Consider the following 57,671-nt stretch of genomic DNA (forward strand, 5'->3'; position numbering starts at 1 on the left):
TGGTGCAAGCGCAGGGCGACTGGTTGTTCCGGACCCAGGAAGATTTGCGCACCGAGTTCAACACCACCCCGGCCGGCTACAAGCGCCTGCAACAACTGCACGATGCGTTCAAGGCCAAAGGCGTCGAACTGGTGATCGTCTACCAGCCGACCCGTGGTCTGGTGAACCGCAACAAGCTCAACCCGGCGGAAAAAGCCGCGTTCGATTACGAGAAAGCGCTGGGCAACTACAAGACCATGCTCGGCCGTTTCGCCAAGATGGGTTACGTGGTACCGGACCTGTCGCCGCTGACCAACGAATCGCTGCCGGAGACCCTGCCCGCCCACGATTTCTACTTCCGCGGCGACCAGCACTGGACCCCGTACGGCGCCCAGCGCACGGCAAAAATCGTCGCCGAGAAGGTCAAGCAGATTCCGGCCTTCGCCGACATTCCCAAGCGTGAATTCGAAACCAAACGCTCCGGGCGCATGGGCAAGACCGGCACCCTGCACAACATGGCCGGGCAACTGTGCGGCACCAGTTACGCGATCCAGTACATGGACCAGTTCACCACCGAGCCGAAAGGCGAAGCGGGTGACGGCGACCTGTTCGGTGATTCCGGCAATCCGCAGATCACCCTCGTGGGTACTTCGCACAGCGGCAAGAACTACAACTTCGCCGGTTTCCTTGAAGAAGCCATCGGCGCCGACATTCTCAACGTCGCCTTCCCCGGCGGCGGTCTGGAAGGTTCGATGCTGCAGTACCTGGGCAGCGACGAATTCCAGAAGACGCCGCCGAAAATCCTCATATGGGAATTCTCGCCGCTGTACCGCCTCGACCAGGAAACCATCTATCGCCAGATGATGGCGCTGCTCGACAACGGCTGCGAAGGCAAAGAGGCGCAAATGTCCGCCAGCACCACGCTCAAGCCGGGCGGCAAACAAGAACTGCTGGTCAACAGCAAGAACCTGAACCTGCAGAACAGCAGCCACCAGGTCGACATCCGCTTCGCCGACACCTCGGTGAAAACCCTGCAAGCCACCCTCTGGTACATGAACGGTCGCCACGAGGACATCAAGATCGAGAAACCGGAAACCTCCGATACCGACGGTCGTTTCGCCTTTGAGTTGCGCACGGACGAAGACTGGGCCTCGCAAAACCTGCTGGCGGTCGAAGTCCAGGGCCCGGAAGCGGGCACCGCGCCACAGAAAGTCGAAGCGAAAATCTGCAAACGCAACGTATTCCCGGGCGCTGGGCAACAAACCGCTCAGGTCGGGCAATGAGGTCTGCTATGCGAAATCCGAAACTGAAAACTCTTTTGGCGCCGACGCTGCTCGGGCTGGCGATCTTCGCCTGCACCGCGCAGGCCGCCGCACCACTGCGTCCGCCACAGGGCTATTTTGCGCCTGTGGATAAATTCAAGACCGGCGACAAGAGCGAAGGCTGCGATGCGATGCCGACGCCCTACACCGGCCCGCTGCAATTTCGCAGCAAGTACGAAGGCTCGGACAAGGCTCGCGCGACGCTGAACGTGCAGTCGGAAAAGGCCTTCCGCGACACCACCAAAGACATCACCACCCTGGAACGCGGCACTGCCAAACGGGTGATGCAATTCATGCGCGACGGTCGTCCGGAACAACTCGATTGCACACTCAACTGGCTCACCGCGTGGGCCAAGGCCGATGCGTTGATGTCCAAGGACTTCAACCACACCGGCAAGTCGATGCGCAAATGGGCGCTGGGCAGCATGGCGTCTTCGTACATTCGCCTGAAGTTCTCCGACTCCCATCCCCTGGCCCAGCACCAGCAGGAAGCCCAGGTGATCGAAGCCTGGTTCAGCAAAATGGCTGATCAGGTGGTCAGCGATTGGGACAACCTGCCGCTGGAAAAAACCAATAACCACTCGTACTGGGCCGCGTGGTCGGTGATGGCGACATCGGTCGCGACCAACCGCCGCGACCTGTTCGATTGGGCAGTCAAGGAATACAAGATCGGCGTCAATCAAGTCGATGCCGATGGTTTCCTGCCGAACGAACTCAAGCGCCAGCAACGCGCCCTCGCCTATCACAACTACGCCCTGCCGCCACTGGCGATGATCGCCAGTTTCGCCCAGGTCAACGGTGTGGATCTGCGACAGGAAAACAACGGCGCGCTGAAACGCCTGGGTGACCGGGTGCTGGCCGGAGTGAAAGACCCGGATCAGTTCGAGAAGAAGAACGGCAAAGAGCAGGACATGACCGATTTGAAAGAGGACATGAAATTCGCCTGGCTCGAACCGTTCTGCACCCTCTACACCTGCCCGCCGGATGTGATCGAGAAAAAACACGGCATGCAGCCGTTCAAGACCTTCCGCCTCGGCGGCGACCTGACCAAGGTCTACGACCCGTCCCACGAAAAGGGCAACAAGGGCAGTTAATCGCTGATCGTTTCACCCCTCCAACACCACGGGGGGTTTGGGGGGGCTTTGGCCCTTGACTGTTGGTTCAAACATGGAGAGATCGGGATGGTATTTTCATCCAACGTGTTCCTGTTTCTGTTCTTGCCGATCTTTCTCGGCTTGTACTACCTGAGCGGGCAACGCTATCGCAACCTGCTGCTGCTGATCGCCAGCTACGTGTTCTACGCGTGGTGGCGGGTGGACTTCCTGGCGCTGTTCGCCGGCGTCACCCTGTGGAACTACTGGATCGGCCTGAAAGTCGGCGCCGCCGGCGTGCGCACCAAACCGGCCCAGCGCTGGCTGCTGCTCGGCGTGGCGGTGGACCTGTGCATCCTTGGCTACTTCAAGTACGCCAACTTCGGGGTCGAGAGCATCAACGCGATCATGACCTCGATGGGCCTTGAGCCGTTCATCCTGACCCACGTGCTGCTGCCGATCGGTATCTCGTTCTACATCTTCGAGTCGATCAGCTACATCATCGACGTCTACCGCGGCGACACCCCGGCCACCCGCAACCTGATCGACTTCGCGGCGTTCGTGGCGATCTTCCCGCACCTGATTGCCGGTCCCGTGCTGCGTTTCCGTGACCTGGCCGACCAGTTCAACAACCGCACCCACACCCTCGACAAGTTCTCCGAGGGCTGCACGCGGTTCATGCAGGGTTTCATCAAGAAGGTGTTCATTGCCGACACCCTCGCCGTGGTGGCCGACCATTGCTTCGCCCTGCAAAACCCGACCACGGGCGATGCCTGGCTCGGCGCGCTGGCCTACACCGCGCAACTGTATTTCGACTTCTCCGGCTACAGCGACATGGCCATCGGCCTGGGCTTGATGATGGGTTTCCGCTTCATGGAAAACTTCAAGCAGCCGTACATCAGCCAGTCGATCACCGAGTTCTGGCGCCGCTGGCACATCAGCCTGTCGACCTGGCTGCGTGACTACCTCTACATCACCCTCGGCGGCAACCGCAAAGGCACGCTGATGACCTATCGCAACCTGTTCCTGACCATGCTGCTCGGTGGTCTGTGGCACGGCGCGAACATCACCTACATCGTCTGGGGTGCGTGGCACGGCATGTGGCTGGCGATCGAAAAAATGCTCGGCCTCAACACCGCGCCGCGCAGCCTCAACCCGATCCGCTGGGCGCTGACGTTCCTGCTGGTGGTCATGGGCTGGGTGATCTTCCGCGCCGAGAACCTGCACGTTGCCGGCCGCATGTACGGCGCGATGTTCAGCTTCGGCGACTGGTCGCTGTCGGAACTCAACCAGGCCAGCCTCACCGGCCTGCAAGTGGCGACCCTGGTGGTGGCTTACGTGACCCTGGCGTTCTTCGGCCTGCGCGATCTGTACACCAACCAGCCGCCAGCCAAGACCAAACCTGAGGTCAACGTCGAGGCCAACGGCCCGGCCACGGCGACTCCGGGAATGATCAAGGCAGCCCCGGGCGAAAACCCGGCGAGCATCCATGAGCCTGGCTACACCGTCGGCGTCGAAGCCCAGGTGCAACCGGCCTACTGGACCGCGGACTGGTCGCGCTACGTGATGCGCGGGCTGATCCTGCTGCTGTTCATCGCCTCGATTCTCAAACTCTCGGCGCAAAGCTTCTCGCCGTTCCTTTACTTCCAGTTCTGAGGGATCTGACATGACCCGCTCATTACGCATCTTCTACATCGCGCTGTTTCTGGTGACCCTGCTGGTGCTTGGTCTGTGGTCGGTGCGCAGCTTCTTCGGCTTCAGCACCAACGCCGATGCGACGGTGCTCAACGGCCGCTGGACCAAAGCCGTGGAAACCCACTACGACGATGAGTTCCCGATCAAGCGCCTGGGCACCAATCTTTGGGCCGCGCTGGATTTCAAACTGTTCAACGAAGGTCGTCCGGGCGTGGTGCTCGGTCGCGATCAGTGGTTGTACAGCGATGAGGAATTCAACCCGATCGTCAACGAAGAGCTGAACCTGCAAGGCAACTACGCGCTGGTCGAAGGCGTGCGCCAGACCCTGAAAGAGAAAGGCGTGAAACTGGTGATGGCGATCGTGCCGGCCAAGGCTCGCCTGTACCCGGAACACCTGGGTGAAGTGAAACCGGCAAGCATCCACGCCAACCTCTATCAGGACTTCCACGCCCGTGTCGCGGCGGACAAGATCCTCGCTCCCGACCTGCTCGGCCCGCTGCAAGCGGCCAAGCAGAACGGTCAACAAGTGTTCCTGCGCACCGACACCCACTGGACCCCTGAAGGCGCGGAAATCGCCGCCAACACCCTGGCCAAAACCATCGCCGACAAGTTCCCGCTCAGCGGCGAGCCACAGCGCTTCGTCACCACCCCGGCGGAGAAGGTCACGCACAAGGGCGACCTGCGTCTGTTCCTGCCGCTGGATCCGCTGTTCGAAAACCTGATGCCGGCCAAGGAACCGCTGCAAAAGCGCAACACCGTGGCCGTCGAACAACCTGCCGGGGACGACGCCCTGTTCGCCAACAGCGAAGTGCCGGTGGCCCTGATCGGCACCAGCTACAGCGCCAACCCGAACTGGAACTTTGTCGGTGCGCTCAAGCAAGCGCTGCACAGCGACGTGGTCAATTACGCCGAAGACGGCCACGGCCCGATCCTGCCGATGCTCAGCTACCTGAAAAGCGATGACTTCAAGAACAGCCCGCCACAGGTGCTGATCTGGGAGTTTCCTGAACGATATCTGCCTGTGAACAACGAAATCGGCGACGCCGACCCACAGTGGGTCGCAGAGCTCAAACAAGCCGGTGCTCGCCAACAAAACGTAGCCATCAACACTAAATCCGAGACGCCCGATCGGGCGCAAAACTGAAAGAGAGGTACACCATGACTTTCACTACAACTCCTCGTCGTCTCGCTAAACGCATTGCTCTGGTTGCGGGTCTGAGCGTGCTGTCGGTCCAGGCCTTCGCCGGTGGCGACGCTGCGCTGTACGGCCCGACTGCACCGAAAGGCTCGACCTTCGTGCGCGTCTACAACGCCAGCAACGCTGAAGTCAGCGCCACCGTCGGCAGCACCAATCTGAGCGACGTCGCGCCGCTGGCCAGCAGCGACTTCAGCTTCATGCCGGGCGGTGATTACAGCGCCAAGGTCGGCAGCCAGACCCTGCCGGTGAAACTCGCCGGTGACCACTACTACACCCTGGTCAACAACGCTTCCGGCGCGCCGCAACTGATCGAAGAACCGCCGTTCAAGAACAAGCAGAAATCCCTGGTGCGCGTGCAGAACCTCAGCGACAAGTCGCTGACCCTGAAGACCGCCGACGGCAAGACCGACGTGGTGCCGAACGTGGCCGCCAAGGGCCGTGGCGAGCGTGAAATCAACCCGGTGAAAGTCAGCCTGGCGCTGTACGAAGGTGACAAGAAAGTCGGCGACGTCAAACCAGTCGCCCTGGAGCGCGGTGAAGCAGCCGTGCTGTACGTCACCGGCAACGGCAGCAACCTGTCGCCAGTCTGGGTGAAACGCCCGGTGTCGACTCGCTAAGCACATGAAACCGGGCAGCCGTCGCTGCCCGGTACGGAACAACAACAAGAGTGAAACGACACAGCGTTCGTGCCTCTAACCAATCGATTTTATGGAGTAAACAATATGATTCCGGTGATCTTGTCAGGTGGTAGCGGCTCACGTCTTTGGCCGCTTTCGCGCAAGCAGTTTCCCAAGCAGTTCCTCGCCCTGACCGGCGAACACACACTGTTCCAGCAAACCCTCGAGCGTCTGGTGTTCGAAGGCATGGACACCCCGATCGTGGTCTGCAACAAGGATCACCGCTTCATCGTCAACGAGCAGTTGGCCAGCCGCAATCTGGAATGCCAGCGCATCCTGATGGAACCCTTCGGTCGCAACACCGCGCCGGCCGTGGCCCTGACCGCGATGATGCTGGTCAATGAAGGTCGCGACGAACTGATGCTGGTGCTGCCGGCCGACCACGTTCTGGAAGACCAGAAAGCCCTGCAACGTGCCCTCGCTCTGGCCACCGTTGCCGCCGAAAACGGCGAGATGGTGCTGTTCGGCGTGCCGGCCACCAAACCGGAAACCGGTTACGGCTACATCAAGTCCACCGGTGATTCGCTGCTGCCGGAAGGCGTCAGCCGCGTCTCGCACTTCGTGGAAAAACCCGACGTCAAACGCGCCACCGAGTACGTAGAGTCCGGCGGTTATTACTGGAACAGCGGCATGTTCCTGTTCCGCGCCAGCCGCTTCCTCGAAGAACTGAAAAAGCATGATCCGGACATCTATGACACCTGCCTGCTGACCCTCGAGCGCAGCCAGCAGGATGCCGACACCGTCACCCTGGACGAAGCCACCTTCGCCTGCTGCCCGGACAACTCCATCGACTATTCCGTGATGGAAAAGACCCAGCGCGCCTGCGTGGTGCCGCTGACCGCCGGCTGGAGCGATGTCGGCTGCTGGTCGTCGCTGTGGGAAGTCAACGAGAAGGACGCCAACGGCAACGTCAGCAAGGGCGACGTGGTGATCCAGGACAGCAGGAACTGCATGATCCACGGCAACGGCAAACTGGTGTCGGTGATCGGTCTGGAAAACATCGTGGTGGTCGAAACCAAGGACGCCATGATGATCGCCCACAAGGACAAGGTCCAGGGCGTCAAGCAGATGGTCAACACCCTCAACGCCCAGGGCCGCAGCGAAACCCAGAACCACTGCGAGGTGTACCGTCCGTGGGGCTCGTACGACTCGGTGGACATGGGTGGCCGCTTCCAGGTCAAGCACATCTCGGTCAAGCCGGGCGCGTGCCTGTCGCTGCAGATGCACCACCACCGCGCAGAACACTGGATCGTGGTCAGCGGAACCGCCGAAGTGACCTGCGACGAGAACGTGTTTCTGCTCACTGAAAACCAGTCGACCTACATCCCGATCGCCTCGGTGCATCGCCTGCGCAACCCGGGCAAGATCCCGCTGGAAATCATCGAAGTGCAGTCGGGCTCATACCTGGGCGAAGACGATATCGAGCGCTTCGAAGATATCTACGGTCGCTCCACCCCGGTCGAACGCGGCGTGTCGGTGAAAACCATCGCGCAGTAAGCGTTCCGTAACAAGAAGCCCCCGTCCAGCCCGCTGCGTCCCCTATCCGCAGCGGGTTGGGCGGGGGCTTTTTTACGCCACTTTTCTGGCTCCCAGTCTTTTGGCGATAGCCGCTGATCGCGGATTGACCGCGGCCGTCCTGACTTTCTGAACGTTGTGCGTGCTCACCATCCTGGCCAACGACTTGACGGTCAGGTAGGTCCCAATACCACGCAATTTGAAAGGTTGGATGGCCTCGGTGGTCTCGACCGATTCACCCAGGAACTTATCCACTCCCGGCTGCGTCAGTGGGTGCACAATTACGTTGCTCACATGAACCGTGCTTTCTCCGCCCTTTGTTGACGAGACACTCAACTCAGCGATGCCATAAATCACTTTATCCTGGCCCTTTTTTTCGACATCGTCGCGATTGATCAGTGCGAAGAAGTGCTTGGTGACCGTTTTTTCCTCCGATACCCGTGGTTCGCTTGAATACTTGAGGGACGAGGATGTGATCTCGGCGATCTCTTTTCCCAATTCAAAATTTTGTTCCGCGCTGACATTTGTGTTCTGCAGTTCTCGCCGCATAGAGTCGTGGTACATCTCACGGTACTGGCGCCGGTACATCCTCAGATGACTCAAGAGCTCGCGCTTGCTCACTGAAAAATCCGGGCCCTCGCCGACTTCAACCAGTTTGAAATCAGCAGACTTGCTGTATTCCACACCTCCCAGGTCAAGCCTGGACACATGTGCTTGGGAGGAAAGCAGCTTGAAGGCCAATCTCACTCGAATGCCCACGTCCGCTTCGTAGGTTCCGGTCTCGGCTTGCAGCCCCAGCGCGTCTCTCATCGTGAGCGGATTGTTGCGAACCATCCGGTAAATATTCAGCCCATCCGAATAGCCGGCAGGATCGGTGCTGGCCCAGCGTTGCAACCACGGGATGTAGTAACGGAAGCCATAATAGTAAAGCCCCGTCGCATCGTGCTCCTTGCCCGAGTAACGCACGTACTTATATTTGAGTTCACCGTTTTGCCAGGCCGTAGTACCGAACGGGTGAAATACTTCCTGACTGATAATTGCGCCACGGTCGTCCGACTCCAGGCTGACTGACCCCAGGTGATCCGAGCACGCATATCGATATCGATCGTTGGTCCCCGTGGGCGGAGGGATCTCCCAATGCAGTACTCGAATATTGTTCAGCCCGCCCTCGGCAGTGATGACCTGCAACCGTTCACCGTTCTCGTTATCGGTACGCAGTTCCAACCCGGGCAAATAGCGCACCTCGGCAACCACGGTGCGTGCACTGGCCTGTAACAGGCGGATCTTGCGCACCCGCTGGTGATCGCCATCGTAGAGATAGGTTTCGCTGTCATTGGCACCGGAAGCGCGCTCCACCGGGCTGACTGATTGCAGTTGGTTGCGCAGGTTCCAGCTCAGTATCCGCCCCGGCTCCAGCTGCAACACGTTGCCTCTGCGGTCGTAGGCGGCTTCGATTTGAGCGTCGTCGGGAGGTGCGTGCTCGTAAGGCAGAGCGCGGTTGCTGTAACTCGCCGGTTGCAGTTTGCGCCCATGACTTTGTGCGCCGACATGAGTCAGCCTGCGCAAGTTGCCGCCGGAATCATATTCATAAGTCTGCTGATAGTTGCTGACCGCCGCCGGATCGACGCGGCCCATCGATTGCGGGCCCTGACTGGTACGCCCGGCTTCCCACCCGAACGCCATGATCAATTGGTAAAGACTGTCGTAGACCAGGCAACTGACCGGCTCTATGCACTGGTTGGCGAAGTAACGGATCGGCATTGCCTTGTCTTCAATCCGCAGGACATTGCCCATCCTGTCGTATCCATAAATCAGGTGTTGCAGCACGAGACCGCGGGCGTCTTCGGTCCGCAGGCACAACAGACGATCGTCCTCGGGACGATAGGTCCGGGTGGTGTGCACACCGTTGCCGGCAGTTTGCTGCGTGACATTGCCTTGCGCGTTGTAACGAATGTCAGTGACCAGGATCTGCTCACGCTCCCCCTTCAACTGAAGGCGGCGTTCGCGCAAACGGCCATCAACGGTCAGCTCGAATGTATGCCGGTTGTCTCGGGCATCCGTCTGTTCCAGCACATCCCCCAATGCACCATGGCGCCACCGCGACAGCTCACCGGCGCCTGGCTCCAGCAGCCGCGCACGCTCCTCCTCCTGCTCCGGCCAGTCGGGTGTCAGCGGATCCAGCGTGAAGTGCCGGGTGTCCTCGGTGCATGCACCGCTGATTGCAAACGCGTTGAACAGTACGCTGCCGGCCGGATGGTCATGGCGGATCAGCTGACCGAACTGGTTGCGCGACGGGTCCCCGCTGCCGGGATGACCGTAGGTCAGGCGCTCGACACAACGCCGAGGCACGCCTGTTCCTTCTTCGAATATCGCGACGGGGCGCAGCAAATTGTCGTGCTCGATCTCGCGCCGCGTCTGACGGCTGTCCCAACTGAACATCGTTTGTGCAGCGAGTCCCTTCAGTTCGATTTGCGTACCTGCATCGACGCTGTCCGAGCGAATCACCGTGGCGTCCACAGCAAACACCTGCATCAGATTGGCCGGCGTCAGCGGGTCGTCGGCTTGCGACAGCCAAAGTCGCGGGTCCCACTGTTTCAGCGCACGCCCCGCAGCGTCATGCAGGGTGCGGTTGATCCGGGACTCGACCGGTCCGTCCTCGATGTCTCGGCAATAGTCGACCGTGCGCACCGGCAAGCCGCGCGGGTCGATCACAGACATCCTCGGCGTATTGACGTGCAAGCTCATGGAGCGCGCTTCCCTGCAATCGGCATTCGGTGTGCCTCTGGCATCAGAGCAAGCTCAGCGCTGTTTCGGCTACTGTCGGAAATGACAGTCCCGACCAACGGCACCTGCGCGCAATCCGCGAATGTCCATTCCCGCGCCCCTTCGGTAGGATGGCAGGCACAAGTTCAAGGAGTGTTCGAACATGTTCATCGGCGTTTTGCTGGTCATCACCTGGCTGATCCTGCTATTGCGCTACCCGGCCAAGGCCCTGCCGGTGTCGATGGCCGCCGCTGTGGGCCTGGGGCTGGTGGCGATGTGGGTGGTGTGGCTGGACAACCGCGAGGTCAAGCAACTGGCGCGCCTTGAACTGCGCATTGTCTATGCCCCCGAACACTGCCCCGCCGACCGTCCGCTGCTGCTCAAGTTGAACAATGGTAACAACGTGCCGCTGACCGAACTGCGCTGGCGCATTGCCGCGTATGCGCCGGGCGACACCGTGAACCTGGCCGACAATCAATACGCCGCCCCGCGCTATCGCGGCCCCGGCGAATTGCAGGCTGGCGGCAACTGGGAAGACTGTTTGCCGATGCCCCCGCTGCGTCCCGGTTATCGCCCGCAAACCCTGGAGTTTCGCGCCGAGCGATTGCAGGGTAGTTTCTCCGACTGATCCCCTCTCCCACTGTTTTGCACAAGGAATGCGCCATGCCCGTTGCGTTGATTACCGGTTGTTCCAGCGGCATCGGCCGCGCCCTCGCCGATGCATTCAAAGGCGCCGGCTACGAGGTCTGGGCCAGTGCACGCAAGGCGGAAGATGTCGCGGCGCTCAGCGCGGCCGGGTTCACGGCGGTGCAGCTCGACGTCAATGACAATGCAGCGCTGGAACAACTCGCCGAGCGGATCAACCAGCAACACGGCGGCCTCGACGTGCTGATCAACAATGCCGGTTACGGCGCCATGGGGCCGCTGCTCGACGGCGGTGTGGCGGCCATGCAGCGCCAGTTCGAGACCAACGTGTTTTCGATTGTCGGAGTGACCCGTGCGCTGTTCCCGGTGCTGCGCCGGGCCAAGGGTCTGGTGGTGAATATCGGCAGTGTGTCAGGGGTTTTGGTCACGCCGTTTGCCGGCGCCTATTGCGCGTCGAAAGCGGCGGTGCACGCGTTGAGCGATGCGTTGCGCATGGAGCTGGCGCCGTTCGGGATTCGCGTCATGGAAGTGCAGCCCGGAGCGATCCAGTCCAGTTTCGCCAAGAATGCCGGGCATGAGGCCGAACAACTGATCAACGAACAATCGCCGTGGTTTCCGTTGCGTGAAGGCATCCGGGCGCGGGCCAAGGCGTCCCAGGACAAACCGACCCCGGCCAGCGAATTTGCCGCCGAATTGCTCAAGGCTGTGCAGCAGAGCAAACCGCCACGCCTGATCCGCATCGGCAATGGCAGCCGGGCGTTGCCGTTGCTGGCGACGTTGCTGCCGAAAGGCTTGCTGGAATCGACGTTGATGAAGCGCTTTGGCTTGCGCGCAAAGCTCTGAGACCGAGTTGACGCTTTCGCGAGCAAGCCCGCTCCCACAGGGGAATGCATTCCAAATGTGGGAGCGGGCTTGCTCGCGAAGAGGCCAGGCCAGCCAACACTCAGCCCCAGCCTTTCATGAAATCAATGAACGCCCGCACCTTCAGTGGCAGGTGCCGGGTGTCCGGGTACAGCGCGTAGACGCCTTGCCGGGCGAAACGGTAATCCGGCAGCAAACGCTGTAATCGCCCGGCATCCAGGTCTTCCTGAATCAGCCACTGCGGCAGAATCGCCACGCCTTGCCCGGTCAGTGCAAAGGCACGGAGAGTCGCGGAGTTGTCCGCGACGATGGCGGTGGTTCCCGGTTTCGGCTGGTAGATATGCTCGGTGCCGGCGGGGTCGCTGACCGTCATTTCCGGCACTCGCCCATGCCCCAGCGTCGGCATCGACTCCAGCACCGCCAGCGTGTTGACCGGCGAAAATCGCTCAATCAGCCCCGGTGCCGCGACGGCAAACACCTCGAACGTCGACAACTGCACCGCCCGCAGATTGGAGTCGTGCATGCGGCCCAGGCGGATCGCCATGTCAAACCGTTCGGAGATCAGATCGGCGTGAGTTGAGGACGTGGACAGGTGAATATTCAGTTGCGGCTGCTGCTGTCGAAACACCTCCAGCGCCGGTACCACCTGAGCCAGCGCGAACTCCACGGTCGTGGTGATGCGCAGCGTGCCCTTGAGTTGCGAGTGTTCCGAACGTGCTTCTTCGATCGCCAGCCGCGCTTCGTCCAGCGTACGCAGGCAACGACGATAAAAACGTTCGCCGGCATCAGTCAGAGCCAATTGCCGGGTGTTGCGGGTGAGCAGGGTGACGCCCAACTCTTCTTCCAGCCGCTTGAGGTTGAAGCTCACCACCGCCCGCGTCTGCCCCAGCGTGTCAGCGGCAGCGGTCAGCGAGCCGGCCTCGACCACGGCCTTGAAAGTATCGAATCGATCCAGGCTGACCATATCCGCAGCGCTCCCTGTCAAAATAATTTTGACAAACTAGCAGCCAAACCAGCGTATTTCTATCGCAGTCAGCGCCCTACCCTGCACGCCTCATCACAGGGAAGCTGCCATGGCCTATCGCTCGAAAGTTGCGCTGGTGTATCTGTTGGGGTTCGCCCTCGACCTGCTGAACATGTTCGCCGCCAGCATCGCCTACCCGGACATCGCCGCGCAGTTGCACGCTTCGGTGACGCAACTGGCCTGGATCACCAACGCCTACATGCTCGGGCTGACGCTGATCATTCCGATGAGTGTGTGGCTGGCTGCACGGGTCGGCGAGCGACGGCTGATTCTCGGTTCGCTGCTGCTGTTCGGGATCGCCTCCGGGCTCATCGCTCAGGCCGGTTCGATTGAAAGCCTGATCGGTTGGCGACTGCTGCAAGGGCTGGGTGGTGGATTGCTGCTGCCGGTGGGCCAGGCGCTGGCCTATCGAGAGTTTTCGGCGACACAACGTGCGCACTTCACGGGGGTGGTTTTGCTCGTGGCGCTGATGGTGCCGGCCCTGTCGCCGGCGGCGGGTGGTCTGGTCGTCGAGGCGTTGTCGTGGCGCTGGATTTTCTACCTGAACCTGCCGGTGGCGCTTTTCGCTTTCGGTCTGGGCCTGCGCTGGTTGAAAGCGGATCAGGCAGCGAGTGAGCGCCCGAAACTGGACGCACGCGGCCTGCTGCTGGCGGCGTCCGCGCTGTGTCTGTTGCTGATCGCCGTCAGCCTGGCGAGCGCCCCGGCCACCCGCCATCTCGCGGGCGGTGTCCTGCTGCTCAGCGTCATGACGATGTGCATCTACCTGCGCGATGGCTGGAACAAACCGGGTGCGGTGCTTGATCTGCAACTGATCAAGAACCCGTCATTGCGTCTGGCGATGCTGATCTACCTGTGCGTGCCCGGCATCTTCACCGGCACTCACATGATCGCCGTGCTGTACCTGCACGACCTCGGCTTCAGTGCGGCGCAAATCGGGGCGCTGATGCTGGCCTGGGCGGCGGCCTCGGGTGTGGCGATCATGCTGGGCAAACGCTGTTTCAACCGGACCGGCCCCAAGCCGTTGCTGATCGCCGGCATGCTGCTGCAATCCCTGGGCATCGTCGTGCTGATGCAGATCGACCGACCTGCAAGCGGCCCGTTGATCCTCGCCTACGCCCTGATGGGATTGGGCGGCAGCCTGTGCAGCGTGACTGCGCAGACCCTGGCGTTCGTCGGCATCACGCCGGAGAAAATGGGCCACTCCAGCGCCCTGTGGAACATCAATCGGCAGCTTGGTTTCTGCCTCGGCGCGGCGCTGCTCAGTTCATTGCTGGGTGCCTTGGGCGTCAACGGATTCAAATACTGCTTTCTCGCCGCCGCGTTTCTGACACTGCTGCCGATGGCCGCCGTGCTGCGTTTCGACTCGACGACAGTGCTCAGCCTTCTGCGCGCACCTCACCTTCAGGAAAAATCCACATGACTGACTACACCGACTATTTTGACGAAGTGATCCAGGCCCATGAGGCCATCGAGCGATGGTTTGCGGTGGAAGAAGACGAGGCAGCGCTGGAGCGATTGCTGACGCGTTTTTCGCCACGGTTCTCCATGGTGACGCCACTGGGACGCGTGCTGGATTCCGAAGCCTTGCGTGCGTTGTTTCAAATGGCGGGCGGGAAGAAGAGCGGGTTCCGCATCGAACTCGGCGAACTTACGGGGATTGCCTTGCATGAAGGGGGTGCGACGGTGAGTTACCGCGAACAGCAGACCGATGCAGGCGGGTTGCACACGGATCGGCGCTCGACCGTGGTGTTTGAAAAAACCGAATCCGGACGGGTGATCTGGCGGCATCTGCACGAGACGTTTTGCAGCGAGTAGATGCTGAGTATTTGCTCGTGAAATTGAGTCGTCCCAATCGCGAGCAGGCTCGCTCCCACATGGGATCTTCAGTGCGGCACAGATCCAGTGTGGGAGCGAGCCTGCTCGCGATTTGCAGCGAATCGGTCTGTCAGTTATCCACAGCGTCCTGCTTCACCACCACGGTGCAAGTGATCCCCGCCGCCAGCAGCACACCCTCTGGCACTTCATCGATGTGAATCCGCACCGGCACCCGTTGCGCCAGGCGCACCCAGTTGAAGGTCGGGTTCACATCGGCGATCAGCTCGCGGCTTTCCGGGTTGTCGCGGTCGTAGATGCCACGGGAAATACTTTCCACGTGGCCCTTGAGGACTTCGCCGCTCATCAGCTGCATGTCGGCTTTGTCGCCAACGCGCACGTGAGGCAGTTTGGTTTCTTCGAAGAAGCCGTAGACCCAGAACGAGTTCATGTCGACCACGGCCATTTTCGCTTCGCCGATGCGCGCGTAATCGCCGCGATGGACGTTGAGGTTGGTCACGTAGCCGTCCACCGCCGCGCGCACTTCGGTGCGTTTGAGGTTGAGTTCGGCAGCTTCCAGTTGCGCCTGAGCCTGTTGGTAATCGGCCAGCGCCGAGTCGGCGATGTTGCTGGCGTCGTCGCGGTTTTCCTTGGAGATCACCAGGTTGTCGAGGTCGGCGCGGCGATGGGCGTTGACCTTGCGCATCTCCCACGTGGCCTTGCGCGAAGCGACCAGCGACTGCGCCTGTTTCACCGCCAGGCGATAGTGCTCGGGGTCGATCTGCATCAGCAGATCACCTTTCTTCACCAACTGGTTGTCGCGCACCGGCACGTCGACCACTTCACCGGTGACGTCGGCGGCGACGTTGATGATGTCGGCGCGCACTCGGCCGTCGCGGGTCCACGGGGTGTTCATGTAGTGCTCCCACAACGTGCGGCCGATCCACAGCGCCAGGGCCAGCACCAGCAGGGTCGCGAGCAGGCTGAAAAACTTTTTCATCAGAGCGTTCTCAACGGTAGACAGTCAGCGCCATCGCGCCGAACAGACAGGTAAACAGGCTCAGGCGCAGCAGCGCCGGGTGCCAGAAGAAGCGGTACAGATCGAACCCCGACAGAAACCGGTCCAGCGCCCAGGCCAGTGCCGCAGCGACGAAAAACATCAGGGTCATGGTCGGCATGTACACGCCGTGGAAGGCGATTTCACGAGGCATGGGCAAGTCCTTCGGGCTTGGCGATGGCGTAGGCAGCAAGGGGCGATTGCGGGTCGAGCAGCGAGGTGCGGATGAAGTGCAGGTAGCTTTTCACCCGCCGCAGTGCCGAGGTATCGAAGTGCGGGGCGAACGGCTCATCGGTGGCGGCGACCCGGCTGATCGCGTGATCGACCGCGACCAGTGCGCGCTCCAGATTGCTCGAATTCGGCTGCAGGAACAGCCGCACCAGCGAGCGCCCCATGACCCGGATTGCCTGGCGCCACGGCTGGGATTCGGCATACGCCGGGTGCACCGGCAGGATCGCCTGTTCCTTGCGCAACTCGATGATCGCGTGGCCGACTTCCAGCACCACGAACATCCAGCGCAGCAGGTTTTTCTGCACCAGCGGCTGACCGGCCGCCAGCCCATAAGCCTGATGCATCAGGTCGCGGGTACGGCTTTCGAAACTCGACGCCAGGCCTTTGAGCTTGCCGCTGATCGCGTACACCACTTGCCCGCGCAGATCCTGCTCCAGGCGCTGCCACAACCAGCGGCTGTTCGGCGGCAGAATGATCGCGCCCGCCGCTGCGCAGACCAGCATGCCCATGACCATGGCGATGTAGTCGTTGATGAAGGTGTAGGGGTTGTAGATCGTCAGGTTGTCCGGCACCGAACCGGTGCTGAAAAAAATCAGCAGCCCGAGGCCGACGCCGGCGTATTGCGGCCGCGATGCGAGGAACGAGCCGAGCACGATCACCGGCGCGAGCATCACGCACAGCAGCGGGAAGCCATCGATCCACGGGAAGATGAAAAACATCTCGACGAAGCCGATCAACGCCCCGAGGAACGTGCCGCAGGCCATCTGGAACGCCATGCGTTTCGGATTCGGTGTGGCGGCGGACAGACCCACGGTGGCCGCGGCGATCAGGGTCATGGTCGCGCCGCTCGGCCACGCAGTAGCGACCCAGTAACTGCCAAGCACGATCAGGATGAACGTGGCGCGAATCCCCGAAGCTGCTGCAGCCCACCAACTGGTTTGCGGGGTGAACGGCTCGTCCCAGCGCTCGCGTTCGTGGCGGTGATCGGCGAGCGAGGCGTGGGTCTGTGCATAACTGTGCAGGTCATCGACGAAGCGATAGAGCAACTCATATGCGGTGTGGAAATCCAGTTGCTCGGCTTCGCTCGGTTCACTCTCCTGGAAGATCGCCCGCAGGCTGCGCACCCGCGCCGGCAAGCCTTCCTTGTACGCCGCCAGCGCCAGCACCAGACGCGCCGCGTCCGGGCTGGTCAGGGCGCGGCCGCTGAAGCCGTCGAGCACTTCGGCCAGATCCTGCAGGCCCGGTTTGATCGCCGCTTCCACATGATCGGCACCGTTGTTGCGCAGGCGTTCGAGCAACTGGTGCAAGGCGTTGAAACGGGTGGTGATGCCCATGAACTCGCTGTTCAGGCGACTGAGCCGACCGTTGCGCCGACGCATGTGCGGGTCTTCGAACACGGTCACACTGCGCAGCCCTTCCAGCCCCACCGCTTCGGCGATGAAGCGCACGTTGCTGGCCTCGAACGCCTCCGGTTTGCTGCGCCCGCGCAGGCCGTCGGTGACGAACAGGGCGAACACACCGAAGCGCTGATACAAGGCGTTGCGCATCGCGGCACTGGCGGTCTGCGGCAGGATCGCGGCGCTGACCAGGGTCGAGCAGAGAATCCCCAGCGAGATTTCCAGCACTCGCCACACCGCCGCCATGAACGCGCCGTCAGGATGAGCGAGCGCCGGCAGGCCGACCATCGCCGCTGTGTACCCGGCCAGCACGAAACCGTAGGCGCGGAAGTTACGGCAACGGGCGGCCCCGGCCGAGCAGATGCCGACCCAGATCGCCAGCGAGCCGAGGAACAGTTCAGTGTTCTGGGCGAACAGTGAAATCAGCGTGACCATCATTGCCGACCCGGCCAGGGTGCCGAGAAAACGGTAGAAACTCTTGGCGAACACCTGGCCACTCTGCGGCTGCATGACGATGAACACGGTGATCATCGCCGTGCGCGGCTGCGGCAGTTCCAGACGCATCGCCAGCCACAGGGTCAGGAATGCGGCGATCAACACCTTGAAGATGTAGACCCAGGTCACGCCGTCGCTGCGCGCCCAGTCGAATAAGCCCCGGCGCCATTCCAGGGAGTAGAGCCAGCGTAAAGGTGCGGGCAAGGGAGTCATTTGGTCGTGCTCAAAAATTCAGTCGAAACGTAGAAACTGTGGGAGCGGGCTTGCTCGCGAATGCGCTGTGTCAGACAACACATGGGCTGCCTGACACTCCCTCTTCGCGAGCAAGCCCGCTCCCCCAGGGGTTGTGTGTTCAACGCAGGAGGGCCGGGGTTTTCGGTGCCTGGGTTTGTTGTGCCGTCGGCACGTCTTTACCCGCGCCAAGGCCACCGCCCAATGCCGTCACCAGTTCTGCGTGGGCACTCAATCGCGCCGCCTGCACTTGCTGCTGAACCTGCTGCTGTTTGAACAGCAAGGTCTGCGCATTGAGCACGTTGAGGTAATCGGTGAGCCCGCGCTGGTAGGCGATCATCGCGATGTCGTAAGTCTTCTGCGCCGTGGCCACGGATTCGGCGGCGAATGTCTGCTGCTTGTCCATCGACTCGCGGCGGATCAACTGGTCCGAGATGTTCTTCAGCGCATTGACCAGGGTCTGGTTGTAATGCGCGACGGCGATGTCATAACCCGCCGACGCTTCGCCAAGCTCCGCACGCAGTCGCCCGCCGTCAAAGATCGGCAGCGAGATCGCCGGGCCGACGTTGTAGTTGAGCTTCTTGCCGGTCAGGAACTCCAGCGCCCCGCCGCCGGTGGCCATGTAGCCGAGGCTGCCGACCAGATCGACGTTGGGGTAGAACCCGGCATGCGCGACATCGATTCCGCGCGCCTGCGCCGCCACTTGCCAGCGACTGGCGACCACGTCCGGACGCTGGCCGAGCAGTTCGGCGGGCAGTGCCGACGGCAGTTTGAGCGCCGCGCCAAGGGACAGGGTCGGCCGCTGCAATTGCGCGCCGGCGCCCGGCCCCTTGCCGGCCAGTGCGGCGATCTGGTTGCGGCTCAGGGCGATTTCTTCGTCCAGCGCATCCAGTTGCCGATGGGTTTCCGGCAGCGGGGTTTCGGCCTGGCTGACTTCGAAGTGGGTGCCGATCCCGCCGTCCAGGCGTTTCTGCGCCAGCTCGAGAATCTGCTGTTGCTGTTTGAGCGTCGCCGCGACGATGTCGCGCTGAGCGTAATGCAGCGACAGCTCGATGTAGGCGCGCACGATGTTGTTCTGCAATTCGAGCTGCGCCTGACGCGCCTCGGCCGCGCTCATGTGCGCCAGATCCACCGCACGCTCGGTGCTGTTGCTTTCACGCCCCCAGAGGTCGAGGGCGTAACTGAAACCCAGCGCGGCGTTGTTGTCCCAGGTGGTGCTGTTGGCCAGCTCACCGGGGCCGTAGAACTGGTCGGTCGGCCAGTTGTGGCGCTTGAGGGTCGACTCGCCATTGATCTGCAACGACTCGGCGGCCTCGGCGACACCGGCCATGGACCGGGCCTGACGCACGCGCGCGGCGGCCATGGCCAGGGTCGGGCTGCCCTGCAAGGCGAGGTCGATCCAATGGTTGAGTTGCGGGTCACCGTAGGCTTGCCACCATTGGGCGGTGGGCCAGTTTGCGTCACGGGCGGCGTGGGCGATGGCCTCGTCGGTGGCCAGTTCATTGGCCTCCAGAGCCTTGCCCTTCGGGGCAATCCCTCCGGTTCCGATGCAGCCGCCAAGACCTAACGAAAAAGCCAGAACACTGAGCGGCAAAAGCGCTCTGTTGATGCGACGCGGCACTGCTGCGAATTCCTGAGGTGGGGGGATGTTTCGAGGTGGGCGCAATTCTAGGGGGGCGCCATGACGGCGATAAGCTGGGAATCCTGTGAATCTTTGTTACCGTTAACGAGATAATCCCTTGGTCGGGGGTCTCAGACCCTGAAACTTCGTGTCACAATTTGCCATCTCCCTTGAGAGCACCCCATGGACACTTTGCAAAACATGCGCGCCTTCAGTTGTGTAGCGGAAGCCGGCAGCTTCACCGCCGCCGCCGTGCAGCTCGACACCACCACTGCCAACGTCTCGCGCGCGGTCTCCAACCTTGAGGCCCACCTGCAAACCCGCCTGCTTAACCGCACGACCCGCCGCATCGCGCTCACGGAAGCCGGCAAGCGCTACCTGCTGCGCTGCGAGCAGATCCTCGCCTACGTCGAAGAGGCCGAAGCCGAAGCCAGCGAAGCCCACGCCCGCCCGGCCGGACAATTGAAAGTGCACACCATGACCGGCATCGGCCAGCACTTCGTGATCGACGCCATCGCCCGCTATCGCAAGACCCACCCCGACGTGACCTTCGACCTGACCATGGCCAACCGCGTGCCGGACCTGCTCGACGAAGGCTACGACGTGTCCATCGTCCTGGCTCGCGAGCTGCCGGACTCGGGCTTCGTCTCGCAACGCCTGGGCATCACCTACAGCATCGTCTGCGCCTCCCCGGCCTACGTGAAAGCCAACGGCTGCGCACAAAAACCCAGCGACCTGCTGAACCACGCCTGCCTGCGCCTGGTGAGCCCGGTGATCCCCCTGGAAAAATGGGCCTTCGATGGTCCTGACGGTCAGGAAGTGGTCACTATCAACAGCTCGCCCTTCCTGGTGAACTCCGCCGACGCGATGAAAAGCGCGATCACCAGTGGGATGGGCGTCGGCGTGTTGCCGGTGTACGCCGCGATTGAAGGCTTGCGCAACGGCTCGTTGGTGCGGGTGATGCCGAACTACCGCTCGCAGGAACTGAACCTGTATGCGATCTACCCGTCGCGGCAGTACCTGGATGCGAAGATCAAGACCTGGGTCGAGTACCTGCGTGGGTCGTTGCCAGAAATATTGGCGGGGCATCAGGCGGAACTGGCGGCTTATGAGATGAGTGGGAGTCTGGGTGGAGCCAGGCTCGCGAACTGAGTTTACCGTCCTACAGACGGGGTGATTTGGGGGGACGTTTCCGACAAGTCGCGTCGGTTGTCCCTCGGAAACGAGGTGGATAGGCTTTTGGGGGTCGCTGACGCATCAGCGGCCGGGTCTGGAAAACCCGAAGTTCAGGATCACAGCCCATGACATAATGCGGCGTTTTTTCGCGACGTTATGGTAGCTGTACGTGGGAGACCTTCGGGTCTGCCGGGTTTGATCCTTTCCGGTTTTTCCAGTCCGCGTACAGCTGCCACCTCTTTCGCCTGGAAAACGAAAAATGGCAGCTCCTCCAAGACTTAAGGATCTATGCCATGAAAAAACTTACTCCGAATCCCCCCGAAACCAACGACACCTCGCCCTACGAATCCGCCGATTCAAACAAACTCCACGACGCCGCCGAACGCGCGCTCGACCACTACCTGAACCCTCCCCCAAAAAAATACCCCGGCCGCAAACCGAGCGAAATGTTCCAGATTTCACCGGACATGGACGACGAAAGCCTGCTGGCCCACGCCTGCGAATCCCTGGCCTCGGCCAGCGTCATGGCCAGTGACGTGGCAGCCTATGTCGACTCACCACAGCGACACCGGATTCTGGGCATTCAACAAGTCATCATGCTCGCCGAACTCGCCGTGAACCGCGTGCTGGATAACGTCGAAGTACAACGTCATCCCACACACAACTAAACCGCTCTGACCAACCGACCTGCCAGCGACAACCGCATTCGCTGGCAGCTAGGATGGGACGCAGAGCGTCCCGGGCTGCATTCCCACGCAGAGCGTGGGAACGATCAAACGATGAGCGTTAGCTCAAGTTCGCTGTTCGCTTCTCACCACTCAAAACGATGAGCGTTAGCTCGAGTAAGGCTTTTGACGTACCGGCCCCATCGGAAGGCTGAGTGGAGGGATTTATCCGGGGGTGGGAGCGCAGCGACCGTTTGGCGAAGCCAAACACATCGAGAGGAGGTGCAGCGAAGCAAACCGTAGGCGATGCCCCCGGATGAATCTCGGAACGAAGGAACACCGAGCCAAAGCGAGGTGCCGAACGCCGGGGCCCAGCGTTTTGGTTACTTTGGGCTGGGCCGGCATTCCGGCGTTTGCCAAAGTGACTCGCTGTAAAAGCGAAACCGCCAGCCGCAACCCCCGAAGCAACGGATATTCACCCAAAACCCCAAGAACCTGGTCGGCCCAGAGGCCGCCAAGGACAAGCCAAACCTGGCGAAGAATGTTAGCTTGCTTGGCAACCCAGAACAGCCGAGCCCAATGCCAATGAAAAAAACAGTCCTGGCCTTCAGCCGCATCACCCCCCCAATGATCGAACGCCTGCAACAAGAGTTCGACGTCATCGTCCCCAACCCGAAAAACGGCGACATCAACGCCCAGTTCAACGAAGCCCTGCCCCACGCCCACGGCCTGATCGGCGTCGGTCGCAAACTCGGCAAGGCCCAACTGGAAAACGCCGCCAAACTCGAGGTGGTCTCCAGCGTCTCCGTCGGCTACGACAACTACGACCTCGCCTATTTCAACGAACGCGGGATCATGCTCACCAACACCCCTGACGTGCTCACCGAAAGCACTGCGGACCTGGCCTTCGCGCTGATCATGAGCAGCGCCCGCCGCGTCGCCGAACTCGACGCCTGGACCAAGGCAGGCCAATGGCAGGCCAGCGTCGGCGCACCGCTGTTCGGTTGCGACGTGCACGGCAAGACCCTGGGCATCGTCGGCATGGGCAACATCGGCGCTGCCGTCGCCCGTCGCGGCCGCTTCGGCTTCAACATGCCGATCCTCTACAGCGGCAACAGCCGCAAGACCGAACTCGAACAGCAACTCGGTGCACAATTTCGCAGCCTTGACCAACTGCTGGCCGAGGCCGACTTCGTTTGTCTGGTGGTGCCGCTCAGCGACAAGACCCGCCACCTGATCAGCCACCGCGAACTGGCGCTGATGAAGCCGGATGCGATTCTGGTGAACATCTCCCGTGGCCCGGTCGTCGACGAGCCGGCACTGATCGAGGCATTGCAGAACAACCGGATTCGCGGTGCCGGTCTGGACGTTTACGAGAAGGAACCGCTGGCCGAATCACCGCTGTTTCAGCTGAAAAACGCCGTGACCCTGCCGCACATCGGCTCGGCCACTCACGAAACCCGCGAAGCTATGGCCAATCGTGCCCTGGCCAACCTGCGCAGTGCCCTGCTCGGCGAGCGTCCGCAGGATCTGGTGAACCCGCAGGTCTGGCGCGGATAAACAAATCGGGCAAGTACTGTAAAGTGCTTGCCCGTTCAACTTTCAGCCAATACATACTTTGCAAATCAACACGCCAACGAAATAAACCATCCCGCTATAAACTTTCCCGGCTTTATCCAATACAAAGATAAACACACCGGAGAATAGTAACCGTGAGAATTTCCAATACCGATCAATTAATCCGTTACAGCAAAGTCTGCCTGATGGCTTACATCAGCTTCTTTGGACTACTGGTGATGTACGGAAACGTGACCGACTACTCGGCAAACTATGAGTACGTCGGACACATCCTGAGCATGGATACGACACAGATCAACGAGAACATACGTTACAGGGCGATTGAATCGCCGATGATGCACCACCGGATCTATTGGTTCATCATCACCACGGAAGCGATCTACACCGCTTATTGCCTGCTCGGTACTTATTATCTCTACCGCAAAGTCAACGAGTCCGCGGCTGTCTTTCACGAGGCAAAAAGGTTCTCGATCATTGGCTTGCTGATTGCGATCTTCACCTATTATGTTTGCCTGCAAACCATCGGCGTTGAATGGTTCGACATGGACACTTCACAAGTATGGAATGCGAAAGACTGGGCACGGCACATTGTCGATTTCATGTTACCGGTACTGATTTTCATAACATTGAAAAACGAGCGTTGAATAATCAACGCTCAAGATTCAATCAATCTCAGGCCAACTTTCCATGCTTCGCCACAACCGCAACTTCGGGTTTACGAAACACCAGCACATTCCCCAGCATCACCAATACCAGCCCCGCCAATGCCGGTGCCGTCCATTGATAGCCTTCGGCGAAGGCCGAGACATTCAGCGCCACCACCGGGAACAGCACCGTGCAGTAGGCGGCGCGCTCCGGGCCCATGCGGCCGACCAACGTCAAGTAGGCGGTGAAGCCGATCACCGATCCCGGAATCACCAGATATAGAAGCGCGCCAATGTAGCGCGACGTCCACTCCATCTCGAATGGAATGCCCTTGACCAAGCACCACACCGAGAGCATCGCCGCACCGTAGGCCATGCCCCAGGCATTGGTGGTCAGTGGCTTGAGACCGGCCTTCTGTTGCAGGCTCGAGAGCATGTTGCCCGCCGAGAAGCACAAGGTGCCGCAGAGTGCCAGACCCAGGCCGAGCAGGGTTTGCGGACTGGCGTGATGCCCGGCCAGCTCCGGCCAGAACAACAGGCCCAGGCCAGACAGCCCCAGCGCCCCGCCCATCAGCACATTGCGCGCGATGCGTTGGCCGAAGAACACCCGCGCATTCAGCGCGTTCCACAACGTCGCCGTGGAAAACACCACCGCCACCAGACCGCTGGGGATCCATTGGCTGGCAGTCAGGAAACACATGAAGTTGACGCAGAACAGGCACAACCCCTGCGCCACACAGATCAGATGCCCGCGCCGGTTCATCGGTTGCAGCCGACGGCTGAGCAGCAACAGCGCAAACAACACCAGCGCCGCGAGACCGAAGCGATAGACGATCGACACCGGAATCGCCACCACGCCCAGTTGCCACTTCAAGGCTATCCAGGTGGTGCCCCAGATCAGCACGGTCAACAAATACAACGACAGGTTCATGGCAGACACTCCTCGATTGGGTTTCAGTGTCCGCCTGCGCCTTCATCCCTCGCTTGCATAAACTTGCGCTTTTGTCGGCGTGCAGGCTGGCAGCGCAACATCTACGGAGTAGGATGCAAGGCGTTGAAGAGAACCGACCATGGCCGCCATCGATACCCTGCAAGTCTTTCAAGCCTTGAACAGCTCGCCCAACGCATGCCTTGTGCGCAGCGCCGAGCTGGGGGACGGCCTGTCCGCAGCCCTGTGGACCAACCACCACGACGCCCGCGACTATGACGCGCCGAGCCATCACACGCTCTCCTGCTACATCGCTGGCGGCACCGGCACGTTCCGCCGTGGCGCCCCCGGAAACAAAGGCAGTCCGGACAAGTTGTGCATCCTGCCAGCCGACCACGAGTCGGGGTGGGTGATCAATGGCGACATTCGCCTGGCCCACCTGTATTTCAGCGCCGAACAATTTGCCTTGGGTTGCGTCACGCTGCTGGATCGCGAGCCCCGGGAAATGCAGCTGCGCGAACAGACTTTTCTGGAAGATCCACAACAGGCCCGACGGTTTCGCCAGTTACTCACTCTCAATTGGGACGAGCCTGGCGAGCGGCTGCTGACCAGCAGCCTGGCCCACGAACTGATCAGCCAAACCTTGTTGAGCCAGGTCGGCGTACGCCACGGCTTGCGCCTCAAGGGCGGGCTGGCGCCGCATCAGCGCCGGCAACTGGTGGAGTTCATCGACAGCCAACTGGCCGAGCCGATCAGTCTCGGGCAACTGGCGGGGTTGTGTGCGTTGTCGGAATACCACTTCGCGCGGATGTTCCGGGTGAGCTTCGGACTGCCGCCACATCAGTATGTGCTGGCGCGGCGTTTGAGCCGGGCGCGGGAGTTGTTGCGCGGGACAGCGTTGCCGTTGGGCGAGATTGCCCTGGCGTGTGGATTTGCCAGTGCCAGCCACTTCACCAACCGCTTTCGCCAGGTGCTGGGTGGAACGCCCGGCGAGTATCGCCAGGCGTTTTTGCGCTGATCAGAACTCCAGCGTGCTCGACAACGAAATCTGCCGCGAATCGCCCATCGACACGAAGAAACGGCTCGCCGCCGAGGTGTAGTAAGTGCGGTCGAACAGGTTCTTCACGTTGAGCTGGAACTTGACCTTCTGCCCTTCAACCTTGGTGTCGTAAGTAGCGAACGCATCGGCCACGGTGTAGCTCGGCAGGTCGAAATCATTCACCGCGTTACCCGCTCGTTCACCGACATAGCGCGCGCCGGCGCCGACCCGAAGTTGATCACCACCGATCACGCTGCCGAAGTCGTAGACCGCCGACAGCGAGCCGGTATTTTTCGCCACGTTCTGCAGCCTGTTGCCTTTGTAGTCCGGATCTTCCGTAACCTCGGCGTCGGTATAGGCGTAGCTGCCGATCATGCTCCAGCGGTCGCTGAGCTGGCCGGTCAGGTCCACTTCCAGGCCCCGGGACCGCACTTCGCCGGCGGCGCTGTAAATCGTCGTCGGGCCTTCGGAATTGGCCACCAGCACGTTGCGTTTCTTGATGTCGAACAGGGCGATATTGCCGGTGACACGCCCCGGAATGTCGAGGCGTGCGCCCAGCTCCCAGGACTTGGCTTCTTCCGGCGCGATGCTGCCATCGAGCACGGTGCTGCTGCCGCTCAGCGGCGCGATGGTCGAGTTGGGTTTGAACGATTCGGTGTAGCTGCCGTAGAACGACAACGCGTCGGTATAGCGATACACCAGACCCGCGCGCGGCACCCACTTCTGGCCGTTGCTGTCGGTGTTGGCCTTGAACGGCACGCCTTTGCCGGCGTACTGGTCGTATTCCTGGAAGCGCCCGCCGGCCACCAGAATCCACTGGTCGTTGAGGTGGATCGAGTCCTGCAGGAACACCGAATCACTGCGCAGCAAATCGGTTTGCGCACTGTCCGCCGGGCTGACGGTGGTGCCTTCGACTTCGCGGCCATACACCGGGTTGACGTAGCTGAAGGTGCTCAGGCTTTTCTGGCGGATCAGGTCGGCGCGGTAGATCTTGCGGTACTCGTCGTCGACGCCGAACACCAGATCATGCTGCATGCCCAGCACATTGACCTTGCCTTCGAGGCTGGCCGTGGTGAAGCGGTCGGTGCTGATCGCGCCTTGCGTGCCATCCATGCTGCGGGTCAGGGTGCCTTTTTTGGTGTCGATCGCGGTTACGCGGACCTGGCTGGCGTCGTAGGTTTCGCGATTCCAGCTGTAGCCGAAATGGGCTTTCCAGTCGTCGTTGAGTTCGTGATCGGCCTCAAAGTGATAGAGATCGGAACGCCCTTCCATGTCGTTGAATTTCTCGTCGAGCCGCTCGTTGCGCGAGATATCCAGCGGATGGTTGGTGCGTGGATCGATCAGGGTTCCACGATCAAACGGGGTCAGGAATTCACGGTGCTCGTAAGCGAACAACAGCTTGGTGCGCTCGCCGTACCAGGCCAGCGACGGTGCAACCAGGGTTTCGCGGTGGGTGCCGAAATTGCGCCAGTAATCTTCGTCTTCGTGGTCCAGCACCATGCGATACGCGAGGCCGGAATCCCCCAGCGCACCGGTGCTGTCGAACGAGCCGCCGCTGCCATTCTTGCCGTCGCCGTAGGTCGAGCCGCGCAGGGTCAGCGCGTTGTACTGGGTCAGCTCGGGCTTCTTGCTGACCATGTTGACCACGCCACCCGGGTCCTGAATCCCGTAGAGCAGCGAGGCCGGGCCCTTGAGCACCTCGACGCGATCCACGGTGGCGTTCATGCCACGGCCCTGCACCACCGGCATGCCGTCGCGCATGATCGAGCCGTTGCGGTTGTCACCGAAACCGCGGGTCATCACCGAATCCTGGGTGCTGCCCAAGGTGTTGCCCTGGGTGATGCCGCTGACGTTGGCCAGTGCATCATCGAGATTGCGCGGTGCCTGATCACGAATGACCTGAGCCGGAATCACGTTGACGGTCTGGGGGATTTCCTGAAGCGAAGCGGAAGAGCGCATCACCGAACTGGTTTCCGGTGGCTGGTAGCTCATCGGCTGGTCGACCACCGAGGTGATGTTCGTCGCGCCGAGGTTCAACGCGCCTGCGGTCGGTTGCGGTTCGAGCGCCAGGGTATGGCTGTCGGTGCGGCGGAAGGTCAGGCCGGAGCCGGTGAGCAGACGTTGCAGCGCCTGTTCGGCACTCATCTGGCCGTTGATCGCCGGAGCGGTCAGACCATATGGCGCTTCATCGGTATAGACCACGCTCTGCCCGGTGACACGACTGAAATCACTCAGGGCCTGAGGCAACGGCTTGGCAGCCAGGGAAAAACTGAATTGCTTTTGCGGCTGGCTGCTGACGGATTCAGCGGCCAGCGCCACGCTCAGCGGCAACAGGGCCAATGCCGAAAAACTCAAGGCTGAAACGCCCAACCACTGTTTGACCGAACCCGATTTTGCCCTGGACTTCATTGCTCATGACCTGTGTAGAACCGCAACGGATGCGAATGACTCGCAGTTTCAGTCACTACACGGATGGCGTCCGGGTTTACCTCACCACAAAGTTGAAAATATTTTCAGCGCAGGATGATCAGCTTGCCCAACACCTGATGCTGCTCGAATCCCAACACCCCTTGCAGCGAATTCAACACGGCTTGCGGATCCTTGCTCGGAAAGCTGCCGCTGACCTTGCGCGCACCCAGTTCGTCGTTGAGCAACACGATCCGTCCGGGGTAATAACGCCGCAGATCCTGCACCACATCGGCCAGTGTCGACTTGTAGTAAGTCAGCCAGCCCTGGCGCCACGCCAGTTGCGCTTCGCTGTCCACGGCGTGCAGTTTTTCCGCCGTGCCTGCGCCGTACGCCACTTGCTGCCCGGCAGTGAGAATCTGCTGTTGGCCGTCAGGGGATGCCGTCACGCCGACGCGTCCGGACAGCACCGTCACCTGGGCGCCTTGAGGTTGCAGGCGCACTTCGAACTGAGTGCCGAGCACCCGCGCCTGGCCCTTTTCGGCCTCGACCACAAAGGGATCACCCGTGTGAGTCACGCTGAAAAATCCAGCCCCTCGGCGCAATTGCACATGCCGCTCGCCATGACTGAAATCCACGGCGATGGCGCTGTCGGCATCCAGCGTCACTTGCGATTGATCGGCCAGGGTCACGGTGCGGATCTCGCCGGGTGCCGACACGTAATCGGCGCCCAGATCATCGATCCAGCGCTGCGGCTGCCAACCACTGCCGAGGCTGATCATCAACAGCAGGCAGGCCGCCATGGCCAGCGCGCCGGCCCAACGCCGGACCTGCGGACGACGCGGCCGGTCCATCGCATCGAGCAAACCCTGCAACGCCAGCGCGTCTTCATCGGCCAGAGTACGCGCCGGCCCTTCGCTCAATTCCCACACCACCTGCGCCTGGGCGTAGGCCTCGGCGTGAGCCGGATCGGCATGCAGCCATTGACTGAAGGTCAGTTGATCGCCGGTGCTGGGGCGGTCGTGCAACAGGCTCAACCAGGCAAAAGCGGCCTGTTCCTGCGCGGGCGTCGGGATGACTCGGTCGGAGTTGTTCACGGTGCTTTCCCTGGCGTGCGTGGCGCGGGTTCGCGCAGGCTGGCCTTGCAGGCATCGAGGGCGCGCATCATATGTTTTTCCACAGCGCTTTGGGACAGGCCCATGGCCTTGGCGATCTCGGCGTACTTGCGGCCATGGATGCGATTGAGCAAAAAGATCTGCCGCGTGCGCTCGGGCAAGGCGCGCAAGGCCGCTTCGACGTGGCGCAAATCGTTGCCCGCTTCGAGCGCCGCCTGCGGTTCGCTGGCGCTGCTGTCCGGCTCGTCCGGTTGCCAGCCTTCGTTGACCCGCACCCGAGCGCCTTCGCTGCGCAAATGATCGATGGCGATATTGCCGGCGCAGCGCAACAGATAAGTGCTGAGCTCTTCGACCTGCACCAGCGGCCGACGCCAGAAACGCAGAAACAGATCCTGCACCAGATCCGCTGCCGTCGCCCGGCAACCGACGCGCCGGCTCACCAGCGCTTCCATCTGCGAACGCTGGGACAGGAACACCTGAAGAAAATGCGCACGGGCGCCGTGGGGTTCGTCGTCGCGGTGCTCGGGAGGATGGCCGATCAGCATTTCAGTTCAAGGCCCATGCAGCGACCGGGCTGGCGAGCAGGCTCAGTCCGGCCATGGTCAAGGCCAGGCGTGGGCGATAGGGCAACAACAGCACCAACGTCAGCGCACTGAGCATCAACACTGCGCACCAGTCGACCAGACCAAAACTCCAGCCCTTTATGGCAACCGCCGCCCACAGCGACAGCCCCAGCAACAGCCAGCCTGCGAGTTTCAAACCTTGCCGACGGCGGGTCGAAGGTTTTTGACCCAGCAGCTCTTCGTGATGCCGAGGCATCGCCAGGCACAGCGCCGTGAAAGCGCAATAACAAAGCAACAGCGCCAGCAGCATTCAGTTCGCCCCTTGCTCAAGGGTGATCGGCCGGGCCGTTTCGCGGGCTGGCTTTTGCACGCTGACGATGTGTCCAGCGCGCTGCATTTTCCGCGCGGCCCAGGCGAGAAAGAGGCCACTGCCCAGACACGTCAGGTCGAAACCGGCCAAGGCCCAGTCGCCTTCAGGCACTGTCACGCCGAGGTGATAAGGGGAGGTCAAACCGTTAAGAAGCGGAACCGCGATAAACAGTGCAGCCCCCAGCGACAGCTGTTCGACCCAGGCCTTGCGCCCCGGACGCAACATCGCATGCACCACGCTTAAGCCCCAGGCGATGAAGAACGCATTCACTTCCCAGTCGGCACGCCCGGCCAGATTCACCGGCAGCAGACGATTGGCCCAGAAGAACACCGCGACCGCCGCCACCAGCCCGGCCATGCTGGCAATGTTCAGCACTTGCACCAGCCGCAACTCGAAGGGCATCACACCGCTTTTGATGTGTTTGAGCTGACGCTTGCCGAGCCAGATCACCAGCCCGGTGCCGATCATCGCCGTGCCCGCCAGACCACAGATGAAATACAGCCAACGTAACACCGGCCCGGCAAAGTGGCCCATGTGCAAACCGTAGAAACTGCCAGCAACCGCCATCGCCATCGGCTGATCGGGCGTTGTGCCGATGACTTGTCCGCTGACACCGCTGAAGGTCACGGCGCTGCCGGAATCATTCACCACTCGGTCGGAACCCGCGCGGGACATCACCACCGAGGCATTGGCATCGCCCGGATTGTTCACGCTGATACGCCCGACATGTCCACCCGACCATTGCTCGCTGGCCGCCAGCAACAGGGGCGCCAGCGGTGCCAGTGTCGCCGGTTGATTGGCCCGTTCAGGAATGCTGGATTCGGGAAAAACCTCGTCGTAAAACGCTCGAACGTTGTTGCCGTACGAAGCCAGGATGCTCGCCGGCATCACCATCGACATGAAGATCACCAGACTGCTGTAGGTGATCATCAGATGAAACGGCAACACCAGCACAGCCACCGCGTTGTGTCCGTCGAGCCACGAGCGCTGGCCCTTGCGCGGGCGGAAGGTGAAGAAGTCCTTGAAGATTTTCTTGTGGGTGATGATCCCGGTGATCAGCGCGACAAACATCACCATCGCGGCGATGGTCGAGAGCCAGCGGCCCCACGGATAAGGCATTTGCAGCTGGAAGTGGAAGCGGTAGAAAAACTCGCCGCCCATGCTTTCCCGCGCCTGCACTTCGACACCGGTCTGCGCGTCGAGCGTCTTGCGGGTGAATGCGCCGCGTTCGCCGGGCTTGGCTGGCGTCTGCTGCCAGCCCACGCTCAGACCGGGATCGCGGGCGTCGGGCAGGCCAATGATCCAGCGCGAAGCGTCGGGGGCGTTTTGTTGCAGATAGTGCTGGGCCAGCGTCAGGCTTTTTTCGGCATCCAATGGGTGCGCCTGGATTTCCGGCTGCATCCAGTGACTGGTTTCGTCCTTGAAATAGGCCAGGGTTCCGGTCAGAAAAATCGCAAACAACAGCCAGCCGAAAACCAGCCCGGTCCAGGTGTGCAGCCAGGCCATCGCCTGCCGGAAGCCCTCTTTCATGCCAGACCCAAACCGCGCGCTGCCCCGGAAACGGTCGCCAGGATCACGCTTGGCACCAGCAGACCAACCCACGCCGACCACGCCGTGCGACAGGCGAAACACCAGAGCACCGCCACCAGATAGACCAGGAACGAAACGGTCATGCCGGTCACCACTGCCTCGGCGCGGTTCTGCGGCAGCCACAACGTCAGCGTAACGCTGGCCAATGCCGCGACCAGATAGCCGCCGAACACCGCCGCGAGCACCCGCGAAGTGACGGCCAGACGATAGGACAGGGGAAGTGTGGCGAGTTTGGCTTTCATGTTTCGACCCTGAAACGATTAACGTCCGACCAAGACGCCGAACGACAGGCGAGCAATATTAATGATAAATATTCTCATACGCAAAAGAGTCTGATTGCCGGGCACCCTCCGCAGCCCTACAATGCGAACCATTCTTGTTCTCTAACGCATCCTGCATGCGCCCGGAGTGATGCCGTTGCCGTCCGCCCATCCTGTCGAATCGCTCTATCAGGCCCACCACAGTTGGCTCACCGGCTGGCTGCGGCGCAAACTCGGCTGCCCGGACAGCGCCGCCGATCTCGCTCAGGACACCTTCATCCGGGTGCTGACCGCCCGCGAGCCGCCAGTGATTATCGAACCGCGCGCATTCCTCACCACCCTGGCCAAGCGCGTGCTGTTCAACCATTACCGCCGCCAGGACCTGGAGCGCGCCTACCTCGACACGCTCGCGCAGATACCGGAAATGGTTGCGCCTTCGGAAGAAGAGAAAGCCATCATCCTGCAAACCCTGATGGAGCTGGATCAGTTGCTTGATGGCCTGCCGCGCGTCGTCAAACGCGCATTTCTGCTGGCGCAGGTCGATGGCCTGACTTATCCGCAGATCGCCGCCGAACTGGGCATTTCCGTGGCCACGGTCAAACGTCATCTGAACAAGGCAGCGATGCGCTGCTACTTCGCCCTGTGAACCCGTCGATGGATTTTTCCGCGCAGGTCGCCGAACAGGCGGTGCACTGGTTGCTGGAAATGCAGCAAGGCCCGTTGAACCCGCGCCAGCAACAAGCCTGGCAGCAATGGATCGATGCCCACAGCGAACACCGCCGCGCGTGGGAGCACATTCAGCGGGTCAATTCGCGGTTGCGCGGGTTGTCGTCGCCACTGGCCCACGCCGCACTGAATGCGCCGAAGTCCGGCAGCCGTCGTCAGGCGCTGAAGTTGTTGCTGATTCTCGGCGCCGGTTCGGCGGTCACCTGGGGCATGCGCGAGCACAATCCGTTGCCATCGCTGCTGGCCGATTACCGCAGCCCGATTGGTCAGCGGCGCAAGATCTCGCTCGGCGCCGACGGCCAGTTGCAACTCAACACCGCCAGCGCGGCGGATGTCCGGGGCGATGGTTTGATCCGTCTGCTCGAAGGCGAGATGCTGCTGACCGCCACGCAATCCTTCGACGTGCAAACCGCCCAAGGCGTGCTGAAAACCCAGGGCGCACGAATAAACGTACGGCAGTTTGCCGACCGCACGCAGATTGCACTGTTTGAAGGTCGGGTCGAATTGAACGCACAAGGTCGCGCGCCGATGCTGCTGCCGGTCGCCCGACAACTGAGTTTCAGCACCACCGGCGTCAGCGTGGCAAAACCGCTGGACGCCAACAGCGGCGCCTGGGCCGACGGCATGCTGGTGGCCGCGCACATGCGTCTGGGCGACTTCCTCGATGAACTCGGTCGCTACCGTCGCGGGCAGCTCCATTGCGATGCGAAAGTGGCTGACCTGCTGATTTCCGGGACTTATCCACTGGACGACAGCGAGCGGATTCTCGAACTGCTGGAAATAAGCCTGCCCGTGAAAGTGAAGCGTTTTACTCGCTATTGGGTGACGGTCGAAGCCAGAGCCTGATCGTTCCCACGCTCTGCGTGGGAACTCAACCCGGTCGCTCCGCGCCCCTGTAAAAAATAAATGAGCCGTTTTTCAGATCTGGCGTGACAGAGAAGGAAAGCCCCCTTGATTCAACCTTCTCAGGACCGTCCTCCATGCACCCCACCCGCCTCACGCCGCTGGCCCGAACCCTGCGCAATCTCGTCCTCGGCGCCAGCCTGAGCTTCAGCGCCCTACCCCATGCGCTGGCTGCCGACACCAAGGCTTATCACATCGCCCCGTCGTCGCTGGAAAATGCCCTCAACCAGTTCGGCCGTGAAGCCGGTGTGCTGATCTCGTTCGGCTCGCAAGTCACCAGCGGTGTGCAAAGCCGTGGTCTGGAAGGCAACTACACAGCGGAGCAAGGTCTGAACGCGCTGCTCGAAGGCACCGGCCTGCAAGCCCGCGCCGAGGGTGGCAATGCCTTCAGCCTGCAACCTTCGAACGACAGCGCCCTGGAGCTGGACACTTCGAAAGTGGTCGGCGACTGGCTGGGTGAGGCTGCGCAGGTCAACGTCTTCGAACATCCCGGTGCCCGTGACGTGATCCGCCGCGAAGAGTTCGAGCGCCAGGGCGCGACCCAGGCCCGCGATGTGCTCAACCGCATTCCCGGCGTCAACGCGCCGGAAAACAACGGCACCGGCAGCCACGACATGGCGCTGAACTTCGGCATTCGCGGTCTCAACCCGCGCCTGGCCGCACGTTCGACGGTGTTGATGGATGGCATCCCGGTGCCGTTCGCGCCTTACGGTCAGCCGCAGTTGTCGTTCGCGCCGATCAGCATGGGCAATATGGACGCCGTGGACGTGGTGCGTGGCGGCGGTGCCGTGCGTTACGGCCCGCAAAACGTCGGTGGCGTGGTCAACTTCGTGACCCGGGCGATTCCGGACGAGCCGACCGTGAAAGGCGGATTCCAGACCGAAACCAGTCCTTCGTCCAGCCATGACGGCTTCAAGACCAGCGCCAACCTGCTGGCCGGCGGCACCAATGCCAACGGTCTTGGCGGCGCGCTGTTGTACTCCGGCACTCGCGGTGGCGACTGGCGTGAGCACAGCGATACAGAAATCGACGACCTGATCCTCAAGGGCAAATACCAGCTCGACGAGGCCAACAGTTTCAACGCCATGGCCCAGTATTACGAAGGCAAGGCCGACATGCCCGGCGGTCTGAATGTCGCCGACTACGATGCCGATCCGTATCAGTCGACCCGGCCGAAGGACCAGTTCTGGGGCCGTCGCACGATGTTCAATGTCGGCTATCGCTATCAGGAAGATCGCCGCGAGTTCACCGCCAATACCTTCTTCACCAAGACCCTGCGCAGCGGTTACCTGGATCAGGGCACGTTCCTGTCGCTGTCGCCGCGCGAGTATTGGGTGCGCGGTCTGGAAACCCGCTTCGCTCAAGGCTTCGACCTCGGCGCCACCAGCCATGAAGTCGGCGTCGGTTATCGCTACATCAACGAAGCCGGCCACGAACTGCGCTATCGCACCCCGATTGCCAGCAACGAGTATCCGACCACCAACAGCCGCAATGACCGCGACACCCGTGGCGGCACGGAAGCTAATGCATTTTTCGTCGATGACCGGATCGACATCGGCAAGTGGACCATTACCCCGGGCGTGCGCTACGAGATGATCGAGTCGCAGCAGACAAACAATCTGACCAACGTCAAATACAAGGGTGACTACAACACCGCGCTGCCGGCGCTGAACGTGCTGTATCACCTGTCCGACAGCTGGAACCTGTACGCCAACACCGAAGGTTCGTTCGGTAGCGTGCAATACAGCCAGATGCCCAACCGCGTCAGCAGCGGCGAAGTGAAACCGGAGAAGGCCCGCACCTGGGAACTCGGCACCCGTTACGACAACGGTGCGCTGCGAGCGGAGATCGGCGCATTCCTGATCAACTTCGACAACCAGTACGAAAGCAACCAGACCAATGATTCGGTAATCGCCCGTGGCGAAACCCGGCATCAGGGCATCGAAACCAGCGTCAATTACGCTCTCGACGACTTGAGCCCGGCGCTGGCCGGCTTCGATGTCTATGCCACTTACGCCTATGTCGACGCAACCATCCGCGAAGATGGGCCAAACAAGGGCAATCGTGTGCCGTTCTCGTCGAAACACAAAGGCACGATCGGCGTCGGTTACACCGAAGGGCCGTGGAAACTGAACCTGGACAGCAGCTTCCAGAGCGACCAGTTCGCCGACAACGCCAACACCTCGAAAGAAAGCGCCGACGGCAGCACCGGCAAGATCCCGGGCTACATGCTGTTCAGCAGCCGCGCCGGTTATGACTTCGGCCCGCAGCTGTCGGACCTGAACGTGGCGGTGGGGGTGAAGAACATCTTCAATACCCAGTACTTCACCCGTTCGTTCGATGACAACAACAAGGGCAAGTATGTCGGTGAGCCGCGCACGGTGTACGTGCAGACCTCCGTTGCTTTCTGATCCCTGCTGAAAACAGAAAGGGCCTGCAATTGCAGGCCCTTTCTCATTGGGTGGCTTGGAAAATCAGCGCATCAACTGTTGATCGCTGCCTGTTCGTTCTCGTCAAACTCTTCCGCCAACAGCTTGTCATTGGCTTTGCTTGTGAATGGCACCACAGCGGCTCGCGGTTTGCCGCGCAGTTTGCCAAACAGGTGCTCCAGCGCGTGCTCCAGTTTTTCGGCTGCACCATCGATCGCCTGTTCCAGCGAATCGGCTTTGTGGGTGACGGAAATCGGTTGATGGCCTTTTGGCCGCGCTTCCAGTTGGCAGCGCAAATCATGAGGACCTGGTTTGTCACCGTTCTCGTCGCTCAGATGGACTTCGACACGGGTCAGGTCTTCCTCATAACGGTCGAGCGTGCTCTCAATTGTGGTTCGTACCCACTCCTCCAGTCGTTTGCTGCTTTGAATATGGTTGTCGCTGTTGACTTGGATTTGCATAGTTCATCCCTTATTTCAGCTAGCTCGCAAGAGGCCTGGAACAGGATTTCGTGACCTCTTGATTACAACAATCGGCCCGCCGGACGAACATTTCAACCCCTTAAAAAAGATAAATATTCATTCGCAAAAAAAGCCGGACAACCGAGTAAAGCGCTGGTAAGGTCGGGAGTTGGGTCGCCCCGCCCCTCCGAAAAATCTGCTCACAATTGGCCATCACCCAACGGGTGCAGGCTGCGAAAAATCCCCGCCTCTTCCACCAGCCAGTCATGCACCGCCCGCACGCCCGGATGGCTCAGGGCCCCCGGCGCATAAAGCAATACATAGCGCTTGTGATTGGGCACCGAAATCCCGAACGGCACGATCAACGTCCCCCGCTCCAGCTCGTCGTTGAGCAGCGTGCGCCGGGCAATCGCCACGCCCATGCCGGCAATCGCCGCTTCGATGGTCAGGTGGTTGCGATTGAACGTGTGCCCGCGCCGCACATCCGCGCCCTCGAAACCGATGGCATTGAGATAAAACTCCCACTCCGCGTATTCATAGCTGCCGCGCCAGGCGGTGATGTCGTGCAGCAGCGGAAAATGCACCAGATCCGCCGGCCCGTGCAGCGGCGGACGTCCGCGCAACAGGCCCGGTGCGCACACCGGAAAAATCTGCTCATCGAGCAAGGCTGTGGATAACAATCCCGGATAGCTGCCGTCGTTCAGGTCGATGGCCAGGTCGAAATCCCCTTCATGCAACGGCACGCTGCTGTCCTCGGCCACCAGCCGCAACTGGATGTCCGGGTAACGCTGTTGCAGGCGTGGCAAGCGCGGGGTCAGCCATTTGCTGAGGAACGATGGAATCGAGCGCAACCGCAGAATCCCGCTGATCATCCCCGCATCCAGCCGTCGCAATTCCGCGTCGATGCTGCCGTAAGCCTCGTTGACCGTGATCGCCAGTCGCTGCCCTTCCGCGCTCAGCTCCACACCCCTTGCACGACGGTGGAACAGGCGAAAGCCCAGACGCTCTTCCAGTTGTCGGATTTGTTGGCTGACCGCCCCCGGCGTGATGTGCAGTTCTTCGGCACAACGGGTGAATGACAGGTGCCGCGCGGCACAGGAAAACACCTGCAGCCAGACGTAAGTCTGGGCATGCAATTGACGACTCATGGTTTAGTCCTGCTAAAGGCTTACTTAGGAAATTTCGTTAGTCACGTTGAAGCGAGGTAGGCAGTATCGCCGACATTGCGCTTGTCCTACAAAAAATGGCAGCGATTCCTACTCCATTGCTTGTAAGGGTTTAGCATGGCTATCAGTGTTTTCGATCTATTCAAAGTCGGCATCGGCCCGTCCAGTTCCCACACCGTCGGCCCGATGCGCGCCGCCGCGACCTTCGCCCAGGCCCTGATCGACCAGCATTTGCTGAACGATGTGCAACGGGTGGAAATCCGCTTATATGGCTCGCTTTCGGCCACCGGCGTCGGCCATGCCACCGACCGCGCAACGGTCATGGGCTTGATGGGCGAATGGCCGGACAGCATTGATCCGTCGACCATAGAGCCGCGCATCCAGCAAGTGCGCGAGACCGGCCAACTCTCTCTGGCCGGTAAACGCTCGATCACCTTCAACTGGCAGCACGATCTCCTGCTGCTGGACGAGAGCCTGCCCTACCACCCCAACGCCATGTCGCTGACAGCCTTCGGTGCATCCGGCCAATTGTTCGAGCAAACGTACTACTCGGTCGGCGGCGGTTTCATCATCGAAGCGGCCGAAGCCGAATCCGGCGCAGCGCCGGCCGGCGACGTCGAGTTGCCTTACGAATTCTCCAGCGCCGTCGAACTGCTGGCGCTGTGCAAGCAGCACAACCTGCGGGTGTCCGAACTGATGATGGCCAACGAACGGGCCTGGCGCAGCGACGCCGAGATCCGCCAGGGCCTGCTGCACATCTGGTCGGTGATGCGCGAATGCGTCGAGCAAGGCTTGCGCCACGAGGGCATCCTGCCCGGCGGTCTGAATGTGCCGCGTCGTGCAGCGAAATTGCACCGCAGCCTGCTGGAAATCGGCAAGCCGAACGTCATCAGTTCGACCCTGTCGGCGATGGAGTGGGTCAACCTGTTCGCCCTCGCCGTCAACGAAGAGAACGCCGCCGGCGGGCGCATGGTGACCGCGCCGACCAACGGTGCCGCCGGGATCATCCCGGCCGTTCTGCACTACTACATGAAATTCAATCCGGATGCGTCGGACGACGACGTGGTTGCGTTTTTTCTGGGCGCGGCAGCGGTCGGCATCCTGTGCAAGAAAAACGCCTCGATTTCCGGCGCCGAAGTCGGCTGCCAGGGCGAAGTCGGCTCTGCCTGCGCCATGGCCGCTGCGGGTCTGGCCGATGTGCTCGGCGCCACCCCGGAGCAACTGGAAAACGCCGCCGAAATCGGCCTGGAACACAACCTCGGTCTGACCTGCGACCCGGTCGGCGGCCTCGTGCAAGTGCCGTGCATCGAGCGCAATGCCATCGCTGCGGTGAAGGCGATCAACGCTACACAAATGGCCCTGCGCGGCGACGGCAAACACTTCATTTCTCTCGACCGGGTGATCCGCACCATGCGCGATACCGGCGCCGACATGCATGACAAATATAAAGAGACTTCACGGGGCGGCCTGGCCGTGAGCTGGGTGGAGTGCTGAGGAGCACTCCCTGACCGCCCGTAACACGTGAGCCCGAGCAAGAATAATAACGAGGCAAAAACGATGACCGATGTACGCACACCCGCTGCCGAAAATCCCGCTGTAGACCGCACACGCAATACCGAAACCGCCCACAAGGGCTGGAGCAAATTCGACACCACCTGGATGCTCGGCCTGTACGGCACGGCCATCGGTGCCGGCACCTTGTTCCTGCCGATCAACGCTGGTGTCGGCGGCTTCTGGCCGTTGCTGATCCTGGCATTGTTGGCGTTCCCGATGACCTTCTTCGCGCACCGGGGCCTGACCCGCTTCGTGCTCTCGGGCCGCTCCGGTGACATCACTGAAGTGGTGGAAGAACACTTCGGCATCGGCGCCGGCAAACTGATCACGCTGCTGTATTTCTTCGCGATCTTCCCGATCCTGCTGGTGTACAGCGTGGCGCTGACCAACACCATCAGCAGCTTCCTCGAACATCAATTGCACATCGCCCCACCGCCACGCGCGGTGCTGTCGCTGGCGCTGATCCTCGGTCTGATGGCCATCGTCCGTTGCGGTCAGAGCGTGATCGTCAAAGCCATGAGCGTGCTGGTCTATCCGTTCGTCGCCGCGCTGCTGTTGCTCGGCATCAGCCTGATTCCGAACTGGAACGGCGCGTTCTTCGCCAGTGCTCAAGAACCGATGGAACTGTCGGTGTTCCTCAAGACCCTGTGGCTGGCGATCCCGGTGATGGTGTTCTCGTTCAACCATTCGCCGATCATTTCCGCGTTCGCCGTCGAGCAGAAACAGCGCTACGGCGAGCAGTCCGAGCGCAAGAGCAGCGGTATCCTCGCCATGGCCCACGGCATGATGGTGGTGACGGTGATGTTCTTCTGCTTCAGTTGCGTGCTGGCGCTGTCGCCGGCGGATCTGGCAGCGGCCAAGGCGCAGAACATCTCGATCCTGTCGTACCTGGCCAACCACTTCCAGACCCCGGTCATCGCTTACGCTGCGCCGCTGATTGCGTTGGTGGCGATCACCAAGTCCTTCCTCGGCCATTACATCGGCGCCAGCGAAGGCTTCCAGGGCATGATCGTCAAAAGCCTGCGCAGCCGTGGCCGGGTGATGTCGGCGAGCTGGCTGAACCGTGCGACCGCACTGTTCATGATCCTCAGTTGCTGGGCCGTGGCGACCTTCAACCCGAGCATCCTCGGCATGATCGAAACCCTGGGCGGGCCGGTGATTGCCTGCCTGTTGTTCCTGATGCCGATGTACGCCATCCGCCGTGTGCCAGCCTTGCGCCAGTATTCGGGCCAGGCATCCAACGTGTTCGTGGTGCTGATCGGCCTGATTGCACTGTCTGCGATCATCTACTCGGTTCTGCCCTGAAACGGGCCGCAAACGAAGAAGGCGAGCCAAGAGCTCGCCTTCTTTTTGGCCGGTTTCATTGTTCGACAATATTCCCGGCATGTCCCTTGCTACATCGCTGAAGGAGACAGGACCACGGAAAGGCCGATGGTCAGGTTTGGCGAACCAACCCGATCAAGGCCGGTCAACAACTGCACGTTCAATCAGGCGGTGACGCATCATGGACAATCCTTTTCAGATCATTACCGATGCTTTCGCGCCGGACTATCAGATCAACCTGAGCATTCAGGGGCTGGACGGCAGCATCATGCTGACCCTCTCGAAAAGCGGGCGGATCGTCGCCAAACGGATGATCAGCGCCGAACAGCGCAATGACCCCAAGCGCCTCAAACGCCTGGTGCAAAGCATTCAGTTCGGCATCGCCATCGAACAGGGCCACAGCGCCATGGCGATCCTTGATGCCATGACCCGCGGCGACGGAATCGCTCCGCCACCGCGTCAGGCCAAACATCAACCCCGGCCAGCCGCCGGCCTTTAAAGCTCGCCCTTCTCCACTTCCGGATGTTCACTGGAACCCGTGCCGATCTTGCGGTGCGGGTTCTCGATTTTCACCGAAGGGAATTGCGACGAAGCGTAACGCACCACCAGGATCGAGAATGCGAGCAGCAGAATCCCGCCGCACAGGTAGATGATGCCCATGTCCGGCGGATTGTGGTGCGAGACGTTGGAGATCAGCAGGCGCGTCAGTGCGGTGATCGCCACGTAGATCAGGAAGCGCACCGGCATGTGGTTGGTCTTGAAGTAAATCCCGACCATCGCCCCCAGTTCCAGATAGATGAACAGCAACAGAATGTCATCGATCTTGATGTGCCCTTCCTCGAGCATCCCGAGAAACTCCATCACCGCCGCCCATGCGGTTACCGCACCAATGGCGAACAGCGCCAGGTAGTGGAAAGTCTCGACGAACAGGTTGCCCAGGGACTCGGCCAGTTGATGCACGTTTTGCCGCAGTTTCTCGGCCCAGTTGATTTTCACGATGAAGGTTCCTTAGCCCGGTTCGAGCGGATGTTGCTTGCTGGACGTGACGGTTATTGCGCACGTACGCAGATGCATGCAGAAAAGAGGCCACGCCATCATGGCGAGCCGCCGCGAAACCTGCGCCGTGGCGTTTGGTCGCACCTGTGCGCAGACGTCGGGCTGACAAAATCCGAATCCGGTCTACATTGAAAAGCCACTACCCAAAGCGCAGGGATTCGCTTATCCTTTTCGCTGTATATAGATACAGTAGTCGCAAAGACAACTTAATGTGAAGGCATGTGAGGTGGTGAATGGCCGTCGAAGTGGTATACCGCAGCAGCCGAGATCTGGAGCGCTTGTTCATGGATAAAGCCGAAGCTGACCGTCATGACAAAATGCTCGAACTGGCCGAACTGTTGGCCGAAGTGTTGGAAAAAGCCGTTCCTTCGTTGAGCGAGCAGCAAGTGGAAGAAGTCGGGATCTTCATGGCGAAGAACCGCGATGTGTTCGCCCGGGCGTTCAAGAGCCAGCCTGATGCCCTGTCGGAGCTGATCAACGCACCGGCGGCACCGGTTGTGGCGACCGAAACGGCCGAAGTGGCCGAACCGGCAGAAGCGCCAGCCAAACCTGCAAAAGCGGCGAAGGCTGCGAAGTAATCGGCATCTGAATTGAAGCCTCTGAATTGAATAGCCCCTGAGTTGAAAGACTCAGGGGCTTTTTCATGTCCGGACAAACCTCAGCGGTACAACACCTTTTCCGCCAGCTCGTCTGCCACCCGCGCAGGTGAACGCTTTTCTGCCTGGGCGTGGGCGAAGACTTCGGTCAGGCGCGAACTGATCTTCGACAGGTGCGCGGTGATGGTTGTCAGTTCGTCGCCGCGGTGCTTGAGGGAAACGTAAATCAGCCCGCCGGCATTGATCACGTAATCCGGCGCATACAGGATGCCGCGCCGCTCCAGTTGATCGGCGACATCCAGGTGCGTCAGCTGATTGTTGGCCGAGCCCGCCACCGCCGAGCAGCGCAACTGGGTGACCGAGTGGCTGTTGAGCACCCCGCCGAGGCCGCACGGCGCGAGGATGTCGCACGGCGTGCTGAGCAAAGCGTCGTTGGCAATCGGATGGGCGTTGAGCTGCTCCATCGCCAGTTGCACCTTGCCGTGGTCGATGTCGCTGACCAGCAGTTCGGCCCCCGCTGCGTGCAGCTGCTCGGCGAGCGCAAACCCGACATTGCCCAGCCCCTGAATCGCCACGCGCAACCCTTCTAGGTTGTCGCTGCCCAGCCGCGCCATGGCCGTGGCGCGAATTCCGGTGAACACGCCCATCGCCGCATGCGGCGCCGGGTCGCCGGCGGAGGTGGTGCTGGTGACATGCTGGGTCTGCTGGGCAATGCAGTCCATGTCCGCCACCGAAGTGCCGCTGTCGATGGCGGTGATGTAGCGCCCGTCGAGCTGATCGATGCAACGACCGAACGCCTCGAACAGTGCGGCGCGGTTTTCCACATGGGCCGGCCGCACGATCACGGCCACCCCGCCACCCTGGGCGAGACCGGCCAGTGCAGCCTTGTAGCTCATGCCCTGGGCCAAGCGTATGGCGTCCTCGACTGCGGATTCGTCGTTCGGGTAGGCAAGATAACGACACCCGCCCAGGGCAGGCCCGAGGCGACTGTTATGAATGGCAATGACCGCCTTCAATCCGGACACCGGATCAACGCTAAGGTGCAGCGATTCCAGGCGAGTGCTTTGCATGAGAGCGAACATCGGCAGGCTCCCGAATCACTTCTGGTAGACGCCAGTATAGGCTTGCGCCTGAAAATTGCTGAAGCGCGCCGGAATAAGCGCCGCCACTGATCACCGGGTTGTGGCATAACCCGATGGCAGAGCGGCCCGGCACTGGACGAATGGCAAAGACGGGGCTAAAACGAGGCATGCCCCGGAGATTGAGATGAGTCCGCGCCAACGTTTTTTCGAATGTCTGCACCGTTCACCGCCCGCGCTGTTCGAAGCCGCGTTGTGGATGGCCGCCGAACACGACAAACAAGTCGATCCCGAAGCACTGCTGCAGGACTTCAAGGAGCTGCAACAGCGGGTCAGCTATGGATTGCCGTTGCTGCCGGTCAGCGAGCTGGCGCAACCGTTGTTGCGGCGGATGACCGATCTGGGCTTCGCGCAAGATGATTTCATACCGCTGCGCCCACAGGCCGCAATGGTGCACAAAGTCATGCAGACCCGACGCGGCCAGCCGCTGGCGCTGGCACTGATCGCTCTGGAACTGGCCCGTGGCCTGGAGATTCCGCTGGTCGGGGTGAACTTCCCCGGGCATTTCCTGCTCAAGGTGCCCGGGGCCGATCACCTGCTCGATCCGTGCGGCGGACGACGTCTGTATCCAAACGACTGCCGCGAACTGCTGCACCGCCAGTACGGCCACCAGATGAAACTCAGCGCTGACCATCTGCTGACTGCCGAACCGGTGCAGATGCTTCAGCGCCTGTCACGCAACCTGCGCCAGTTGCACCTGACCCACGACGACTTCATCGCCGCGTTGATCGATGCCGAGCGCGTGCTCGAACTGGGTAACGCCAGCGCCGCCGACTATCTGGCCCGGGCCAGTCTGTACCAGCGCCTCGATTGCCCGAACGCCGAGCGTTTCGATCTGGAGCACGCGCTATTGCTCAGTGACGACCCGATTCAGCGACTTCGCCTGACGGAACGGCTGGGGCATCTGCCGCCGAACTCAGTCGTCCACTGAGCAGGGCAGTGGCTGGCGAACTCACCTGAATGATCAGCAACGCCGCAATCACTGCAGGAATCGCGCAGAAGAAGAAAATCTGCTCCACCGGAATGTGCATTGCCAGCAACAGGCTGCCGAACAGCGGCCCGAGAATCGAGCCGAAGCGCCCTACCCCCAGCGCCCAACCGGTGCCGGTGGCGCGCACGTGGGCCGGATAGAAATTGCTGGCGAACGCATTGAGCGTCAGTTGCCCGCCGATGATGCAGAACCCTGCCGCGAACACACAGGCCACCAGATAGCGCGGGTTGTCGTGATTCAGGCCCAGCAGGATCGTGCACACCGCCGCGCCAGCCAGCACACCGGACAGTAGCCTCACCTTGCTTTTCAACCGGTCGGCGAACCACGCCATGCAAATTGCGCCGAGCGTGCCGGCGAACAGGAACATCGACGTCACCAGGTTCGCTTCGTTGAGCTTCAGGCCACTTTCCAGCAGTAGCGACGGCAGCCAGCTGATCATGAAATACAGCAGGATCAGGCTGACGAAAAACGTGGCCCAGATCAGCAAGGTCGGGCGGGCGTAACCGTTGCGGAACAACTCCACCACGGTCAGTTTGCTGCCCTGCTCGCGTTCGTTCTGCTCAACCGATGCGGCGGGCGGTTGCCAGTCCGGCAGCATCCGCGCGGTGACCTTGCGCAGGCGCGCATACGGTGGAGCGTCACGCAGCAGCCGAGGCAAGGATTCCGGCAGCATCCACCAGAGAAACGGAAACAACAGCAGCGGCGTGACACCACCGGCAAGGAACACCGCTTGCCAGCCGAAGCGGTCGATAAAACCCGCCGCGACAAAACCACCCGCCGCCCCGCCGAAGGAAAAACCGCAGGCCGCCAGCGTCACCATCAGCGTGCGCAGGCGTGGCGGCGAATATTCCGACATCAACGCCATGGCGCTGGGCATCGCACCGCCCATGCCGATGCCGCAGATGAAGCGCGCGATCATCAGGGTATTCAGGGAATCGGCGAACACCATCAGCACGGTGAGGCTGGCATAGATCAGCACACAGGCGAGCAGAATCCGTCGAACGCCGAAGCGGTCGGCCAGCGGCGTAACAGCAAGGGAGCCGAGTGTCAGCCCCAGCAGGTTGGCGCTGAACACCGGGCCGAATGCGGACTTTTCCAGGCCCCAGTCCTGCGCCAGCGCCGGCACCACGTAACCGAGCACCTGGGCGTCATAGCCGTCGGTAACCAGCAGCAAGGCGAGAAGCATCAGGAGCAACCACTGAAAGCGGGACACAGGACGGGCGTCGAGTGCCGCCCGGAAGCTGGCAATCTGGTTGTGCATCGCAAGGTACCTGTTTTGTTTTTATGATTTTTTGCGGGTAACCGGAATGGCTCCCGTGCGCTGCACGGGAGCCATCAAATGCTACTTCGGCGTGTCCGGCTGATTCGCCGGATGCGCTGCAATGAACGCCGGATGCTCAGCGGCCAATGCGGCCACCCGACGAATCCGTGGATACGCCTCCAGCGATACGTTGAACCGCTCGGCCGCGTACAACTGCGGAATCAGGTAAACGTCCGCCACGCACGGCCACTCGCCGAAACAGAAGCCGCTGTCGCCGATCAACTGCTCCACCGTCGCCAGCCCCTGACTGATCCAGTGGCCGATCCACTCGTTGACCTGCGGCTCGTCATGCCCCAGACCGCGCAGGCGATTGAGCACGCTGACGTTGTGCAACGGATGCACATCGCAGCCGATCACCGCCGCAACGCCGCGCACCTGGGCGCGGGCAACAAGGTCTTCGGGCAGCAACGGCACCTGTGGATAACGTTCCTCCAGATACTCGATGATCGCCGGTGACTGAATCAGCAACTTGCCTTCGTCAGTGCGCAGCGCCGGCACCCGGCCCTGGGGATTGATCGCCAGGTACACCGGTTGCCGATGCTCGCCACCGGGCGGTGCGATCAGGTTGACCGGCAACGCCTGGTAGTCGAGGCCCTTGAGTGCCAGCGCGATCCGCACCCGGTACGACGAGGTGGAACGGTAATAGGTGTAGAGATCCATGAGCCGCTCCTGTCAGCGCGCCGCCAGCACGGTGCCACGGCATTCGCCGAAGCCGATCGAGGCAAAACCTTCGCGGGCGCAGCGGGCGCGCAGGATGATTTCGTCACCGTCTTCAAGGAACTTGCGCACTTCACCGGACGCCAGCTCGATCGGCTTTTTACCGCCCTCGGTGATTTCCAGCAGGCTGCCGAACTGACCGTTTTCAGGGCCGGACAAGGTGCCCGAACCGAACAGGTCACCGGCCTGCAACTGGCAACCGTTGACGCTGTGGTGTGCAACCATTTGCGCGACGGTCCAGTACATGTAGCGGGTGTTGCTCAGGGTCAGGCGATGGGCCGGCAGATTCTGCTCGCGCATTTTTTCGGTGAGCAGCAGCACTTCCAACTCGATGTCGAAGGCACCGCCATCCTGATCGCGCTTGTCGAGCAGGTATGGCAGCGGCTGCGGGTCGCCTTGCGGACGCGCCGGTTGCGCAGTGCGGAATGGCGCCAGCGCTTCGGCAGTCACCACCCATGGCGAAACACTGGTGATGAAGCTCTTGGACAGAAACGGACCGAGCGGCTGGTATTCCCAGGCCTGGATGTCACGGGCCGACCAGTCGTTGAGCAGGCAGAAACCGGCGATGTGTTCAGCGGCGTCACCGATGGCGATCGGCTCGCCCATCTCGTTGCCCTGACCGATCCAGATCCCCAGTTCCAGCTCATAGTCCAGCCGTGCGCACGGGCCGAAGGTCGGCTCGGTCGCGCCGGCCGGCAGGGTCTGGCCTTTCGGACGGCGCACGTCGGCACCGGAGGCGCGCACGGTGGAGGCACGACCGTGGTAGCCGATCGGCACGTGTTTGTAGTTCGGCAGCAACGGGTTGTCCGGACGGAACAGTTTGCCGACGTTCTGCGCGTGTTCGATGCCGACGTAGAAGTCGGTGTAGTCGCTGATGCGCGCCGGCAGGTGCAGCTGGCAATCGGCAGCCAGCGGCAGCAGTTTCACGCCTTGGGCTTCAATGTTGCCGCGATGAGTGCTGCCCTCGCTGAACAGTTCCAGCAGACGTTCGCGCAAGGCAACGCGGGCGTCGCGGCCGAGTTCGAAGAACGCGTTCAACTGACCGCCGCGCATGGCTTCGACAGCACTGCGCGCGACGCCATCAAACAGACCGGCCTCCAGCGCCACTTGCAGATCGAAGATGTGTTCGCCAATCGCCACGCCCGCGCGCGGTGCCGAGCCGTCGATGCTGAACACGCCCAGCGGCAGGTTCTGCAGCGGGAATTCGGTGTGGTCGTTGGCCGAAGCGACCCAACTGCGGGTGATGGAATTCTGAGTCATGGGTTATCTCCGGGTCGGGTCGAACGTGGCGGGCAACGTGGCCCAGCAGGCGTCGTAAGTGGATTGCAGTTGCGGACAGTCGAGGGCGAAACGGCTTGGGCGCAGCACCTGGCTGGTCTCGAACATGAAGGCCATGGTGTTGTCGATCTTCGCCGGTTTGAGGTCCGCGTTGATGGCTTTGGTGCAAGTCTCGCCGTCCGGGCCGTGGGCGCTCATGCAGCTGTGCAGCGACGCGCCGCCGGGCAGGAAGCCCTCGGCCTTGGCGTCGTACTCGCCCTGGATCAGGCCCATGAATTCGTTCATCAGGTTGCGGTGAAACCACGGTGGACGGAAGGTGTTCTCGGCCACCATCCAGCGCGGCGGGAAGATCACGAAGTCGAGGTTGGCCAGACCGTGGACGCTGGTCGGCGACGTCAGCACGGTGAAGATCGACGGGTCCGGATGATCGAAACTGACGGTGCCGATGGTGTTGAAGCGGCGCAGGTCATATTTGTACGGCACGTTGTTGCCGTGCCAGGCGACCACGTTCAGCGGCGAGTGATTGAGTTCGGTGCCCCACAACTGGCCGAGGAATTTCTGCACCAGGGTGGTCGGTTGTTGCAGGTTTTCGTAGGCGGCGACCGGGGTCAGGAAGTCCCGCGGATTGGCCAGACCGTTGCTGCCGATCGGTCCCAGATCCGGCAGGCGCAGCGGCGCACCGTGGTTCTCGGCGACATAACCGCGCGCTTGCGGATCGAGCAGTTCGACACGGAATTTCAGGCCCCGTGGCAACACGGCGATTTCCAGCGGCGCCACTTCCAGCACACCCAGTTCGGTGGCGATGCGCAGGCGACCCAGTTGCGGCACCAGTAGCAACTCGCCGTCGGCGTTGAAGAACACGCGCTCCATCGAGCGGTTGGCGCAGTAGTGATAGATGCTGATGCCGGCCGGTTTTTCGGCAGCGGAGTTGGCTGCCATGCTCACCAGACCGTCGATAAAATCGGTCGGCTCGGTCGGGATGTCCAGTGGGTTCCAGCGCAGGCGATTGGGGGTGACTTCACCCAACGGGCCGCCCGCCAATTGCCGCTCCAGTTTAACGAATGCCGGGTGATTGGCCGACGGCTGGATCCGGTACATCCAGGTGCGCCGCGCTTCGCTGCGGGTCATGGTGAATGCGGTGCCGGAGAACAGTTCGGTGTACAGACCGTACGGGGCTTTCTGCGGGGAGTTCTGGCCGACGGGCAGCGCGCCGGGCAACGCTTCGGAGCTGAATTCGTTGCCGAAACCGGACTGGTAAGCCAGGGCTGAATCGAGGTTCATGGAGCCTCCTGAACAGGGAGTCGGCATGGCCGGACGCTCTGGATCGGAGGTCTTGGCACGCCGGGGTTATTTTTATCGTAATTCAATTACGCATAACGTAATTTGCTCGCTATCGAGCGTCAAGCTATAAAGACGCCCATTCGTTCCGGGACACGCAGCACCATGGAAAAAACCAGCGACAGCAACGGCAAACAGAAAGTCCGCTCCGCCGAAGTCGGCACCGACATCCTCAAGGCCCTGGCGGAGTTGTCACCGTCCACTTCGCTGTCGCGCCTGGCCGAACATGTGCAGATGCCGGCGAGCAAGGTTCACCGTTATCTGCAGGCCTTGATTGCCTCGGGCTTTGCCGAACAGAACACCGCCACCAACCACTACGGCCTCGGCCGCGAAGCGCTGCGCGTGGGCCTGGCCGCACTCAACAGTATGGACGTGCTGAAAGTCGCCGCCCTGCCGCTGGCCGAGCTGCGCGACGAACTCAACGAAACCTGTTTCCTGGCGGTGTGGGGTAATCAGGGCGCAACCGTGGTGCACATCGAACCGGCGGTGCGCGCGGTGACGGTGGTGACGCAATTGGGGTCGGTGCTGCCGCTGCTCAGTTCCTCCACCGGCCTGGTGTTCGGCGCTTACCTGCCGCACCGGGAAACCGGCGAATTGCGAGAGCAGGAAATCGCAGTCGGCGCTCATCCATTGGCAGACGAAAAAGCCTATGCGGCATTGTGCGAACAGATCCGTGAACGCGGTCTGCATCATGTCCACGGCTTGCTGATGCCCGGCGTCGATGCCCTGTCGGCTCCGGTGTTCAACGCCCTCGGGCAGGTCGCGGCGGTATTGACCATCGTCGGCCCGACATCGTTGTTCCACGCCGACGAAAACGGCCCGGCGGCGCAGCGGTTATTGGCTGCGACGCGGGCCGTGAGTTGGCGGATGGGTTATCAGCCAGATTGACGAGGCAAGGGGTCAGCCGATGATTCGGGTTTTACTGTCCGCGATCACGTAGGGAGAAGCCACGGCGGTGACATAACCAATCCCCACCGGCACCCCGGTCACGGTCGACACGATCTCGGAAATATCCTTGACTCGCGACAGCAGCCCCACCGCCGAAACAGATCCGCCAACGCCTGCCACAATTCCCACATACAAGAGAATGGAGCTTCTCCACGCCGAGGCGAGATGGTTCTTGCCGGCTTTCTCATCTCCCAGACTGTAGGCAACGATGCCCTGGACGATCGAACGTGTGATGCGCACGATGCTGCTCACCAATCCCACCGGCGGGACAAACAGCGAGACAATATCCACCGCAAGCTCGGTGATCACCATGACCGTGTTCCAGAATCGCTCGGCAGGTGTGGTGGTTTGATAGTCAACGTCGCTGAGCACACGGGAAATCATGCTGTCGAATTCGAACTTGAAATGGGTCACGGCATAACTGTTGTTCAACGCAGGGACAGGGAGAGTGCCTGAAGCTTTTTGGCAGCGAATGACAAAGTTCTGTACGACACCCCTATGTTCGAGCCTGGTCAGTGCAATGACGTGATTTCCCAGGTCGGCGTCCTTGAGCCCCAGTGTCAAGGATTCGAGCGGGCGGAAACTCAGCCCGTCCGGAGCCTTCGGAATATAGACCAGCAGCTGCAGCCTCCCTGCCACCCGCCGTCCAAACGTATAAGCGCCCTCGATGCGGCGCCCTTCAAGATTCAGCTCGTAGATACCCTCCTGCGGGGTAGTGCCCGACTTGAACGGTTCCAGTTGATGAGGACGGTCATGATCGAGCCCATCGACCAGTCCCGTCAGCCAGTTGAACTGCTCGGAGGACAGAGAGCCCTGCATCTTCTGGGTCAATGCGGCCCTGAGCATTTCGTTCTGCTTGAGCTTGCAGAACAGCTTCGCCTTGAGATCCAGCGACGGACCGTTGGCGAAACGGTCGACCAGATGCCACTCATACATCATGCCCGGCCGCAAACCGATCAACGATTTGACGACCGTCGCATTCAGATTTCCCAGTGAAGAACCATCCCTGGAGACGAATGCCACCTGATCATCACCAGGCCAAAGCTGCCATTGAATGAAGAGCTGGGTAAGCGTCATCCAGTCCTGCCCTTTCACCTTGACATTAACGCGATCAGGATCGATCAAGGGGTGGTTCGGGTCAGAACGACGCAGGTGACTGTTTAACCGTTCCATCACCTGGTCTCGCGAATAAGAAACCAGCGTGGGGATATTCAGCTCGTCTTTCGACAGTTCGTAGAGCGCCTTGAAATCCGTGTTCACTCGGGTAAGCATCTCGCGATCCCCCGACGCCGCATTCCTGTACCAAACGGGCGTGGCCACCTGTTCCTCAGCGATTTCCCAATCGATGATTTCATGGATAGCCCCCATCAGTGGCCCTTCACCGCGCCCCCGAGTCCACTCGACCAAGGTGACGCGCCCCCACCACCCCGGATGAAACACAGGGCGTGGCTCGACATAAGAGAGCTCGTCTTTCACGAAGGCAGCGCGATCCTTGCTGAAAGCCTGAGCGGTCAGGAACTCACGATCACGTGGCTCGAAACCCCAGGAGATGAACTGTCGTTTCAATCCGGTCAGATCGGAGAATTCGTACCATTGCTGCCCGGTCGGGGCACCCGGCGCATACAGCACATGTAACTGGAGGTCTGGCGCAGCACCCCTTGCACGAAACGCAATCATGTCCTTGAACGGCTTGTAGTCTTGACGAAACGCAACGCCAAACGCTTCGACTCCCGAATCGCCATGCAGATACCGCTGCACCAAATTCTGCCCTTGCGGGCCGATGTGTTTTTGCAGGACGGCGGCGAAGTGGCTGAGCGCAATTTCCTGCCCCAGGACTTCGCGCATGGCTTCGCGAATCCGCGCCTGTGCGAAACGCTGATTGCGCTGATTGGCATATTGCACACGCAGATCAAACTGGCGGATGGCGAGTTCGATATTCGAAGCTGTCAGTCGAGGATTGTTGTGAAAGGCTTCGAGCTTGATCGTGTAGGGAGCCGCCGTGTCATGCACGCCGTACATGAACAACTGAGTCAGGGTTTTACGCTCGACATGTTCAATACGCCGCGTGCCAATGCGCAAAGAATATTCCACTTTTACCCAGACAGTATCAGGGTCCACTCGCCGGGTATCGCCCGCGCTGATGTGGGTTTCGACGACTCCGCGCACGTAGTCCTGAAAAGAAGATACCCCTCCCAAGGCCTCATGCAGGTTCACCTGCCCTCTGAGCAGTTCCTTTTCCAGAGAAGCGAATACTTCCTGATGGTTGGCAGTGGCATCCTTCAACCATTGCGGCCGGGCGTTTCGTTTCATCAGGGCCAGTAGTCTGGCGACCCGTCCCCTGGCAGCGTCGATGACCGCCTGCTGCTGATGGGCGCTCTCGACCGAACGCACGAGAGCAGGCCGATCCCCGCCCGGCACCTGTAACCGGCGAAGAAAGTAAGCAACGTCACGCATTTGTTTATCAAGAAGCTGGGCGGTGAGGGTCTGGAAGATTTCGCCTTGAATGTTCAGGTAACGGATATCCGGAACGCTGCCGACCTGCTCGGCATCTTCCTGTGAAACGCTCCTGAGCAGTTGTGCCCGGGTTTCTGCATTGCCCAGGCGTTGCTGCAACGTTTGATGCATCAAGGCGGGTGTGCGGAATGTTTCCAGGCCGTTCACGCAAGTGTAGAGGACAACCCATTCGTCATCGTCCAGAACCAGTTCGGGGATAGAGCGCCCCGTGAGGTACGTGACAAAGCAGCCGGCCAGCGTTGCGAATCGACCGTTTTCCAGTTGCAGTGAAATACTGTAGGCCGGAGTCAGGGACGTGCCCCTGATGTAAATTGCATAGCTTTCCTCTACCTCCGGCCTGACGCCTTGCATCTGCACCGTTGCGCCAAATTCCTGCCAGAACAGCGCTACATAGACATCCTGCAGCTGAAGACTGCGCGAAGCCAGATCACGCCCCAAGCCGTCCTTCCCCGAAGAAGCCGCCCAGTATTGCGCCAGCAAAGGCGTGTACTTCTGCGCCAGCGATCCCAGCACATTACCGATCAACGAACCGACGGCTACTACATCCAGCCCGTGAATCCGGTCTTCTTCATCCGTGGAGTCAGGCCAATCGTAGACGCCGTACAGACTGGCGTCATAGACGGGCGCATTGCCGGACACCAGGCACTGCATGAACACGTCCATCAACAACCCGGTCGGTTGTGGATTCGCAATCTCTGGACGCCGGGCGGTAATGTACGTTTTGCTGATATAAATATTCGGTGATAACTGTTGAAGTTCTTTTAACACCAGATCCTGCAAAAGCGATTTGAACGACGGTAGTGCACCCAGCAAACCTTCCAGGCCGTACCTGAGTTTATTGATTTCACTCAGATGGTTTTCTGCCGAAAACCTTTCAACTGTATTCATGATAAAACTCCGTTATTACACAGGATAACCAGACGACAAAACATCGTCCAAGCAGTGCAAACAACTTAACCGGAGCAAAACCAATAAAAAACCCACTGTCCATTGCAAGACATTTAAAAGGACCAGACTTAAAAAAAAACAACATACTTATTAACTGACAATTAACAACACAAACCCAGAACTCTCGCGCGCGCCACGGCATGCGTCCGGCGTTCAACGCCCAACTTTGCATGAATTCGCCGGACATGAGTTTTAACGGTATGCAATGAGATGAACAACTTGTCCGCTATTTGTTGATTGGAACTTCCCGCCGCAATCAACCCCAACACTTGCGATTCTCTCAGGCTCAATGAACTTTCATTGTCACCGCCATCAAGAAACGGATGTTCGGGTGATGACCCGGGGCGAATATCCGAAGCGGCTTCGTCAAATTTCATGACCAGACGCTGCAAGTTGAACTGGCAGGCCAACTTGCGCCCCCTGTCGAAATACTGTCGGGCAGAATCCCGATCATTGAGGATCGATGCCACCTCGCTCATTGCCAGCCACTGCTCGGCTTCCAGAACGATCATCCGGCAAGACTGAGCCTGCTCGAGCAGGGACTGCAGCCGCGCCACCGGCTGGTGCGCCTGCTTCAAGCGGGTCTCTGCCAGAATCAGCAAATACTCGATACGCGGGATCAGCTCCAGCGTCGCCGGCGGCGCCTGCCGTCCACGCGGGCCACGATAGTGCCTGAGCACTCGACTCAACGCTTCACGAGCCAGTTCGGGTCGTCCCTGTTGCAACCAGAACTCACTGCTGACCTGCAACAGAACACCGCGATAAACCGTTTCTGGAATTTGCCGCTGCTGCATCAACCGTTCGGCATCGCGCAGGTGCATGAATGCTTGCGAATAATCACTCTGATCAGCGGCCAGTTGCGCCTGACCGAGAAAGCCGTACAGCACGCGCTTGTCAAAGCTGCGCAGGCAGTCGTCGAGCCCCTGCTGAAAGAGTTCGGCAGCCCGCATTGATTGACCCATGCTCAGCGCCAGTCGCCCCCGACGCAAGGCGATACGGCCCAACAGCGGCGTCGGTCGCTCGACGGAGGACGCGAGCATTGCACAAAGATTGGCCAGCAACTCTTCGGCGCGAGCCAACGCGCCCCGTTGCTCCAGCAGTTGGGCGTGATCGAGTTCCAGCAACGCTTCGAACAGCAATGAGCCTTCCGCCCGGGCCAGGCACAGCGCTTCACGATTTATCGAATGAGCCAGTTCCAGCTCACCACACAGCAACGCTTGCTGAGTGCGGCCCGACAGGCATAACAGACGCGCCGTCCAGGCCTGCGGTGACAAGTCGTTCAAGGCTTGCTCGAAATGTTCGCGCGCCTCGTCCATGCGCCCTTGCAAGTGCAACAACCACCCTTGCTGGGCCTGCCATCGGGCGATCAACTGGCGCTGCTCATCCGCCGACCGTGGCGGCAGGAAGCGGGACAGTTGCGCGATGCACTCACCGGCCTGTTCGAAACGCCCGGCGAACAGCAGCGCCGCCGTGATCAACCCGACCAGTTGCGCAGACCCCACTAACAGTTCCTCGCCGCGTTGCTCGTAAAGACGCAACAACAGCACGACCGTCTGCTCCTCGAACAGTTGCTCGAAACTGAAGTGCTGCAACAGGCTCACCGCGACTTCGTACTCTTCAGCCAGCAGCGCCTGTTCAAAGGCGCATTTCCAATGGCGTCCGGCGGTGAACCACTGACAGGCCCGGCGATGCCAGGAACGCCCGGCAGGCCACGGCTCGCTGCGCATCAGGCGCGACAGCGGGGAACAGACTTGCAACCATTCAGACGAGGCCCGCCAGGGTTCGATAAAGCATCCCAGCGTTTGCAGATCGCGCATCCATTGCGCCCCTTCGCCGGCGCCGAACAAGTGGTCGCACAGGCTGGCATTGAACCGCGGCAAATGCGCCAGCACTCTCCAGGCCTCGGCCAGTTCCGGACTCAGACCGCTGAACAGTTCGTGTTGCAGGTAGTCCAGCAAGGTGTCCATGCGTTGCTGCGGCAAAGTCTTTTGCGACCAGTCGCATTTTTGCATCAACAACATCCGCACCCCGGCGCACCAACCGCCGCTGCGCCGAAAGATGCGTCCGGCCACGCTATCGGCCTGGGCCGGGGACAAGTGGCGCAACACCTGTGCGATCTCGTCACGGGTCAGCGCCAACGCCGCGGCTTCACATTCGTACAACGCATCATCGAGCAGCAGGCGCGGCCAGTTGCAGGGCGGACGCCTCCGAGTACCGATCCACCACGTCAGGGCCGGGCTGCTGACCGCCAGCATTCGGTCGAGAAATGCATCCAGCGCAGGCTCCGGGTATCGGCAGTAATCGTCGAGCAATACCCAGGTCGACGAAGTCCGTCGCGACAGTTCATGCAGCAGTGACGTTTCGTCCGATGCGGCCAGCCCCATAGCGTGTGCAAGCCGCTCGCAAAACTCGCCAGTGCCAAGGGACGCGCCTGCCAGCGGCAACCAGCACACGGTGCAATTGACCGGCGCCTGCAGCAGGCATTCGGTGAGCAGCGCGGTCTTGCCGCTGCCGGCTGGCGCACAGATCAGTTTGACCCGCGCCGCTGACTCGAGCAGAGCCGCGCAAAGGCGAGGCCGCGCAAGGTGATGGGAAGACAGTCTCGGGAGAAAATCCGCTCGATCCGGAGCGTGGGTCATGGCGGTCATCGGATACGCCTTTTTATCGTTGTGCGCTCACCCTAGCCCTCTCCCTGCTGCTTGTTGACGAGTATTCAGTACGCTGATTGGCGCCCATAAAAAAGGCGACCGTGCGGTCGCCTTTTGCCTTGCCAATGTATCGAAACCGTTACCGTACGCCCTCGGCGCGCAAGGCCGACGGGGTATAGTCGGCAGCCTTGGCTTCGAAGCCGAATTCGAAGCTGTGCTTCTCTTCGTTCTTCATCCCCAGGGCAATGTAGCGGCCGGCGATGATGTCGTAGAGCGCTTCGAGGGTGTAGGCCTGGGCCTGGTGATCGTAGTAGTACTGAGCATGTCCCTCGGCCACTCGCCACAGCTGTCCGCGACCGTCGTAATGATCGGCCAGCGCCACTTGCCAGCTGTCCTCGTCGATGTACATGTGGCGTTTGGCGTAGATGTGCCGCTCGTTCGGTTTCACCGTACCGACCACTTCCCAGACCCGATGCAGCTCATAACGCGTCAGGTCCTGGTTGATGTGCCCGGCCTTGACGATGTCGTCGTACTTGAGGCTCGGCGAGTCGAGCTTGTAGCTGTTGTACGGAATGTACATTTCCTTCTTGCCGATCAGTTTCCAGTCGTAGCGGTCCGGCGCGCCGGAGAACATGTCGAAGTTGTCCGACGTGCGCAGGCCGTCGGCAGCGGTGCCCGGACCGTCATAGGCAACCTGCGGCGCACGGCGCACCCGGCGCTGACCGGCGTTGTAGATCCACGCCAGACGCGGTTCCTTCACCTGATCGAGAGTCTCGTGCACCAGCAGCACGTTACCGGCCAGACGCGCCGGAGCCGTCACCGACTGCTTGAAGAAAGTCAGGACGTTGGCGGCTTTTTCCGGATCGAGATCCTTCATCAGTTGCGGCACGGCGATCTCTTCGTCGAAGCGGATCGGCGTGTAGCTGCCGTTGGTTTGCGGCGTCACCTGCGTGATGATCCGCCGCAGGTTGCCGCCGTGATAACGGGTGATGTGGTTCCACAACACCTCGACGCCATTTTTGGGAATGGGGAACGCGTAGTAGCGGTTACCGGTGAAATTGGCCAGGCCGTTGCCGTCGTTGATGCTGGTGACGTTGAGCGCGCTGCGTTTGGCCGACTCGTAGATTTCCGGCGGTGCGGCCACGGTGCGATGGGTCGGGTAGACCGGGATCCTGTAGGTTTCGGGGTAGCGCTTGAACATCGCCACCTGGCCGTCGGACAGCTTGTCCTTGTACTTGTCGACGTTGGCGGCAGTAATCGTGAACAACGGTTTTTCGCTGGCAAACGGGTCAGCCAGAAAGCCCTTGCTGTCGACTGCTCCGGCGTTTTTCGGGATACCGCCGGTCCAGGCCGGAATCGAGCCGTCGGCGTTGCCGGCCTTCTCGGCGCCCAGCGGCGTCAGGCTGGTGCCGAGCTTGTTGGCTTCCTCCGGCGACACCGCCGCGATCACATTGGCGGCCAACAGGCTCAGGGCCAGGACACCGCATTGCAGAATCATCTTGCGCATTGCATTCATCCTTCTCGGGCAGATCAGAAGTTCACACCGAAGCTCAGGGCCACGAAGTCACGGTCTTCGAGGGTGTTGTAGTCACCACCGAAAAAGTCGGTGTAACTGAGGCTCGCGGTATAGGTGTTGCGGTAGTCGGCATCGACACCGACGCTGACAG

Annotated in this window: 48 protein-coding genes and 1 pseudogene (2 of these 49 only partly in view); 24 read left to right on the top strand and 25 right to left on the bottom strand. The window is 61.0% G+C overall.

Features of this window, described 5'->3' with window-relative positions; translation table 11 throughout:
- From L6D74_RS15990 to L6D74_RS16015, 6 genes are all read left to right on the top strand, one after another.
- Positions 1-1,262, top strand: the 3' portion of a protein-coding gene (locus L6D74_RS15990) for an alginate O-acetyltransferase (protein ID WP_085647738.1). 190 nt of this gene lie to the left of the window's left edge; the window shows 1,262 of its 1,452 coding nt (coding positions 191-1,452); its start codon lies beyond the left edge, outside the window; its stop codon occupies positions 1,260-1,262.
- Between the two features lie 8 nt (positions 1,263-1,270).
- Entirely contained in the window at positions 1,271-2,395 is a 1,125-nt protein-coding gene (locus L6D74_RS15995) for a mannuronate-specific alginate lyase (protein ID WP_236189755.1), read from the top strand.
- A gap of 87 nt (positions 2,396-2,482) precedes the next feature.
- Positions 2,483-4,048: an MBOAT family O-acyltransferase gene (locus L6D74_RS16000; protein ID WP_039769445.1), complete on the top strand. Its 1,566-nt coding sequence runs from the start codon at positions 2,483-2,485 to the stop codon at positions 4,046-4,048.
- A gap of 10 nt (positions 4,049-4,058) precedes the next feature.
- A complete protein-coding gene (locus L6D74_RS16005) occupies positions 4,059-5,231 on the top strand; it encodes an alginate O-acetyltransferase (protein WP_039769444.1) in 1,173 nt (390 codons plus the stop codon).
- Positions 5,232-5,245: 14 nt separating this feature from the next.
- Complete coding sequence (locus L6D74_RS16010; RefSeq protein ID WP_085647734.1) at positions 5,246-5,902, top strand: alginate O-acetyltransferase AlgF; 657 nt, start codon at positions 5,246-5,248, stop codon at positions 5,900-5,902.
- A 105-nt stretch (positions 5,903-6,007) separates the two neighbouring features.
- Positions 6,008-7,459 (top strand): mannose-1-phosphate guanylyltransferase/mannose-6-phosphate isomerase, encoded by a 1,452-nt coding sequence (locus L6D74_RS16015; protein ID WP_039769441.1) that lies wholly within the window; start codon positions 6,008-6,010, stop codon positions 7,457-7,459.
- A 72-nt stretch (positions 7,460-7,531) separates the two neighbouring features.
- Here L6D74_RS16015 and L6D74_RS16020 read toward each other — a convergent pair whose 3' ends face one another.
- The gene (locus tag L6D74_RS16020) at positions 7,532-10,222 is read right to left on the bottom strand and encodes an RHS repeat domain-containing protein (protein WP_236189757.1); all 2,691 of its coding nucleotides are present in this window, start codon (positions 10,220-10,222) and stop codon (positions 7,532-7,534) included.
- A 181-nt stretch (positions 10,223-10,403) separates the two neighbouring features.
- Here L6D74_RS16020 and L6D74_RS16025 point away from each other — a divergent pair, with 181 nt between their 5' ends.
- Both L6D74_RS16025 and L6D74_RS16030 read left to right on the top strand, forming a co-directional pair.
- On the top strand, positions 10,404-10,868 hold the full coding sequence (locus tag L6D74_RS16025) for a multidrug transporter (RefSeq protein WP_236189759.1): 465 nt from the start codon (positions 10,404-10,406) through the stop codon (positions 10,866-10,868).
- A 35-nt stretch (positions 10,869-10,903) separates the two neighbouring features.
- Positions 10,904-11,728: an SDR family oxidoreductase gene (locus L6D74_RS16030; protein WP_236189760.1), complete on the top strand. Its 825-nt coding sequence runs from the start codon at positions 10,904-10,906 to the stop codon at positions 11,726-11,728.
- 100 nt (positions 11,729-11,828) lie between these two features.
- Here L6D74_RS16030 and L6D74_RS16035 read toward each other — a convergent pair whose 3' ends face one another.
- Positions 11,829-12,710 (bottom strand): LysR family transcriptional regulator, encoded by an 882-nt coding sequence (locus L6D74_RS16035; RefSeq protein WP_236189762.1) that lies wholly within the window; start codon positions 12,708-12,710, stop codon positions 11,829-11,831.
- 109 nt (positions 12,711-12,819) lie between these two features.
- Between L6D74_RS16035 and L6D74_RS16040 the strand changes: the two genes are divergently transcribed.
- Positions 12,820-14,190 carry an MFS transporter gene (locus L6D74_RS16040; protein WP_236189763.1) on the top strand — a complete coding sequence of 457 codons (1,371 nt, stop codon included), beginning with the start codon at positions 12,820-12,822 and terminating at the stop codon, positions 14,188-14,190.
- The gene (locus L6D74_RS16045) at positions 14,187-14,585 is read left to right on the top strand and encodes a DUF4440 domain-containing protein (protein WP_085611395.1); all 399 of its coding nucleotides are present in this window, start codon (positions 14,187-14,189) and stop codon (positions 14,583-14,585) included. Before L6D74_RS16040 ends, L6D74_RS16045 begins: the two co-directional genes overlap by 4 nt.
- A 130-nt stretch (positions 14,586-14,715) precedes the next feature.
- Here the strand turns inward: L6D74_RS16045 and L6D74_RS16050 are convergent, their stop codons facing one another.
- The 4 genes from L6D74_RS16050 to L6D74_RS16065 form a co-directional block, all read right to left on the bottom strand.
- The gene (locus tag L6D74_RS16050) at positions 14,716-15,582 is read right to left on the bottom strand and encodes an efflux RND transporter periplasmic adaptor subunit (RefSeq protein WP_085611394.1); all 867 of its coding nucleotides are present in this window, start codon (positions 15,580-15,582) and stop codon (positions 14,716-14,718) included.
- Between the two features lie 10 nt (positions 15,583-15,592).
- Positions 15,593-15,793 carry a DUF1656 domain-containing protein gene (locus tag L6D74_RS16055; protein WP_003221811.1) on the bottom strand — a complete coding sequence of 67 codons (201 nt, stop codon included), beginning with the start codon at positions 15,791-15,793 and terminating at the stop codon, positions 15,593-15,595.
- Positions 15,783-17,975 (bottom strand): FUSC family protein, encoded by a 2,193-nt coding sequence (locus L6D74_RS16060; protein WP_236189764.1) that lies wholly within the window; start codon positions 17,973-17,975, stop codon positions 15,783-15,785. Before L6D74_RS16060 ends, L6D74_RS16055 begins: the two co-directional genes overlap by 11 nt.
- Positions 17,976-18,114: 139 nt before the next feature.
- Positions 18,115-19,614, bottom strand: coding sequence for an efflux transporter outer membrane subunit (locus L6D74_RS16065; protein WP_236189765.1), 1,500 nt, complete (start codon positions 19,612-19,614; stop codon positions 18,115-18,117).
- Positions 19,615-19,797: 183 nt separating this feature from the next.
- On the opposite strand from L6D74_RS16065, the gene L6D74_RS16070 reads away from it, so the two are divergent.
- The 4 genes from L6D74_RS16070 to L6D74_RS16085 all read left to right on the top strand — a co-directional run bounded on the left by L6D74_RS16070 (position 19,798) and on the right by L6D74_RS16085 (position 23,677).
- Positions 19,798-20,766 (top strand): LysR family transcriptional regulator, encoded by a 969-nt coding sequence (locus tag L6D74_RS16070; RefSeq protein WP_039769420.1) that lies wholly within the window; start codon positions 19,798-19,800, stop codon positions 20,764-20,766.
- Between the two features lie 317 nt (positions 20,767-21,083).
- Entirely contained in the window at positions 21,084-21,458 is a 375-nt protein-coding gene (locus L6D74_RS16075; RefSeq protein ID WP_236189766.1) for a DUF6124 family protein, read from the top strand.
- Positions 21,459-22,040: 582 nt separating this feature from the next.
- Positions 22,041-23,015: a 2-hydroxyacid dehydrogenase gene (locus tag L6D74_RS16080; RefSeq protein WP_236189767.1), complete on the top strand. Its 975-nt coding sequence runs from the start codon at positions 22,041-22,043 to the stop codon at positions 23,013-23,015.
- A gap of 152 nt (positions 23,016-23,167) precedes the next feature.
- A complete protein-coding gene (locus tag L6D74_RS16085) occupies positions 23,168-23,677 on the top strand; it encodes a DUF2165 family protein (RefSeq protein WP_082934356.1) in 510 nt (169 codons plus the stop codon).
- 28 nt (positions 23,678-23,705) lie between these two features.
- Here L6D74_RS16085 and L6D74_RS16090 read toward each other — a convergent pair whose 3' ends face one another.
- On the bottom strand, positions 23,706-24,608 hold the full coding sequence (locus L6D74_RS16090; RefSeq protein WP_064593500.1) for a DMT family transporter: 903 nt from the start codon (positions 24,606-24,608) through the stop codon (positions 23,706-23,708).
- A gap of 139 nt (positions 24,609-24,747) precedes the next feature.
- On the opposite strand from L6D74_RS16090, the gene L6D74_RS16095 reads away from it, so the two are divergent.
- Entirely contained in the window at positions 24,748-25,623 is an 876-nt protein-coding gene (locus L6D74_RS16095; protein WP_064593498.1) for a helix-turn-helix domain-containing protein, read from the top strand.
- Here L6D74_RS16095 and L6D74_RS16100 read toward each other — a convergent pair whose 3' ends face one another.
- The 6 genes from L6D74_RS16100 to L6D74_RS16125 form a co-directional block, all read right to left on the bottom strand.
- A complete protein-coding gene (locus L6D74_RS16100) occupies positions 25,624-28,053 on the bottom strand; it encodes a TonB-dependent siderophore receptor (RefSeq protein WP_236189768.1) in 2,430 nt (809 codons plus the stop codon).
- 104 nt (positions 28,054-28,157) lie between these two features.
- Entirely contained in the window at positions 28,158-29,147 is a 990-nt protein-coding gene (locus L6D74_RS16105) for a FecR family protein (protein WP_236189769.1), read from the bottom strand.
- Entirely contained in the window at positions 29,144-29,710 is a 567-nt protein-coding gene (locus tag L6D74_RS16110; RefSeq protein WP_236189770.1) for an RNA polymerase sigma factor, read from the bottom strand. The genes L6D74_RS16105 and L6D74_RS16110 overlap by 4 nt, the downstream gene beginning before the upstream one ends.
- Position 29,711: 1 nt before the next feature.
- Complete coding sequence (locus L6D74_RS16115) at positions 29,712-30,038, bottom strand: DUF3325 domain-containing protein (RefSeq protein WP_236189771.1); 327 nt, start codon at positions 30,036-30,038, stop codon at positions 29,712-29,714.
- A complete protein-coding gene (locus tag L6D74_RS16120; RefSeq protein WP_236189772.1) occupies positions 30,039-31,628 on the bottom strand; it encodes a PepSY-associated TM helix domain-containing protein in 1,590 nt (529 codons plus the stop codon).
- Complete coding sequence (locus tag L6D74_RS16125; protein ID WP_236189773.1) at positions 31,625-31,930, bottom strand: DUF3649 domain-containing protein; 306 nt, start codon at positions 31,928-31,930, stop codon at positions 31,625-31,627. Before L6D74_RS16125 ends, L6D74_RS16120 begins: the two co-directional genes overlap by 4 nt.
- 175 nt (positions 31,931-32,105) lie before the next feature.
- Between L6D74_RS16125 and L6D74_RS16130 the strand changes: the two genes are divergently transcribed.
- The 3 genes from L6D74_RS16130 to fecA all read left to right on the top strand — a co-directional run bounded on the left by L6D74_RS16130 (position 32,106) and on the right by fecA (position 35,988).
- Complete coding sequence (locus L6D74_RS16130; RefSeq protein ID WP_064600677.1) at positions 32,106-32,594, top strand: sigma-70 family RNA polymerase sigma factor; 489 nt, start codon at positions 32,106-32,108, stop codon at positions 32,592-32,594.
- An 8-nt stretch (positions 32,595-32,602) separates the two neighbouring features.
- Positions 32,603-33,520 carry a DUF4880 domain-containing protein gene (locus L6D74_RS16135; RefSeq protein ID WP_373874474.1) on the top strand — a complete coding sequence of 306 codons (918 nt, stop codon included), beginning with the start codon at positions 32,603-32,605 and terminating at the stop codon, positions 33,518-33,520.
- Between the two features lie 134 nt (positions 33,521-33,654).
- Positions 33,655-35,988, top strand: coding sequence for a TonB-dependent Fe(3+) dicitrate receptor FecA (gene fecA / locus L6D74_RS16140; RefSeq protein ID WP_236189775.1), 2,334 nt, complete (start codon positions 33,655-33,657; stop codon positions 35,986-35,988).
- Between the two features lie 71 nt (positions 35,989-36,059).
- On the opposite strand, the gene L6D74_RS16145 is transcribed toward fecA, so the two are convergent.
- Both L6D74_RS16145 and L6D74_RS16150 read right to left on the bottom strand, forming a co-directional pair.
- Positions 36,060-36,467 (bottom strand): HPF/RaiA family ribosome-associated protein, encoded by a 408-nt coding sequence (locus L6D74_RS16145; protein ID WP_011332524.1) that lies wholly within the window; start codon positions 36,465-36,467, stop codon positions 36,060-36,062.
- A gap of 200 nt (positions 36,468-36,667) precedes the next feature.
- Positions 36,668-37,615, bottom strand: coding sequence for a LysR substrate-binding domain-containing protein (locus L6D74_RS16150; protein WP_064593482.1), 948 nt, complete (start codon positions 37,613-37,615; stop codon positions 36,668-36,670).
- Positions 37,616-37,750: 135 nt separating this feature from the next.
- Here L6D74_RS16150 and L6D74_RS16155 point away from each other — a divergent pair, with 135 nt between their 5' ends.
- The 3 genes from L6D74_RS16155 to L6D74_RS16165 all read left to right on the top strand — a co-directional run bounded on the left by L6D74_RS16155 (position 37,751) and on the right by L6D74_RS16165 (position 41,009).
- On the top strand, positions 37,751-39,127 hold the full coding sequence (locus L6D74_RS16155) for an L-serine ammonia-lyase (RefSeq protein WP_236189777.1): 1,377 nt from the start codon (positions 37,751-37,753) through the stop codon (positions 39,125-39,127).
- Positions 39,128-39,190: 63 nt separating this feature from the next.
- Entirely contained in the window at positions 39,191-40,492 is a 1,302-nt protein-coding gene (locus tag L6D74_RS16160; protein WP_236189779.1) for an HAAAP family serine/threonine permease, read from the top strand.
- A gap of 199 nt (positions 40,493-40,691) precedes the next feature.
- Positions 40,692-41,009: a DUF3509 domain-containing protein gene (locus tag L6D74_RS16165; protein ID WP_236189780.1), complete on the top strand. Its 318-nt coding sequence runs from the start codon at positions 40,692-40,694 to the stop codon at positions 41,007-41,009.
- Here the strand turns inward: L6D74_RS16165 and L6D74_RS16170 are convergent.
- Positions 41,006-41,506, bottom strand: coding sequence for a phosphate-starvation-inducible protein PsiE (locus L6D74_RS16170; RefSeq protein ID WP_007957255.1), 501 nt, complete (start codon positions 41,504-41,506; stop codon positions 41,006-41,008). The two genes, L6D74_RS16165 and L6D74_RS16170, sit on opposite strands and share 4 nt — an antisense overlap.
- Positions 41,507-41,799: 293 nt before the next feature.
- On the opposite strand from L6D74_RS16170, the pseudogene L6D74_RS16175 reads away from it, so the two are divergent.
- Positions 41,800-42,057 (top strand): annotated as a pseudogene (locus L6D74_RS16175) (YebG family protein); the annotation flags it as partial.
- 167 nt (positions 42,058-42,224) lie between these two features.
- On the opposite strand, the gene L6D74_RS16180 reads toward L6D74_RS16175, so the two are convergent.
- A complete protein-coding gene (locus L6D74_RS16180; protein ID WP_236189782.1) occupies positions 42,225-43,244 on the bottom strand; it encodes a Glu/Leu/Phe/Val dehydrogenase family protein in 1,020 nt (339 codons plus the stop codon).
- Positions 43,245-43,428: 184 nt separating this feature from the next.
- Between L6D74_RS16180 and L6D74_RS16185 the strand changes: the two genes are divergently transcribed.
- Positions 43,429-44,232 carry a SirB1 family protein gene (locus L6D74_RS16185; RefSeq protein ID WP_064593470.1) on the top strand — a complete coding sequence of 268 codons (804 nt, stop codon included), beginning with the start codon at positions 43,429-43,431 and terminating at the stop codon, positions 44,230-44,232.
- Here the strand turns inward: L6D74_RS16185 and L6D74_RS16190 are convergent.
- The 4 genes from L6D74_RS16190 to hmgA all read right to left on the bottom strand — a co-directional run bounded on the left by L6D74_RS16190 (position 44,156) and on the right by hmgA (position 48,889).
- Positions 44,156-45,553, bottom strand: coding sequence for an MFS transporter (locus L6D74_RS16190; protein ID WP_236189784.1), 1,398 nt, complete (start codon positions 45,551-45,553; stop codon positions 44,156-44,158). The two genes, L6D74_RS16185 and L6D74_RS16190, sit on opposite strands and share 77 nt — an antisense overlap.
- Before the next feature lie 81 nt (positions 45,554-45,634).
- The gene (gene maiA, locus L6D74_RS16195) at positions 45,635-46,273 is read right to left on the bottom strand and encodes a maleylacetoacetate isomerase (protein WP_064593466.1); all 639 of its coding nucleotides are present in this window, start codon (positions 46,271-46,273) and stop codon (positions 45,635-45,637) included.
- Between the two features lie 12 nt (positions 46,274-46,285).
- Entirely contained in the window at positions 46,286-47,590 is a 1,305-nt protein-coding gene (fahA, locus tag L6D74_RS16200; RefSeq protein WP_236189786.1) for a fumarylacetoacetase, read from the bottom strand.
- Between the two features lie 3 nt (positions 47,591-47,593).
- Complete coding sequence (hmgA, locus tag L6D74_RS16205) at positions 47,594-48,889, bottom strand: homogentisate 1,2-dioxygenase (RefSeq protein WP_236189788.1); 1,296 nt, start codon at positions 48,887-48,889, stop codon at positions 47,594-47,596.
- A 162-nt stretch (positions 48,890-49,051) separates the two neighbouring features.
- On the opposite strand from hmgA, the gene L6D74_RS16210 reads away from it, so the two are divergent.
- A complete protein-coding gene (locus tag L6D74_RS16210) occupies positions 49,052-49,834 on the top strand; it encodes an IclR family transcriptional regulator (protein WP_236189789.1) in 783 nt (260 codons plus the stop codon).
- A 12-nt stretch (positions 49,835-49,846) separates the two neighbouring features.
- Here the strand turns inward: L6D74_RS16210 and L6D74_RS16215 are convergent, their stop codons facing one another.
- The 4 genes from L6D74_RS16215 to L6D74_RS16230 all read right to left on the bottom strand — a co-directional run.
- Complete coding sequence (locus L6D74_RS16215) at positions 49,847-53,296, bottom strand: dermonecrotic toxin domain-containing protein (RefSeq protein ID WP_236189790.1); 3,450 nt, start codon at positions 53,294-53,296, stop codon at positions 49,847-49,849.
- A 161-nt stretch (positions 53,297-53,457) separates the two neighbouring features.
- A complete protein-coding gene (locus tag L6D74_RS16220) occupies positions 53,458-56,004 on the bottom strand; it encodes a LuxR C-terminal-related transcriptional regulator (RefSeq protein ID WP_236189791.1) in 2,547 nt (848 codons plus the stop codon).
- A 139-nt stretch (positions 56,005-56,143) separates the two neighbouring features.
- Positions 56,144-57,511: a DUF1329 domain-containing protein gene (locus L6D74_RS16225; RefSeq protein WP_236189792.1), complete on the bottom strand. Its 1,368-nt coding sequence runs from the start codon at positions 57,509-57,511 to the stop codon at positions 56,144-56,146.
- A 23-nt stretch (positions 57,512-57,534) separates the two neighbouring features.
- Positions 57,535-57,671, bottom strand: partial view of a DUF1302 domain-containing protein gene (locus tag L6D74_RS16230; protein ID WP_221398734.1) — the 3' end only. 1,657 nt of this gene lie beyond the right edge of the window; only the last 137 of its 1,794 coding nucleotides appear in the window; its start codon lies beyond the right edge, outside the window; the stop codon is at positions 57,535-57,537.

Origin of the sequence: Pseudomonas pharyngis, assembly GCF_021602345.1 — a bacterium.
Classification (GTDB): Bacteria; Pseudomonadota; Gammaproteobacteria; order Pseudomonadales; family Pseudomonadaceae; genus Aquipseudomonas; species Aquipseudomonas pharyngis.

What these genes read in the sequence shown, in the direction of transcription:
- L6D74_RS16225 (WP_236189792.1), bottom strand. Translation starts at nt 57,511, where the DNA reads ATGCGCAAGATGATTCTGCAATGCGGTGTCCTGGCCCTGAGCCTGTTG.
- L6D74_RS16080 (WP_236189767.1), top strand. Translation starts at nt 22,041, where the DNA reads ATGAAAAAAACAGTCCTGGCCTTCAGCCGCATCACCCCCCCAATGATC.
- L6D74_RS16100 (WP_236189768.1), bottom strand. Translation starts at nt 28,053, where the DNA reads ATGAAGTCCAGGGCAAAATCGGGTTCGGTCAAACAGTGGTTGGGCGTT.
- L6D74_RS16125 (WP_236189773.1), bottom strand. Translation starts at nt 31,930, where the DNA reads ATGAAAGCCAAACTCGCCACACTTCCCCTGTCCTATCGTCTGGCCGTC.
- L6D74_RS16120 (WP_236189772.1), bottom strand. Translation starts at nt 31,628, where the DNA reads ATGAAAGAGGGCTTCCGGCAGGCGATGGCCTGGCTGCACACCTGGACC.
- L6D74_RS16045 (WP_085611395.1), top strand. Translation starts at nt 14,187, where the DNA reads ATGACTGACTACACCGACTATTTTGACGAAGTGATCCAGGCCCATGAG.
- L6D74_RS15995 (WP_236189755.1), top strand. Translation starts at nt 1,271, where the DNA reads ATGCGAAATCCGAAACTGAAAACTCTTTTGGCGCCGACGCTGCTCGGG.
- fecA (WP_236189775.1), top strand. Translation starts at nt 33,655, where the DNA reads ATGCACCCCACCCGCCTCACGCCGCTGGCCCGAACCCTGCGCAATCTC.
- L6D74_RS16040 (WP_236189763.1), top strand. Translation starts at nt 12,820, where the DNA reads ATGGCCTATCGCTCGAAAGTTGCGCTGGTGTATCTGTTGGGGTTCGCC.
- L6D74_RS16030 (WP_236189760.1), top strand. Translation starts at nt 10,904, where the DNA reads ATGCCCGTTGCGTTGATTACCGGTTGTTCCAGCGGCATCGGCCGCGCC.
- L6D74_RS16095 (WP_064593498.1), top strand. Translation starts at nt 24,748, where the DNA reads ATGGCCGCCATCGATACCCTGCAAGTCTTTCAAGCCTTGAACAGCTCG.
- L6D74_RS16110 (WP_236189770.1), bottom strand. Translation starts at nt 29,710, where the DNA reads ATGCTGATCGGCCATCCTCCCGAGCACCGCGACGACGAACCCCACGGC.
- fahA (WP_236189786.1), bottom strand. Translation starts at nt 47,590, where the DNA reads ATGACTCAGAATTCCATCACCCGCAGTTGGGTCGCTTCGGCCAACGAC.
- L6D74_RS16010 (WP_085647734.1), top strand. Translation starts at nt 5,246, where the DNA reads ATGACTTTCACTACAACTCCTCGTCGTCTCGCTAAACGCATTGCTCTG.
- L6D74_RS16135 (WP_373874474.1), top strand. Translation starts at nt 32,603, where the DNA reads ATGGATTTTTCCGCGCAGGTCGCCGAACAGGCGGTGCACTGGTTGCTG.
- L6D74_RS16210 (WP_236189789.1), top strand. Translation starts at nt 49,052, where the DNA reads ATGGAAAAAACCAGCGACAGCAACGGCAAACAGAAAGTCCGCTCCGCC.
- L6D74_RS16155 (WP_236189777.1), top strand. Translation starts at nt 37,751, where the DNA reads ATGGCTATCAGTGTTTTCGATCTATTCAAAGTCGGCATCGGCCCGTCC.
- L6D74_RS16180 (WP_236189782.1), bottom strand. Translation starts at nt 43,244, where the DNA reads ATGTTCGCTCTCATGCAAAGCACTCGCCTGGAATCGCTGCACCTTAGC.
- L6D74_RS16145 (WP_011332524.1), bottom strand. Translation starts at nt 36,467, where the DNA reads ATGCAAATCCAAGTCAACAGCGACAACCATATTCAAAGCAGCAAACGA.
- L6D74_RS16000 (WP_039769445.1), top strand. Translation starts at nt 2,483, where the DNA reads ATGGTATTTTCATCCAACGTGTTCCTGTTTCTGTTCTTGCCGATCTTT.
- L6D74_RS16215 (WP_236189790.1), bottom strand. Translation starts at nt 53,296, where the DNA reads ATGAATACAGTTGAAAGGTTTTCGGCAGAAAACCATCTGAGTGAAATC.
- hmgA (WP_236189788.1), bottom strand. Translation starts at nt 48,889, where the DNA reads ATGAACCTCGATTCAGCCCTGGCTTACCAGTCCGGTTTCGGCAACGAA.
- L6D74_RS16035 (WP_236189762.1), bottom strand. Translation starts at nt 12,710, where the DNA reads ATGGTCAGCCTGGATCGATTCGATACTTTCAAGGCCGTGGTCGAGGCC.
- L6D74_RS16050 (WP_085611394.1), bottom strand. Translation starts at nt 15,582, where the DNA reads ATGAAAAAGTTTTTCAGCCTGCTCGCGACCCTGCTGGTGCTGGCCCTG.
- L6D74_RS16150 (WP_064593482.1), bottom strand. Translation starts at nt 37,615, where the DNA reads ATGAGTCGTCAATTGCATGCCCAGACTTACGTCTGGCTGCAGGTGTTT.
- L6D74_RS16055 (WP_003221811.1), bottom strand. Translation starts at nt 15,793, where the DNA reads ATGCCTCGTGAAATCGCCTTCCACGGCGTGTACATGCCGACCATGACC.
- L6D74_RS16090 (WP_064593500.1), bottom strand. Translation starts at nt 24,608, where the DNA reads ATGAACCTGTCGTTGTATTTGTTGACCGTGCTGATCTGGGGCACCACC.
- L6D74_RS16025 (WP_236189759.1), top strand. Translation starts at nt 10,404, where the DNA reads ATGTTCATCGGCGTTTTGCTGGTCATCACCTGGCTGATCCTGCTATTG.
- L6D74_RS16160 (WP_236189779.1), top strand. Translation starts at nt 39,191, where the DNA reads ATGACCGATGTACGCACACCCGCTGCCGAAAATCCCGCTGTAGACCGC.
- maiA (WP_064593466.1), bottom strand. Translation starts at nt 46,273, where the DNA reads ATGGATCTCTACACCTATTACCGTTCCACCTCGTCGTACCGGGTGCGG.
- L6D74_RS16060 (WP_236189764.1), bottom strand. Translation starts at nt 17,975, where the DNA reads ATGACTCCCTTGCCCGCACCTTTACGCTGGCTCTACTCCCTGGAATGG.
- L6D74_RS16190 (WP_236189784.1), bottom strand. Translation starts at nt 45,553, where the DNA reads ATGCACAACCAGATTGCCAGCTTCCGGGCGGCACTCGACGCCCGTCCT.
- L6D74_RS16015 (WP_039769441.1), top strand. Translation starts at nt 6,008, where the DNA reads ATGATTCCGGTGATCTTGTCAGGTGGTAGCGGCTCACGTCTTTGGCCG.
- L6D74_RS16185 (WP_064593470.1), top strand. Translation starts at nt 43,429, where the DNA reads ATGAGTCCGCGCCAACGTTTTTTCGAATGTCTGCACCGTTCACCGCCC.
- L6D74_RS16165 (WP_236189780.1), top strand. Translation starts at nt 40,692, where the DNA reads ATGGACAATCCTTTTCAGATCATTACCGATGCTTTCGCGCCGGACTAT.
- L6D74_RS16075 (WP_236189766.1), top strand. Translation starts at nt 21,084, where the DNA reads ATGAAAAAACTTACTCCGAATCCCCCCGAAACCAACGACACCTCGCCC.
- L6D74_RS16220 (WP_236189791.1), bottom strand. Translation starts at nt 56,004, where the DNA reads ATGACCGCCATGACCCACGCTCCGGATCGAGCGGATTTTCTCCCGAGA.
- L6D74_RS16070 (WP_039769420.1), top strand. Translation starts at nt 19,798, where the DNA reads ATGGACACTTTGCAAAACATGCGCGCCTTCAGTTGTGTAGCGGAAGCC.
- L6D74_RS16115 (WP_236189771.1), bottom strand. Translation starts at nt 30,038, where the DNA reads ATGCTGCTGGCGCTGTTGCTTTGTTATTGCGCTTTCACGGCGCTGTGC.
- L6D74_RS16005 (WP_039769444.1), top strand. Translation starts at nt 4,059, where the DNA reads ATGACCCGCTCATTACGCATCTTCTACATCGCGCTGTTTCTGGTGACC.
- L6D74_RS16020 (WP_236189757.1), bottom strand. Translation starts at nt 10,222, where the DNA reads ATGAGCTTGCACGTCAATACGCCGAGGATGTCTGTGATCGACCCGCGC.